Source organism: Njordella calcicola (genome assembly GCF_056494125.1).
Window position 1 is genome coordinate 2,768,232 of the sequence record NZ_CM151396.1, and the last position, 57,671, is coordinate 2,825,902.

The following is a 57,671-nucleotide window of genomic DNA, read 5'->3' on the forward strand; positions in this document are numbered from 1 at the left end:
CCACCATAGTCCATCGTTGGGCGGATCGATCACCCTGGATACAGCTCCGAAGATACCAACTGCCCCGAGAGTCGCTAAAGTGCCTGCGAGGCTATCTAAGTCTTCAGTTTCATCATCCGATATCGATCGAAAACCAGATCCATTGGTCAAGCAATCTGCGCGTCGCCGTTCTTCTCGCGAGGGACGACTCTTCCTTTTTTCGGGAGCGTCTGGATTATCTTGCAACTGCCCGACGCCATCTTCTCGTTGTTCAGGGGTCAATTGGCTGAGATCGCCAGCGACACAAGGTGGCGACGAACCGAGGATGGTCGCGACAATGCAAGCGGAAGAAAATGTCAATCTAAGACTGCAAGCAAACTGAGTCACATTCTAGCTCGGCGGCGACTATGGCAAGGTGGAATCAGTAGCAGTAGCAATTCCTCGTTGCAAAGTCCAGATCAATCGCCGCGGCCTTAGCGCTAAAGCGCGGATGTCGCACAGTCTGGAACCTGAGCTGCGATGCATCGGATGAAAGCGAAATCAATTGCGGACTCAACTGCAATCAACTGGCGATTCTTGATGCTTCAGGTTGACTTGAAGCTGGCGTTGGTTTTTTGTTCGATGCGTTGAATGATTTTGACGGGGCCTTGGTTGATTTCCATGGTGATATCTTGGTCAATCGAACTGCTTTCCATGCGACCGGCGTTGCTGTCAAAGTAGATTGTGCCTTGAGTGTCTTGGTTGGTCACTTTGACGATATCGCCTTCGGTAACAAATTGCATTTCTAGTTTGACGTCGATCTTTTGCAGCGGCTTTCCGTCTTTGTTCGCTTCGGTGCCTTGAAACGTGTACGTGCTCTTGAGTGTAACGCTGCCTAGTGGATTAGGAGTGGAAGATTCCTGGCTCCAACTGTCGCCTTTGCTGACTGGATAATCCGGAAAGACGGGCGAGGCTTTCTCGATCATTTCGGTCATCATTCCTTCGGAACCACCAGGTAGGAGGGGGCTGGCGCGGAGTGCACTGAGAACTTCTTCGGGGATGACGACATCGGAGATTTTGCCTAAGGAGGACATCTTCTGCGTGCACTTGGCATTCACCAGAGGTCGAAGCATGGAGCCAATTTGTTGTCCAATGCCAGGTGGGTCGGTATCGAGGTTTGTGTCGACGGTAAGTTTGCCGGTTTGTGGAGTTTGCATCGTCATGACCGCTCGCTTGAGCACATTCTCGATCGACGCGTTGCCTTGTTCATCCACACTGCGAACCTTCCACGACATTTCCATGTTGGTCGCTTGGTCAACGTTGATGTTGTTCCCGTTCATTTGCATCGATTGCTTCATCGTCTGCTGCATTTGTGTGCTGATCTCTTGGTCGGGTGTGAACTTCCATTTGAGCAGCGTCCCCGTTTTGGCGCTGGCATCTTGGGCATTCAACGGCAAGCAACAACCGATGGCCAGCAGTAGGGTGCAGGAAGCTAATAATCGCAACATGGCAAAGCTCGCAGTTCTAACATTGGAATTCAGAGGTGGAAGGCGTTCTCAGTGAACCCGTGTCTTGGTCGCGGCGTCTTGCAAGTTTAAGACTTTCCACCGATTGGCTCCAGCAGGTTCAAAGAACAATCAAGATAAATCTAGCATTGCTGCAATGGGGAAACCAGTACCGAAGTGGAGCTCGTTTGAGATTCGGAAATCGGACTAGTGATGGACTGGATATTACTGCAGAGTTGGGTGGGGGGGGCATCCGACGATGCGGGAGAAAGCGAAGTGTAGGGAAACGAAAAAAGCCTCGCTGACGAGCAAACGTGAATTTGCGCGTCATGAGGCTTTTTGTGCGTTTTTGATCCTTGCTCGCTCGCCTGCGATCCTAAACCACTGACGTGGCGGAACTTAGACGAGTTCTTTCTTCGCGCCGATCAGCGTTCGAAGGCGTTCGGCCAGAAGTCTGGCGTCGAAAGGCTTCTTGAACGTCTCATTGATAGCCGAACGATCGAAGCTCATTACGGAGCCGTCATCTGGTAGCAATGCGATCAACGTGATTTCGGTGAAATCCAGGTTCTTGCGGAGATTTTGACAAATCTGCAAGGCTTCGATCTTTCCGATAGAAAAGTCAACGATCATGCAATCCGGATGGAAGCTCTCGGCTTGGATGCCCGCTTCGAAGCCGCTGGCGGCTACCGAAACTTTAAAGCTCTTCTCAGGAGGCAACTCGCGCTTGAGGTTCTCAATGAGGACTTGATCTTGCGCGACGATCAAGACCTTGGCCATGGCCTCATCTTCCAAGTCCCCAAGCGGCATTCCATGCTCTTTGAGGAATTTGATTAGATACTCTCGGGGAATTCGACGGTCCTGTGAACCTGGGATGCGGTACCCTTTGAGTCGGCCGGAGTCGAACCATTTGCTAACGGTTCGTGGGGCCACCTTACAGATCTTGGCGACCTGTCCCGTGGTGAACACCTTCATAAATAAGTCTCCGTTACCTACTTTTTTCTGAACTCGTGGTTTAGGTGTGAGCACGCTTCGTATTGCTACGCAAACATGCTTACATTTTGGATCACCCGCAATTCGTTCTCGAGCTGATGACATGTGGTTTCTGATTGCAACTAGCGGATCCGTCCACAATCTTGCAAACTCCGACACATGCTTCCTGCTGGATATCAGCTCAGGAACAACTGGGTCCGGGTTACCCGAGACGTGCGATTTTCCGTAATGCAGGATTGAATCCATTCTTTCCTGCAATCTGAATTGTCGCTCTTACTCTGATCGTTACTTTTAACGATTTCGCCAAGCTCTCAAGTAGAATCCTTCGTTGATCAATCTAAACCGCACCCCAATACGAGATTGATAACGAAATCTGATCCTACTTTCTTGCAAAGCGATGCTGCCAGAATTTTTGACGAGAGGCGTCGTATTTGCACACGAGTTGCCATCGCCGTAGGGTGTAGCCAGAGAACCAGCGACTACCGTGCGGCGTGATGACCGGACAAGCACTAGGTGCCTGCCGGTGTTTCAAATTCCCCCCAAAAACCTGTCCAGCACTCCTGATCCTCGCCTCCAGTACCGGCGCTGGTGCAACCGGTACGGGATGAACGAACAGAATAAGCTGTCCAGGACTAAGTTTCGTTCCAATAGGGGTTATTACTTTAGAAAGATTGATCGCTTCTGTGAGAGTAAGTGCAATTCGTGGCGTGCTCGCTAAGTCAAGACAGTTTTTTCGGTAATTTCGCATTTTCTTCACAAAATCGCTAACTAAGTTTTGCACGTATCAGCCACCCAGGCCATCCAAATAGCCGAAACGGCGCGGTCTCGAATTTCCTGCCATACTCTGCTCGGTAGATCTAATAATTGACGGGGATTTCGGTAGAATGTCGGTTTCCAAGTCGCAAGGACTGACTTGCGACGCTGCCCGTTTCACACGCCGCTGCCGGCCCTTGGTCGCTGGAGTGCTCGCCGCCTACGACGGTCGCTCCCATCCAGTCACCCCATAGCCTGTGGCGATTAGAAGTCTTATGTCAACAAAAACTGCCAAGCCTACCACCTATAAGATTGCGGAAGCTGAAGCTTCGCTCCAAAAATATGATTACCGTTTGCCAATGAAGTTCGGGAACCGGACCGTCAATGACGTGACGCTGCAACGCGTTGCCGTTGTCTTGGAGGAAAAGGGCAAGCGGCGCAAGAGCTATGGAATTGGAGAGATGACGTTGGGTTCAAGTTGGGCTTGGCCATCCAAAACGCTACCTGCCGAGCAGACCTTGCGGATCGTCGCCGGTTTGGTCAACGAGTTGGTGAAAGCGATTCCGGACATCGAGTTCGGTACGCACCCACTCCATTTTGGGCTGAACTTAATCGCCGCTGCAAAAAACGTGGCGATTGCGTTGGCCGAAAAAATGAAGCTCGCTGAACCGATTCCTGATCTGGCAATTCTGTTGGCTTGTTCGCCCATTGATGCTGCCGTTCACGATGCGTTTGGCCGTTACCACCAACGTTCTTCGTTCGCATGTTTGGGCCCTGAGTTTTTGGAAGGCGACCTGGAGCAGTTTTATGGGCCTGCTTTTGCGGGTATCAAAATTACCGACACCATCCGTGAAACACCCGTAACGACGTTGCCACTGTATCACCTTGTCGGCGCCTCAGACCCACTTTCCGCCCGTGAACAGAACAGTCGTATCAATGACGGACGTCCTGAGACATTAGAAGAGTGGATCATTGCCGAGCAACTCACGCACTTAAAGATTAAGCTTTGTGGCACCGACCTGGACTGGGATGTGGGACGCGTGGTCGAAATCGACCGCATTGCAACCAAGGCCGCTCCATCGCGATCGTGGTGGTACTCGTTAGACTTTAACGAAGCTTGTCCCAACGAGGACTATGTGATCGATTTTCTAGAGCGAGTGGACCGTCTTAGTCGTTCGGTACACGAGCGAATCCAGTACGTAGAGCAGCCCACCACACGCGTAATGGCGTCCCGTCGGGATATCACTATGCACCGCGTCAGTCGTCTCAAACCAGTGGTGGTCGACGAATCGCTGGTTGGTATCGACTCGCTGAAACTGGCGCATCAGTTGGGTTACTCCGGAGTTGCATTGAAAGCTTGCAAGACGATTACCGAATGCATTCTTTTGGCACCAGCCGCAAAATCCATGAAGATGGCGTTATTTTTTCAAGACCTAACCTGTGTCGGTTCGTCCTTCCTGGCCTCCGCTTCTATGGCCGCTCATATCAATGGCATCGCGGCTGTGGAAGGCAATGGACGGCAGTACTGCCCAGCGGCCAACGCGGCTTGGGAGCCGATCTACATGCCGATGTTCAAGATTATCGGGGGCGTAGTACCCACCGAGCTGCTCAACGGCATCGGGCTTGGATACCGTTGGCCCGAAAGCGAGCTGCCAAAAGGCTTCAGCTCGCTAGCAAAATAGAACTGCGGCACAACGCAAGGTTTGCTCGCAGGAAATCCAACCCTAGTAACCTACATAGCCATTGCTGCGGTACCAACCATAGGGGTAGGTCACGTAAACGCGATGGAGGGAGGGTTGGTACGTATGGTAGTTGGGAAATCCTACCGATGGTCGCGCCGCATATTCCCCTGTCGCTTGCTGCTGCATCAGGCTCAACGTGCGTTGATCGGCCAACATTTGATTACGAATCTGTTTGCGTGTTAATGGAGCAGGAGCGTCCTCGACTGCTTCCTCTTGATAAACTGGGCTGCTTTTCGTAGTTGTCGTCGTCGTTTTGCGAGCTTCTTGACCGAAAGCGTGACCCGATAGAGCGAGGCTTGCAACGAGTACGGCGCAGCAACAGGCTGTGATATAGCTTCTCATGTGTTTCTAAAATTCCTCTCGTAAGATACAACAGTGGGTTGTGTAGGCGAGAAGAGTCATCCATGAGACTTCTTGACCGCGAGTTGCTGATTCCTCAGAATCGACATCCTGTGCTACCAAAGCAGTCGAAGTGATAAGCCTGCTTATGTGGCCATTCGCGGTGCCATGCAGTCGCCAGTTCGATGAGATCCGCCGCTGCACTAGATCAAGTTTTCGGACTTGAGCGCACGGCGACTGGAAGATTCTTGATTTGAAAACCGCACTTTGAAGACGCAGAGTTGGGGTTCATGCGAACAGGCTCGCTTGTTCGATTAATCCCGATTATCCTTGTAGGAAGTCGATTCCAGGGCGGTAACGTTTGACGATTGAAAGGTTATTAAGACGTATGCGAATGACACTACGGACTCTTCAGCTCCCAATGCTGATTGTTGCACTTTCGACGTTGAATACGCAAGTCACTTTTGCCCAAGAAGCGGCGGCCGCCGTTTCCCAAGAGCAAGGGGTGGCACCAAACGCGGAACTGCAGGATCGCTCGCATATCACTGCCAGTGAAGATGCTGACGTTGAAGTAGATTTCATCGCCCAAATGCAAAGTGAGGCAATTGAGAACAAGTCCGCGCCTTGGGGATACTGGGGATGGAATCCGCAGATTTATAGCGGCTGGACTAACCACTCAAATCGCTTGATTCCCGTATACACTTTCAACTGCTCGATGGAGAAGTATAGCGGCGTCGCCAGTGCCTATCGAAGTGAAACCAAACTGCAGGAGATTTACCATCGTCTGCCCGACAGCACCTTGAACATAGACGCGGACTATGCTGATCAAACCGATGTCTACCGTTTACAAAGAGACTTGGTGACTGAGGGCTACAACCGAGTGATCTTGATTGTGTTTGATGGCATGGACTGGCAAACGACGTGGATTGCGGCTACCTACGCTCAGCGCGAGGCCAAGTACTCAGCCGGTCGCGGCACTGGACTTCAATTCCAAGACTATCGGGGAACCACAACCGATTTTACTTATGTTGTGACCAGTCCTTATGATGTTGGCGGCGACGTTGATGTCAATGCGCAGTGTCGCACAAGCACCTCGCGTCTGGATCTCGGCGGTTATTCAACACGATTGGGAGGGCCTGTGCCTTGGAGCAGGCCAATCGATCCACGCTATCTGCTCGACAAAAGCCGAGCGGCCTTACACGCCGTCACCGATTCGTCTTCATCTGCCACTTCGTTGACCGCTGGTATTAAGACGTTCAATGGAGCTATTAACGTCGACGAGTTTTGTAATCCTGTCGAAACGATCGCTCATCAAGTCCAGCGTGATCATCAATGGGCTGTTGGTGCCGTGTCGAGTGTACCGATCAGTCACGCAACGCCAGCAGCCACCTACGCACATAATGTCAGCCGAGATGACTATCAAGACTTAACCCGCGATATGCTAGGCATCACCAGCGTTTTTAATCGCATTGAAACTAGACCTGGCTTGGACGTCGTCATCGGTACCGGTTGGGGTAACGAGATGATGATTGACGAGGAAGGCAGCCAAGGCGCAAACTTTGTACCTGGCAACAAGTATCTGACAGAAGCGGACCTCGTTACAGCCACCACTCGCGAGGTCAATCCTTATGTGGCTGTTGAGCGGACTGCGGGACGATTGGGGCACGAAATCTTACGAGAAGGAGTCGAGCAAGCTGTTCGCGAAGGGAAACGTTTATTGGGCTTCTTCGGTACTAAATATCAACACTTGCCGTTTCAAACGGCAAACGGAGATTACCAGCCTGTCGTCGATACGTCGAAACCAGAAGTTTACACTGAAGCAGATATTTCGGAGAATCCGCTGCTGGCAGACATGGCGGTCGCAGCACTCGATGTCTTGTCACAAAATCCTAATGGCTTTTGGGTGCTCATCGAGGCTGGAGATGTGGATTGGGCAAACCACAAGAACAACGTCGATAACTCGATTGGCGCGGTCCTTTCAGGCGATCAAATGGTCGGTGAAGTGTTCCGTTGGATCGAACGCAATGGCGGTTGGGATAAAACGGCGGTGATTGTGACGGCTGATCATGGCCATTACTTTAATATCGTCGATATCGAAGCGTTTACTCGTCCGACCCCAAAGTAACTTGAACATCGCGGGGCGTATTTTCACGGATCACTCGCAAGATCACTTTGTCGCCTGCGCCTTTGGATTCAATGACACTCAACAAATCGTCTGCGGATTTTACTTTGGCTCCATCGATGCCGACGATGAGATCCGCTTTGCTCTTGTCGAGCTGCTCGGTTTCGAATTCGAACAGCCCTCGACGCACTCGGCGCTTGGTTGTTTCAAAGCCTTTCAGACCTGCTCGCTCTGCTGGGCCGCCTGGGGTCACTTGGACAATCAAAAGCCCTTCGATCGTTTCATAAACCCGCGTGATTCCGACCGTCGGCCGAACGACGCGACCGTTCTGTATCAACTGCGCGACCACGCGCTGGATGGTGTTGACCGGAATCGCGAATCCAATCCCTGCATTATCGCCGGTGCTTGTCGCGATCGCTGTGTTCATGCCAATCAAGCGACCGCTGGAATTCAGCAGTGGGCCACCGGAGTTGCCTTGATTCAACGCAGCGTCAATTTGAATAATCGATTTGATCACGCGTCTGGTCTTGCTGGTGATTTGACGGTTTAAACTTGAGATAATGCCGTCGCTCATCGTACGTTCCAACCCGAACGGATTCCCGATCGCGACGATGTGTTGGCCAACTTTTAGGGTGGATGAATCGCCAAGCTCGATTGGGTGCAGAACCTCTTTCGGAGCGGTGACCTTGAGTACCGCGATATCATTGTCGGCGTCTTCGCCAATCAAGACAGCAGGGTAAGAATCGCCGTTAAACATGGTCACATTGATTTCGCGAGCACCCTCAACGACATGATAATTCGTCAAGATATGGCCCAGGTCATCAATCACACTACCACTACCGGTGCCTTCGATGGACGCTTCGCGGAAAATGCTGGTCGCTCGAACCGCCTTGGTAGAAATATTTACGACGCCGCGATTGGTGCGCTCGTAAACAGCAATGTTGATCGCCTCTTCCGGGTTAAAGATTTCTTCCAGTGGCTCACCGCGTGACACAGGCAACGGCAAGGCAATCGAAGCGACGTTGGGGCCTTGCGCGGTGGCGTTATCTAAGGTCAGCAACTCGCGGCTCAACACGCCGATGAGGATACCAAAGCCAATCAGTGCAAAAGCCGTTAACCGATGTTTCATAGATCTTCCTGATGTTTCGTGAAAACTGCTGTGGCTGGCCGAGCTAGGAATGCATACTGACCAATTGTATAGGCTATCACATTCCTCTCAATCGGAACAATAGTCGTCACGTGCGTAAACTGCAACGGGAAACGAAACTTACGGGGTCCAGTCGACTATTCCGTGCAGGAAAGCTGTGAGGACGATCGATATCTACCATCAGATTCCTCGCTTCGGTCGCTCCAAACCCCGCCTTGCCCGAAGCCGCAGCTTTCATTTGCAACTTTCCAATCCGAAAATATCGCCGGCCCTGAATCGAACAGTCAATCGCTTCCGCTCCAAACATCAGCGAGTTCGATTCAGGGTCTGAGAGAGGTACGTTTACGATGAAGAAGAAATTGTTTGCTATCGCACTTTGCTGCGCCTGCTTGGCCTCCAGTGCGAACGCCGGTTTCGACGGTTCACTTCCCCAGCTTTCCAGCTACAGTTCCAGCCTTTCGCTTAGCGGCTTTCCTAGCATTCACCGCGCTCTGGACCGTGGCCTCACCGTTTTCGATCGCGTTTGCGGCGACTATGCCCAGTTGCTCAGTCGACTCGAGTTAGCTCGCGCTACGGAAGCGGAATCCGCCGAGCAGTCCTTGGTCGAACCGGTCTACAGTTCCAACCCGTTAAAGGACTCGATCGCTTCTCGCCCGCCGACGCTTCAGCCCCCAGCGTACATTTTGCAAAACTCTTCCGCCGCCGATACTTCCCAGACCGATGGGCAGAAGAGCAAGTCACAAAGCACTCTTAGCTCGATCGTTCCACTGGCCAACAGCGTCCTAGAACGTCTGGAATGCGACTGTGTGACCTACACCGCCCGAGCATTTGAAGTCCTTTCTGATTTCAAGCAACGATCCATCCTGACGGCTGCAAAACTGACTTCCTCAGCAGTCAAACATCCTCAAGTCGCCTCTCCGATTGCGGCCCCCCAACCCTCCAACACCGCTGGCTCGCTGCAGCTTCTCCCCGCGCTCGACCCGATCCGCTCCCGAGCTTTGCTAGAAGAATACCAACCGTACGATCTCAGTTTTCATGATCGGCTATGGATTCAAAGGATGCATCATCAGCATTTTCCCTTGAATCCGACATCGGAAGATCTTGAAATACTCGATTCGTTCGTGGCCGCTAGCGAAGCGAACTGTTCACCAGGGGCAGGCAAGTGCCAAGAGCCAAGTCGTATGACTTCGCCGTTGCCTATTACGCTTATCCCCGCTCGAAAGCCCAGCCAAGCTCAAGCATACTTTGTGCGTAAGTATCCCATTGAGTTTTCTTTTGCTTCCGAGCCCGCCATTAGCCTGCCCCTGGTTGCCGCTGAAATTTCAGAGTTCTCCGATGCATCACCGATGCTAGCGGAATCTCCGGCCGAAGTAGATTTGCACGCGGTGTTCGGAAACCATGTCGTTCCATTTATCGACTTTCACGATATCGGGTTGGCTCGCTTGACTCGTCAGCAAAGCTATCTGAGCCAGTCGTTTATGAAAAAGCGACCTTATCAAGTTGCGGACCAAGCGAGTGGAACTCAAATAATAACCGCTAACTCTGTCGCAAATCCGTCAACGAAATTGATTTCCGAATCGATTGACGCGACCGATGAAATGTGGCGAGCCATCGCGGCTAGTGGCTTGAAGCAAATCAAGCATTCATTAGCTCAGGTTCAAAATCTGGTTGAACATCTGGAATCAGCGATCGTCACTGAAAATCCTGCCAAGGTTGCTCGCAAATCGACCATCAGTCGATAGTGCATTCAGCCAAGCTGTGGTAGCATGCCTGTATGCAAAAAGAATCAAAAGAGAAAAGCGTAATCATCGGCACCGACGGCACTCCAAGGTGCTATTGGTGCGCGACCGACAAAGAGTACATGCGGTATCATGACGAAGAATGGGGCCGCCCAGTAAACGATGATATTCGCATCTTTGAGAAACTGTGCTTGGAAGGTTTTCAATCTGGACTCAGTTGGCTCACTATCTTGCGCAAGCGTCCCGCTTTTCGAACCGCATTCGCTGGCTTCGATTTTCATAAGGTTGCAAAGTTCAATAATCAGAAGGTCAGCCAACTGCTGCAAGACACCGGGATCGTCCGCCATCGTGGAAAAATCAACTCAGTCATCAACAATGCCGCACGAGCGATCGAGATTACAAAAGAATACGGCAGCTTGGCCGCATTTGTGTGGTCTTATGCTCCCAAACAAAATGTGACACTTACCTCGAAAGCCGACATCAAGGCGACGACCAATGAATCTACCGCGATGAGCGTCGCGTTGCGTAAGAAGGGCTGGTCCTTTATCGGACCCACCACCTGTTATGCCTTCATGCAGTCGATTGGATTGGTGAACGATCACTTTGAACAGTGCGGTATCTTTAACGAAATAGAAGAGGAACGCCAATCGTTCCTTCATGAGTTAAGCAAAACTTAAGTGTACGATCGAAGTGCGAATTCATAGCGTCCATTTTACTAATCTTAATTCGCTGCAAGGCACTCACTCCATCAGTTTTACCGATGGAGCACTCGCGGGTGCTGGTCTGTTTGCAATCACCGGCCCGACCGGCGCCGGAAAGTCGACGATACTCGACGCCATTACGCTGGCCTTGTTTGGCCGCGCGTCGCGCTATCAATCAAAACCTTCTCCGCCGGACATGATCAGTCGCGGGACGGCCGAAGCAAAATCGGAAGTGGTCTTCCAAATTGCCAACGGAAAACGCTATCGCGCTTCTTGGCACCTCTATCGCGCGCGGAAACGCGTCGATGGAGCAATCCAGCAACCCAAACGATTTATCTACGACGAAAACGAAATCGAAATTGCAACAGGGCGACGTTGTGATCAAGTGATTGTGGAGTTGATAGGTCTGGACGCAGAGCGATTCTTTCGTTCTGCTATGTTGGCACAAGGACAGTTCGCTCGTTTCTTACAAGCTAACGACGGCGAACGAGCGGATCTTCTCGAAAGCTTGACGAATACCGAACTGTACTCGCAAATTGGTCAATGGACCTACCGCCGTTTCGATGAAGCCAAAACACGTTTGGCGGAAGAGCAGATTCGTTTAGACACCATCGCGGTCTTGGACGATCAAGCCAAGCAAGAACAAACCGATTTGATGGCCAGCAAGCGGCAATCGTTAACGGAACTGCGTTCAACCATCGCGGACTTGCAAAACACGATTCGCAATCGCGAACGTCTGATGGCCTTGGAGAACGATTGCAAGTCTTTCACCCAGCAATGCGATACGCTCAACAAGGATTTTGAACTACTGCAGCCAGATCTGGATCGCTTGCAGACCCATACATTAGCGCAAGTTTATCGCATTGAGTTAGATGCAGCTACCAATGCCGATTTGCAGTTCCACAAAGCGGATTCCTTGTGGAAACGCTCTCAAGACGCCGCCTCGCAAGCCGCCCGCCAGCGAATGCAAGCTGCTAGCCAAATTCAACGCTGGACCGCAACCCAGAGCGCTGCCATCGAGCTAAAGCTGGTTGAAATATCGGACCAGCGATTCGCTCTCGAATACCAGAAGAACTCACTTGACCTCTGGCTGATGGTAAACCAGTCGTGCAAAATTCTCGAGGGTCGAATGGCTGACATCCATGCAGCTTCTAAATCGCTTGCATTGATGGACCAGTCGATTGTTAACATACAAGAAACGCTGGTAGCCAAACGCAGCGATCTTCAGCGGCTATCCGATCGCACTAAAGAGCTCGATGTTGGTCTATCGGAATTGACGATCACGCTTGCTGAAAGTGACAATTCACTTGCGGTGGTCGAAGCGGAAGTGAAATCGATTCTCAAGGATGATACGCAGGACCAGGTGCTAGTTGCTCCTGAGACTATCCGAACAAAGATCAGCCAGTTGCAAGACGCACATCGACTGGCAAAGGAAATTGAAGCTCTGCAGCAAAGTATCGAAAGTGACGATCAAGAGTTGCAATCAACTTTGCATCAAATTGCACCATTGCAACAAGAGCTCGAGGGGCTCAATCAAACCGTTGCTGTTGCTGCTGATCTGATCGAGGCACTGCAAACCTCGTTTGTCCAAGCGGAAAAACTACAGTCCTTGGAAGAACACCGCCAGCAACTAGTCGACGACGAACCTTGCCCGCTGTGTGGCTCTACCTCGCATCCTTATCGCAGTGATGCAGGCCAGTTGCCTTCGCCCAACGAGCTGAAGGGGAAAGTTAAATCTGCCAAAGCAGAACTGGAAAAACATACGAAGCTACAAAAAAAGCTGCTGGAAAAGATAGCCACTTTGAGTGCGAATCAGGCATCGATCCAGAAGGTCCAACAATTCAATCAAAGCAACTGCCAACAGAAGCTGAACCAATTAACGCAGATTGCGGTTGCTTATCACCTGAAGGATGTATCCACCTTGGGCATTGCGGCATCGATCGCGTCAAAGCAATCCGAGATGGAGGAAGTGGAACGTCGCTGTACGGAACTGAGACGGCTGAATAAAGAGCTTCAAGATGCCATTCATGAGCGAGCTTTGCTGCGTTCTAAAACAGAATTACTGTCAAAACAGATCTCGGAAGCCCAAGCCAATATTCTCAATACCGAACAATCGATACTTGAGTTGGAATCGCGACTTGAGCAGTCGACCGCCGATCAAACACTGCATCGAAAGCAGTTTTATGCAATCTTTGCGGAATGGTATGAACCCAAGCACGATTTGGAATCCATCGAAGCGTCGATTGAGCAAGTGAAGTTGATCATTGATACGTTTAAGGCAAGAAGCGAGGAATCGAGTCGAATCGTTGCTTCAATACAGACGACAAATGCTGAGTTTCAGAATCTGTTGTTGGCTCAGCAGCAGTTGAAAGATCTCGCTAGCCAATGCGCCAAGGTCTTGGTCGACGCGGCTAGTCTTGAGGTGGATGAGCGACCGATGTCGACTTCTATCGAGTCCGTGGAGGCTGCCCAGAAATGGTTGGCCTCGCTGGAAAACGCGTGGAATGAAAAGTCTGCGGTTGCAGCGGCGCACCAAGAGGCTCTGGATAGCTCGAAGCTAGAACTTGGTCAGGCAGTCGTGGCTTTGAACAGCAAATTGGCCGACTCTGCCTTTGCTTCAGCTTCGGATCTGAAGGCGGCTTTCTTAAATGATGAATTGCGCCAACGGATTGAAAATACCCGCGACGGAATCCAGAGGCAGATGCTAGAGTTGCAAGCAAAGTTAGACCAGCGACTTGCTGAAAGGAATATGTTGCTTGAAGCACTTAAAGATTCTGTGGAGTCGATCGAACTGCTGCAGGAACGACTTCAGAGCCTTCAGCAGCAGCAAGAGCAAATCGCTAAAGAGATCGGCGCTATCGAACAGTTGCTAGCCGCGGATTATGAGAACCGATTGAAGGCCGCCCAAGGACGTGAGCAGTTTGAAGCTTTTGCCAAAAGCATTGAAACGCAACGCGTACTGTGTGACCTGATTGGTTCAGCAGATGGCAAAAAGTTTCGCACTTTCACACAGGGATTGATGCTGAACTATTTGATCAACAAAGCGAACAAGCACTTGAGACGATTTAGCGATCGGTACCAAATCGATCGCGGCGACGCTGGTGAACTTGACTTGGAAGTTTGCGACCTACATCAAGCAGGTTGTCGTCGGCCCCTAGCGTCGCTATCGGGTGGCGAGAGCTTTTTGGTGTCGCTGTCCCTGGCTTTAGGACTATCTGACCTTTCGGGTGCCAACGTCCAAATCGATTCGTTGTTTATCGACGAAGGCTTTGGTACTTTGGATGCTGATTCGCTCGACATGGCAATTTCTGCATTGGAGACTTTGCGGGGTGAGAACAAGATGATTGGAGTCATCTCCCACGTCGATGCCTTGAAGGAGCGTATTTCGACTCAGATCCGCGTCAACAAGTTGCGCAATGGTTGTAGTGAGATTGTGATTGAAGCATAGGCGACAACGATGATACGATTGTGTGCTACCTGAACGATCTCCGGGGCAATTCAGGAACGACTGTTTGTGGGCAGCGAGTTCTGAGCGACCGTTGCGCTTGCCCCAACGTGTCGCAATAGGATTGGTGTGCTAAATTCGCTGGGCACGCTGTCTAGAACTCCAAAGCGGTGTCCGACGGGGAAGCCCCAATCGGACATGCTCGCACGTCATGCTTTAGCGCACCAATCTCATGGCGAAGACTGGGCGCATCGCCCCGCTTCGCGTCGATGCTTGCACCGCAGCGCGATCCAAATCCCACCGGTTCGACCGGTGGATCGTTCGGCTTCTTGCTTTGCAGTAACGACCTTTAGCAAGAAACGGAAGGATCTCCCGGGCAAGCCGGGAGCAGTTGAAATTCTCTGTCGTCGTTCGCTCCGTCGAACGAAACGGTCTTTACTGTATCACTCGCAGAGCTATCGACGACTGTCCTTGCAAACTCGGTAGTTTTCTCGGGTAGCACGACACAATTCAAAAGCCGCCCTTCCCCCTTGTGCTCGCCGCCTGTCGCGGCGAGTACAAGCGGAGGGATGTTTCGTCATTTGAATCGGCAGCATCCCACACTTGAACACGCCCAGATGGCGATACCGCAAGCACCGCGTCTCCAGCGTCGTTGACCGCGATGTGCGAAACGCGATTATCAGTCACCGGCAGCGAGAGCAATTCTTGGCCAGCCTCAATATCCCACACTCTGATATCGCCAGAACCGCCTGAGACTAACCGCTTCCCGTCGGGGAAGAATGCCAGGCACCGCAACTCACCTTGGTTGCCTGTCAACTGAGCCACAAGTTCACGTGAGTCTGTTCGCCAAACTTTGATAGTGCCCGACTCGTTTCCACTAGCCAGCAACTGGCCGTCGTGACTAAAGATCGCGCTCATACCCCACGCCCAAAACGTTTGTGATTCAGAGAAGTTTGGATCACGCTGGCCTGTCCGCAAATTGAACATACGCACTTGGCCGTACTGCGTCCCACAGGCTAAAAAATCTTCGTCGTGTGAGAAGGCCATACCAACGCAGAATGCGTCGAACAAATGTACCGGTGCATCGGACGTTTGCTGTAAATCGCGCACTTCGATTGGACTTCCTTCACCACGTGTGGCGAGGAATCGCCCCGAATTAGACAAGGCCCAACAATGCTCGTAAATTGGATAACTCAAGTGAAACGTTCGGGATGTTGATTCCGTTGTGTTGAAAATTTCTAGTGTTGCATTTTCGCCGATTTTGGACGGCAGTTTAGTAACAAGAATGGAGCCATCTTTGGATATTGCCACGACATTTAGAATATCAGAACTCGGTGCGGTTGCCCCTGAATTTGGGTCCCAAAGGATAGTTTCGCTGTTGGAACTCAGTAACACTTTGCGGCCATGCGGAGCGAATGCCGCATAATGATATGCTTTCCCTTCGTCAGAGATGGTGGACTGATAGAAATCGACGGCAGGATTCCAAAGCCTCACTTCACCTCCTGCATCTCCTGAAGCCCATAGCCCCGATGATGATGGAAATGCAACCGCGGCTAAAGTGCGGCGGGACGGATAGACTTGAATCATCTCTAATGTGTCAGCCGAAACAAGTCGGACTTCGCGATCATTGCGAGAAGCGAGATAAAGCTCGTCGCCTGAATCGCTGAAGCAAACCGCAAGTAATGGTCCGGCGCTAATCGGATGCTGCTTGATGATCTCGCCGGATTGAGCTGACGCGATGACCAAATTCCCCCAATCCATTCCCGCTACTTGCAGACCATCCGATGATTCATCGCTCAACGAAACGTCGCGGTAGACGTTGCTCGCCACAGGCGTATTATCGATCAATTGCCATTGTGTCGAATGCTTTCCCTCCTGCCCCCAATCGACCGACGTGTAGAAGCGTTGGCTATCATCGGAAAAAAATGTTCGCAGAATAGGCCCGCGTTCGGCCTGGACTCTTGCTAACTCTTGCCAACTCCCCGCATCCCAAATTCGCAATTGGCCATTCTCGCTGCCGATCAACAGATACTTTCCGTCATTTGACATCGCGACCGACTTGATGTGCAGCTTTAACTCTTCGCTTTTTGTCACTTGAAGACTACGCAAATCGTAGACGTACAACACGCCATCGCTGCGGCATAGAATAAAGGACTTGCCATTGGGGTGAAATAAGCAGCCAGCAATCGCTTGCTCAAACACTTTTGAAAATATAGTTTCGCCAGTTAGGAAATTGCGTAGTGACGCAAAACCACTTGTCGTGTTGCCGCCGGTAACGAAAATTAGATTCTTTTGATGGTGAACGTCGATGTCCAGGACTTCTCCTTCGCCCGCATTAAACTGTACTTGCAGACTCTGGTGTAGGTTCCGTTTGAGGTAGTTCCATTCGAATCCACGAAAGTCAGAATCGCCTGCTTTCGGAATCACGGATTCGAGTAAGTCTTCCGCCCGAGCATAGTCAAATCGATTCATTGCTTGTTGTGCGAGGCTGATTTGCTCGCTGTAGTAGCGTCGTTGAGCGAGCGCTTCACTGATTTGTAATTGGCGATTGGCAATCTCGCGCTGAGCCAGCGCTTCCGACTTCTCTTGAAATGCGGTGTTTCGATCCGCCAGCGCTCTTAAGCGGGCGGCCGATTCGGACTTTACCTGCACGAACATTAAACTCAGAACCAGCAGTGAGGCAGTAATGACAAAGAATATCGAACTGACCAAACTAGCAATCATGGGGTTCCGCCTTCCCCACCCAATCGCATGCTCCACCAAATTCTGACGCCTTGCAAGAATCGGGCGGTTCAAAAGAAAATTATGCAAGTCGTCTGCAACTAACTGCGCGTTGCCATACCGCTGCACTGGTTCCTTGCGCATGCACTGCGTCACAATTGTTTCCAAGTCGATTGGGATGTTCGCTTCCAAACGACGAACGCTAATGGGTTCTGCATTGCGAACTTGATCTAACACATCGTTCACGTTGGAGCTTTGAAAGGGAGGACGCCCCGTAAGGCATTCATAGAGAACAGTCCCCAATGCGTAAACATCCATCGCCACGGTTGCCAGCTTCGCCTGACCTGTCGCTTGCTCAGGCGGCATGTAGGATGGTGTTCCTAACACAAATCCAGTGGCCGTGTCCCCGCCGTCTTTGTCTAAAGATTTCGCTAGCCCGAAGTCCGTGATCTTGGGAATCCATGAATCTGCATCGCGCAACAAAACGTTGCTTGGTTTAAGATCGCGATGAATGATCCGTCTGGCATGCGCGGCCGAAATTCCAAGTGCAATTTGCCGAACAATCTCAGCGGCTTGTTTGGGTGGCATCGGCTTGCCAGCCAACCGCGTCGACAGATTTCCGCCCGTACAAAGTTCCATTGCAAAAAATGGATTGCCATCCTCTTCACCGATATCGTAGATCTTCACGATACTTTCGTGATCGATCTTCGCAACTGCTTCCGCCTCGCTTCGAATCCGAGCCAACTCCTCTTCGCTTGCCGTCTCACCCGCTCGCAACCGCTTGATCGCGACGTTTCGCTTCAGTTTCGGATCCCAGGCCTCGTAAGCGACTCCCATCGCGCCGCGTCCTAACTCACGAACGATTTCATAACGGCCAATTTGTTTCGGCAGACTTCGCTGCCAGCCAAGCTTCGGTGATGGCTGGTCATCGCGTCCAGCGGCGGTTCTTTCCAAGGCTGCGGTCGTGGCGTCACCATGGACGTTCGAGGCCAACAAGCGATCAACCTCCCATTGGATCAACAACTCGTTCTGCAGCTCGGGAAAGCGGTCTACGTATTCTTTCACCTGAACGATTTGGCCAAGGGATTCACGCAGCGCGATTTCCTGACATATCAAAGACAGCCGAACGTCAACACTCTTGATATCAGAAATGGTGTGAGCCGATAGCGTCAGAAGCTCTTCAACGCCAATCTGCTTGCCTTCGATCCATTGTTGGCGTTGATACTCGATAAGTTCATCCATGTTCATGACGCTTACTCCGAGTCATCGACCAGACCTAGTTTTGAGGAGACGCGGCTTACCGCCCGTGAGAGTCGCTTGCGCAGAATGACTTGATCTTCACCTAACTCATCCGCAATCTTAGACCACGCAACACCGCGTCTTCTCAAGTGCAGCAAGACCCGCTCTTGCTCCGTCAACTGTTGATCGATCGCTTCTTTTAGTTCCGTCAAGATGATCGGCAGGCTGGGATCGCTGTCGTGAGCGTCTGCTATCTCAAGCTTTGGGTAATGATCCAGAGATAGCGTGATGGAGCGATCGCGTTTGGCCGAGCTTTCGTAACGACTGAGCATGAGGAATTTCTTGTTCACAATCCCACTCAGCAGTTTTCGTAAGTCCTCTTCGGAGTGCAACTCATACTCTCCGCACGACAATCGCAGGAGAAAACTGCCCAAGACCGACTGGCAAACATCGACCGAATCGGCGGCCGCGTTGAGCGACGCTTGCGCGATACGAAACCGTAGCGTTCGGCGAATGTAAGGCTCATACTCTTTGACAAAACACTCAATCGCATCGACATCCCCTGCCCGCAGCCGTTGCAGTTGCGAATGAAACTCAGTGATTGGTTCTGACGACAAGATCCACCTCATCCCTTACACAAGATTCGACCAGGATTTCCAGATAAACCTATAGGTTTTTTATAACAGATTACTTACAGCAAAACATTGACAATGGAACAATTTCGCCGAGATCCGGACAACTATGTTAACCAGAATTGCATCAGCTTCAGCGTTTGAATCAAGGATCGAAATCGTCTCTTAGCTCTATGTAGTCTGGCCGTTGGGGAAATTTGGCGATTCTTGTTTTTTCGTCGTCACAACTGCTCGCGAGATGCAATGTGATCCGCTGTTTGTCGCTGTATGAGTGCGGCGAACAATGGCGACAGGTGACTAGGCATTTTCTAACCATGCCCCCTTCAATGCTGGGATTCGATAGTAGTGGGATTCGCTAGAATTCCCTGCATTTGGTATCCGATGGAATTCTGGCGAATCCCACTGCGCCAACTTGAGCATTGTTTCCTAAAGGGGCTGCCCCTACGGAGGCCGGCCCTATTGCTCTGTAAACATTTGGTTTTAGAGTCCGTCGGTACAGTCCGTCGTACGCAAAACCTTCAACCCGAAGTTTAAGTCTTGACGAAGCACGAGATTGTGGTTGAGCAAGTCCGCTTTTCTAACACTCCTTGCGTCACAAAAACGGTGCGGCGGCAATGAGTCTGTTAGGCGATGGTACTAGCTGATCCGACCTGATCACATCACGAACGGAAGAAGTCGCTCGTGCCGATTTTTCTTTTTATCCTCATGCAAGGCATCGGTCGTGGCAAGCAAACTGATTTCGCGATGTAGCAGGTTTGGCAAACGTGACAGGCGTGCAAAGCTGACCTTAGAGAAGCTGGAGTCTCGGGAGTTGCTTGCGGCTTATGTGGTTTCCGAAACCAACCTGCCAACATCGAATATCGATGAGCATGGTTTCTACATGACGCCTCAAGGGGTCGAAAAGCTTGGCGTTGGTTTGGTGGTTCCCAGAAGTAATTTTTCAGGCTTCATCGAACTAGTTGCAAGCCAAGGCAACTTGGGAGTGATCCGTGAATCGACTTTTCCGAATGGTAGACTGAATCACAATCTGTATTTGTTAAACATTCCCGCCCCGGAGCCACTGCAGCTTATCAACTACGGTGGCTTAACCAATGCAATTCAGTTCTCGCCGCCGCCAGGTGGCCTCGCTGGCGGATTTCCAGACGTACACTACGCAGTCTCGCAATATCGACTTTCGGGAGCCCTTACCGAATCCGTTGCGACGAGGGTGAAGTATGAAAATCAAAGCTGGATACCACAAGAGCTCCGTGAGGCTAATCCGGATTTCAATTACCCCGCAAGCTTCACACCACTAGGCTTTCATAACAATCAATTAATTTATCAAGGCCAAGTGAACTTTGACGAGGATAGCCAAACTTGGCAAAGAGGTTTATTTGTCATTGGTACGACTGATGAGATTATTCCGCTGGGCTTCTGGAATGTCAGCAATGTAGTCAATGAGTTCAAGTCTACGAGCGTTGGCTTTCTGTCATCAGCCAACGACCTAAGTCAAGGGCACGAGCTATTTGTTGGAACTAATCGTGTCGATATTAGACTAGGTGCCGCTTCGTCCACTCCCGGAAATTTCGTCGATGCTGGTGGAGGCATTGTCTACTTCACAGCGGACGACGGAATCCACGGTCGCGAACTTTGGAAGACCGATGGCACTCAAGCCGGCACGATCATGGTTACCGATTTGCGTCCGGGGCCTCAGAGTTCCAGCATCTCAAGCATGGCGTATGTCGATGGCAAACTTTTCTTCACTGCCGACGATGGCATTCATGGCAGAGAGCTATGGGTCACCGATCGCGATACGCAGACCGCGAGATTGGTAGCCGATATCAATCCGGGGCCTGGGCATGGCTTGCCGGACGAGTTCGGAGGCCTGATGTACTTCCACACCACAGCAGATCAGCTTGTTTTTTCGGCTGACAGCGGAGCCACGGGGCTGGAACTTTGGCGTTCAGATGGTACAGCATTCGGAACATTTCAAATTGCTGAGATGCGACCAGGTGCTTTAGGTTCCAATCCGAATCGCTATTTGCGTTTGTTTGGCGATACGTACTTCCAAGCTGACGCTGGGGACGGCCAGGGGATTCGCTACTGGCGTTTGAACATCGTTGATAATCAGCCCCCCACCGTCGCTCAACCGATCGCTCCCCAAACAGCGTTGATGGGCCAACCTTTCAGTCTGATCATTCCAAGCTCGACGTTCATTGACAACGATCCAGGCGATCAGTTGCGGTATTTCGCTCGCCGCAGTGATGGATCACCGCTACCAAGTTGGCTTTCCTTCAATGCGACGACTAGAAGGCTCGCTGGCACACCGCCTCAGAGTAGTGAAGGCATCCATGATATTGAAATCATCGTGCGCGATCAGGGTAATAACCAAGCTACCACTCAATTCCAGCTCACCGTTACAAATCTTCCACCGATCGCAAACGATGACAGTTATTCGACTCCGATCAATACGCTGTTGACCATTTACGCACCCGGCGTGCTCGTCAATGATTCGGACCCCAACGGCGATCCTTTATCGGTTGACCTGCTCGCCGGCCCCGTCAATGGTTCGCTGGTACTCAACGCCAACGGTAGTTTCACGTTCATGCCGGTAACCGATTTCGAAGGCAACGTGAACTTCAGCTATCGCGCATTTGATGGTGCGAATTATAGCCAGCCAGCGACGGTGTCGATCAATGTGTCTCAGCCCAATAGTCCTCCTGTGACGCAGGATGATTTTTTCTATGCCTATGCGAATCAAACTCGGGTGATTCCCGCGTCGCAAGGTGTCCTGGCAAACGATTTTGATCCAGACGGAGATGCGATGACGGTCGCTCTGCTGGACCCGCCCTTATATGGCCAGATGACGCTGGACGCCGATGGAGGTTTTACTTATACGCCTAACCCAGGCTTCGTTGGCGCAGACTATTTCTACTACCAAGCCACCGACGCTCGAGGCGCATCGAGCGTCAATTTTGCTTACGTGTTTGTTGTTACGCCTTCCACTCCACCCATCGCAACGCCTCAAGACTCTTATACGATCGGCGTTGGGCGACCGTGGTATTTGCCCAGCATTTACCAGCTCGCTAGTGATGCAGAAAGCTCGCTGCATGAACTGCGTTGGGACATCGGAAACGACGGAACGATCGACTTTATCACCACTTGGGAGGATAACGTCATTACGTGGTCGCAGTTTGAGCAAGCTGGACTGACGGGCAATGCACCCTACAGCGTTCCTGTCAGTCTGATCGCGGTCGCATTCCACGTCGATATCGATGGCAATTCCGAATTTGAAGTCAGCGAGCCAGCAGAATTTCAGCTCCATGTGCTGCCCGCGCCTGACGTGGTCTTCGTTCATCCTGATAATCATTTTGAGTCCTACAGTGGAGTTGCTACACCCTACGGCGGATACGGAACGTCGATCGGCTATGATGCTTTTGCCGATATCCAAAGGGCCATCGATGCCGTCGCTGAAGGTGGCTCGGTCCGTATCGCTCAACACTACGGTTATTACATCAGCCCAGATCCAGTGAATCCTGAAGCGGTTCCGAGGATCGCGAATCACGGCAAGGAAGTTACTATCGAGATCTTGGATGAACCGGGAACGCTCTATCAAGTCAGTATCCATGGTGGCGAAGTGGTGCTCGATGAAGCGGCTACATTGCGCATTCGCATCCGTGAAACATTCAATCCCGGCGATGACTTGATTGCGGGATTCGACTATGACGTCTTTTACATTAGCAGCGGCTTAACTCTGGATAGCACCCAGTTGGAGTTGTTAGGCGATAGAACGTTACTGCCCAGCGACGTCATCAAGCCAATCGAGGTCTCGCCCGGATACTCGTTCGACGGTTGGCTGGGCTTCGGGCTGAACGGACAATTTGATGGACTCCCAGCCGGCAGTGAAGTCAGCTTTGGTGATCGTAGCTTACTGGTGAATTACGACCGACCGGAGCCTTTCTATGGCCCTGATTTTTGGTCGCCGGGGAATCCTCATTCGCTAGTGCTAACGGTTCCCAACCAAGTCCCCAGCATTGCTGCTCCAACGACACCGCAGATCATTGATCAAGGTAGCACGGCATTGATCTTTGGAAGCTGGAGCGATGCTGAGGACAACCAATGGATTGAGATCGTGGCCTTCATCAATGGAGAAGCGGCTGGTGATGTCACCGTTTTCGGACAAGATGCCAACGGCGTCGGCGGTTGGCAATGGACGTTCGCGAACGTTCAAGAGGACGCATTGGTCCAACTCGTAGCCACCGATTCGAGCGGCTTACAAGCGACGGCTACCTTTGAGCTGATCGTAGAGAACGTCGCTCCTACCGTGCGTTTCATTCGAAGCTCGAAGTCGGCTCAACCGGGCGACCAGCGGACCTATGAATTCGAAGTCATCGACCCTGGCCAGCACGACACGTTTGAGGTCAGCTTTATCAGCGCCGGTTTCGCGGGGACCGTATCCAACCTTGACTTTGATAATGTAACGCGACGAGGCACTTTTGATATAACATTTGCGGATGATTTTCAAGCCGGCCGACTTCACTTGCAAGTCGAAGATGCGCATGGAACCCAAAGCAATGTCGCTCAGCGTGATGTCAGTCAAACCTATTGGGAAGTCGACACCAATTTTGGCAACAATAGTTTACTAGAAGTTGCGTCACCAGCTTCCAACGCTGCTTTTGTGACGCATCGCGACGGAACCGTGTTCATACTTTCTACTTTGAACTCCAACACCGATTCTCTGTTGGTTGTTACAGCCTTTAGCTCGGATGGTGTAGCCAAAATCGACTTTGGAAATAGTGGCCGTGTTGAGCTGACCGCAACCCAAATGGGCCTTACCAATTTCCTGAGCTCGGAAATGCTCGAGATTAGACTTCAAGGCCAAGATCAATTACTAATTTCTATTTCGAGACTGGAGTTTGCTACCAGCAAGACACGAGCGGTTCGCATCAGCGTGACGGGGCAGGTTGATGCTTCGTTCGGGCACGATGGTATATTTGCCGTCGATCTCCAAGACGGCCATCGAATTTCAACAATGGAAATCGATCAGAACCAACGCATTCTTTTGGGGGGCTTCAATCGCGTTGGAGTCGATCCAAATGGCTTTTTTCTGAGCGATTGGTCAGTTCGCCGATTCTTAAGAGACGGTATGCCTGATGTTAGCTTTGGCATTAGTGGTGAATCAATCATTCGGACCAAGAGCCAACGTACGAATTCGGTCGAGTCCCTGGCGATTGATAACGAAAATCGAATCCTGGTCGCAGGAAGAACCGCCAACTCTGCCACAATGGTCCGTCTAAATGAAAACGGAGACCAGGATCAGACCTATGGTATTCAGGGTGAGGCGATTTTCAACTTCCCACAGCCGTTTGACCGGTCCTTACCGACATCACTGCAAATTGACAGCAATGGTGCAGCATACGTCTCAGGATTCGCTCTAACGACTTCAGGAACTCAGCGGTACTTTGTGGCTAAATTCGATTCGAGCGGTTTGAGCGATAATAGCTTTGCAGAGTCTGGATTATTCTTGGACGACGCAGGCCAACTCGGGCAATTCAGGCATGGAGCTATCGATGCCGATGGAAGATTCTTTGGGTTGGGTAGAAAGCTTGACCCCGCTCTGGTAGGTAATTTCGCGATGATCATGCTCGCGGGATTCGAGTCTAACGGAAATCGCATCGGAAATTTCGGCAATGGTGGAGAGTTTCTGGAATCGTCGCTACCAACTTCATTGGTTTTCGATAGTGACATTCGTGTTCAAACTGATGGAAGTATATTGATTCTTGCGATCGCAAGGGAGGATGTGACGTTTATCAACAATGCAGTAATGTTCCGCATTGTTGAAGTGCCAATAGAAAGCGGTTTAAGATTTCGTGGCGATGAATCGGAGTCGAGCGATAATGATATAACACTTGTCGATCTCGACTCCAATCGTGTGATTCATAACGGCGTCGAGTATGATCTGGCGGAGGTCACGGAATTCTGGATCGATGGAGGCGCAGGAGCTAATCGGCTGCTGGTTCGAGATTCGAACTTTGAAAGTATCTACGAAGTTCACCCCACCGATCCGACGCGAGCCACCATTCGCACGACTGCTGGCGTCATCATTCACCTGGTGAATATGATCGCAGTCGATTTCGATGGTGTGCCGATGGTGACTGTGAATTTGCCAGCCAACAACGAGATCACCATCGAGAACGGATGGAATTCCGTTGCCACTCTCGAAGGCGATGAAGCTGGCACTCTATCCGCTGCAACGATCTCGGGTACGACAGGCGGAAATACCTTCACGCCGATCAACGTCTATCGCGGAGGGAACTTGATTGTCGATCTATCTGCGTCATTAGGCGATGACACGGTCATTGTGAATTACAGCGTCGATCTAAACGCGGTGCAGTACTTGTTCGTTGACACTGGTACCGAAACGAATGATGTGATCATCATTGAAACCTTAGTGCAGCCTGCCGCACCTCCAGCAACGCCATTTGCAGGCATCCAACCATTCTTCGGTGGTCTGGGCGGCGGTGGATTCGAAATCCTACCCGGTGGTGGTTTCGCCGGTGGCATCGGTATGCTTGCTGGCCTTGCAGCTCTTGCTAGCAACAACGTGCAGGTTCCAGCACAAGGTGTCGTCGCCAATGAAAATGGGATTACGGTTCAACCCGGCGCAAGTTTCAATGTGAATGGCGTCATCGATGGTGACATCCAAAATGATGGTACGATCAGCGGCACTGGCACTGTCAATGGAGATTACACTGGCGCAGGTGAGATTCGTCCTGGCAACAGTCCTGGAAAACTAACGATCAACGGCGACTTTGTTTCGAACGGTCGATTGATCATCGAAGTCGACGGAAATCAGCCTGGCATTTCGCATGACCAATTGGTAGTGACTGGGACCGCGAACGTCACCGCCATGCAGCTAGAAGTCCTATCTAGTTATGTGCTGCTGCCAACCGATGTCCTACAAGTCTTGGTCGCTGGCAGTCTCGACGGGCCGCTACTAGCCCAGCAATTGCCAGCCGATATGCATAGCGTCTACACGACGAACAGTCTTTCGCTGACGAACACGCCACTGGCCACGATCGATCAAGTGATCATCGGCAACGGTGCTGCTCAACGCTCGATTGTCAAACAGATCGAAGTTTCCTTCCATGGGCTGGTCGAGTTTTCGAATCTGATGGCCGCAAATCTTGAAGAGCGGCCTTTTGAAGTTCGACGCCGAGGTAGTTCAGCGGGCGGATTGGTCGACTATGTCGCTCAGACCCAGCAGATCAATGGTCGAACCATGGTCACATTGGTCTTTCAAGGCAGCCATGTCGACTTGGGCGGATCGCTCCGAGACGGCAACTATGATTTGATCGTCAAGTCCGAATTGATCAGCGTCAATGGCCTGAGCTTGGATGGCGATAACGATGGCATCGCGGGCGGTGACTTCTATTTTGGCCGCACTGCCGAGAACGATATCGTGGCCACCGATAACTTCTTCCGCATGTTCGGCGATACCGATGGCGATCGCGATGTCGACGCTTTTGATACGGCTCGCTTCAACGCCGCATTCCAACTTTGGAGACAAGGCAGTTGGACGCCGATCAGCTACATGTTTGACATCGATGGCGATAACGATCTGGACATGTTCGATACCACTCACTTTAACGCTCGTAGACGACTTAACAACCTAGGACTGAACTAAATGCGTATCATCAAGCTTCCCGTCATCGCGATCTTCTGTTGTATATTGAGTTCAAACGTGCAAGCAGGTTTGATACTCGGTTTCTCCGCTGACAATCAGACTTCTACATTGAATGCAGTCGTCGGTGAAGAATTCGTGGTGCCGATTTACATCATTCAGACAGATGCTGAAACGCGGTTGTCGCAATTTGGGCTGTCATCGTTTGATCTTAAAGCCAACTACCAACCGGCCAGCTTGCAGGCGGGCATCAATACCATCGCGGCCAACTTTGATTTCCTACCCGACATTGATACGACGGTGGCAGGGACGATTCGGCTGAGCGGAACAGCAGGCACAGCTTCTCGCGGCCAGAACGCAACGCTGCTTGGAACGCTGAGGTTTACGCCGCTGGTCATTGGGCAAACGACGATTCAGCTTGTCGATTCGAATCCAACCATCGCTGGTCAAGATTTTATCTTGGATGACGGCACGTTGGATAACTTCTTTGATTTTACGAGTATCGACGATCAGCTTTTTGGCAACGATTTTTCGCGCAGTTATAACTTGCAAGTCAACGTGTCGGCGATTCCTGAGCCTTCGTCGATGTTCCTGCTGGCAAGCGGCGTTGGATTAGCGGTTGGACGAAGAAGCCTGGGGCGTTGGCGCAAGGGCTTCTCTGTGAATTGAGAATCGTATTGACTCGCGGTTGTGACTTGGCGTTTCAATTTGCGTTTGAAATAGTGCAGCATGTTTGCGCGTCAAACGGTACTATTCTAGGTTGTTGGTTCACCCAGCGTTGTACTGGTACTGTTTGCTAATTTATTCTTCGGCCGTTGAGCCGATTGGCGCTTTGGTATTGTCGGAGATCTCGAACCCGGTCGGCTTTTCTGTACCGTTTGCGAATTACGCGGCTAAGGCCTTGCTAAACAATTACTGTCCGTAATTATTTATTTTGCCGGGTGTATTTCGTAATTCCATTCTCCATGGAATTTATTCCGATGAATTATAACTTCTGCGAGCTCCTCGTCGGTAACCTTTCGAGCTTTCTCGTAGGTCTTTCCATCTATCCATGCATGCACCTCTAGGCCGGTGGTCGTACGTGTGTTGCCAATGAGGCTTACAACAACCTCTAGAGTTTCAAGAGGAACTCCCTGCCAATTGCGGGTTATGTGGCAAAACAGTTTGTGTTCAATTTTGTTCCACTTGCTTGTGCCGGGAGGATAGTGGCAAACTTCGATGATCAGCCCAGTAGCATTGGCCAATTTTTGTAACTCGGTTCGCCAAAGTCGTGTGCGCGGGCTATTACTCCCGCCACTATCGGCTGTGATTAGTACCCGCATGGCTTTCGGGTAGCTTTTGGAACCCAGCCGTTTCCACCATCTACTGATTGCCGATACGGCAAACTCGGCTGTATCGCTGCTAATACCAATCGTCACGCCTGCTTCATTTCGCCCAATATCATACACGCCATACGGGACTGCCTTGCCCAATTCCTTATCGGGAAAGTCGTGCGTCTCGACTTTGATCGGATCTTTTCGGCGTCGGTACGTTTTCCCTGCGTTTTTCAGGTTTCCCAAGACTTCTTTCTTTTTCGTGTCAACCGAAATGGTTGGCTGATGCTTCTTCTGAAGTAGGACTATTCGCTTTGAGATGAATTCAAACTGCGCATTTCGATCTGGGTGTTGATTGCCTTCGATGGTCTTACGATTCGCCTGAAGGCTGTAGCCAGCCGCCTTGAGCAGTTGGCCTACCTTCACACTGCTGACCTGAAATCCTTGCCGCTGCAATTCAACGGCAAGGGACTTGGTGCTTTTGCATGTCCACCGAAGAGGGGACATCGGATCGCCGCGAGTGCCGGATGAAACGAGTCGATCCAAAGCCTTTTTAAGTTTCGGCTGTTCAACCTCCCGAGATTTACGACCGGCCCCCGGTTGTCTTTGTCTGTTGGAGGATGCTGCGTTGGGATCATCGAGTTCGAGAATGCCGCGACGAATAGTGCGTTCCGAAACCCCCGTTGCCGCAGCAACAGCAGAGATTCCTCCCCAACCCAAGGATCGCGCTTCTGCGGCTGCCCATCGACGACGGGCGCGTTCATCCAAATCCGCTTCAATTGCGGTATACTTCTGTGCGATCCATGTTATGACTTGTGCATCCGGCATACCCGAAATCATCGCAAATTTTAATCATCGGAATCAACCCTAATCCGGACACTTATTGTTTAGCGAAGCCTAAGTGGCGACTACTGCTCCGTGAGAGACTCCCAGATCCTTGGCAATCGCATGAGGACTCGTGCTACCTTGACGTATACTCCTGATTGCTAGGGAACTTTTCCATTGCTAGTTGATGAGTTGCCATACAGTGCACTTCGACGTGCTTCTAAGCAAAAGAAACGCGTAAGATGACTGCATCAGCCACTTTACTTCAGCCTGTACCGTTTAAAGCGCAAATCATCAGTACCGTTTGGGCGCCAAGTGACACATGTTTCCCATTATAGAGCTGGCCGCCGGATTTTGGGTTCCTAGAGACCGATAATCGCAAAGGGCTGGCACAAATCATTTATTTCGGCCCTCCGGGCCTGAGCGAAAAGCTGCAGATGCAAACCGCGGCCGAACCGGCCACGGCAGCAATTGTGACAAGCCTGCGGCTTGAAGTTGTAGCGACCATAGCGCACCAAACCTATTGCGACACGTTGGGGCAAGTCCAAGGGTCGCTCAGAGCGCGTCTTGGAAATGCGTTAGCGACCAGCTAGTTAGACGGTCGTTCGATGTTCCGGCATTGAATTGCTTGTTGGCAACTGACACCGTTTGGCTCACATGGGCTATCCAGGTTTTCTTGGAGCCCCCCATGAGCTCGACTCATGGGTGAATGAGTTTTGATGTTAGCCCGGCTGCGCGCAGAAGGCGTACTCGAAGGGCCGCTAGCAAGCTCGAAAACTAACGTTCTGCTGGATCAGCCAAACAACTTCTGCCACCAAGATTTTTTGACAGGTTTTGGAGGCGGTCGCAAGATCTCCATCCGCTGAGTGGAATCGCTAGATGATTTTCGATAAACGGGTACCGATGTTGATGGACGCTCTGGTTCATCGGAAAACTCAATCTGCAACATCAACGCGCCGATTTGAATAATCTGCCCCGGCATCAACACCGCGGTTTGAATCCTTCGGTCATCAACGTAGGTGCCATTCTTGGAGTCAAGGTCCTTAATCGCAAGAGACTCGTCCAAGTTCAAGTAGAATTGGCAGTGCGTGCGACTGACCGAATCATGATCAACGCAAACTTTCCCGCTCGGGTCGCGACCGACTGTAGCTGGCGGCACAAAAGTCCATTTTGTCCGTTTGAGTCCTTCGACATGATTCTGCAAGACAAGTTGATAAAGCATGAGCTTGGCCCTCGGGCAGATGAGTAATAGACCAATGGCAGTTCCTGGACCCAGTCACCATTGTAATCAATAACATGCTCGCGTGTGGACGCTTACAGCCAATCGATCAACTAAGATTCGCACAGCGGGATAATGGTGCTGGTCGAATTGAGCAAATCTTCGATCGTGACACCGGCAAATGCGGCCTCCGTCGCCGCATAAGCTTTGTCCAGTTCCGCATGCAGGGGACACAGCTTTTGATGAGACTTTAAACCCAGTGGGCAACTTCGGATTCGTTCAATGGGACCGACGGCGTTGACCACATCCAGAATCGTCAAATCGCCTATACCTCGTGCTAGTTCATACCCGCCGCCTGGCCCCGGCTTGGAGTGCACCAGTCCATGAGCAGCCAGATCCTGCAGGACACGCGTCAAGTAACGCCGAGGCACTTTCGTCTCTTTCGCCAGAATGTCAGCCGATACCGCTACGTCCTGACGACTGCCCATGCAGGCAATGGCTCTCAATGCATATTCAGCGGTCTTGGATAACATGATTTCTGGCTATTTTCAACGAAAAACTAATTCTATACATTGACATGCAGATCCATGTCCTGCACGCTATAGGTAGCTTAGCGTAACATATCCTTCGGACCATTGAAAACCTCAGATAGCCGTTACTTGAGATGACTGTTTTCAAAATTATCGCCCTTGGTTGTTTTCTGCTTGGCGCTCTTGCTTGCCGGCTCCATGCACAAGGGGACTTCGAACGACCGCCGATCGACTACTTGAATACTCAAGTCGATGACCCGGTAGCAAAATTGTCGCATCGGCTAGAAGCCGGAGACATCACTTTGCAGTTTGATGACCAGTTTGGATATTTGCCCGCAATCCTTGATGCGTTAGAGATTCCGTCCAGTTCACAGGTGCTTGTATTCTCTAAGACCAGCTTGCAACTGCATCGTATCTCGCCGCGGCGTCCGCGAGCTTTATACTTTAATGACGAAGTTTACGTCGGTTACTGTCAAAAAGGAGACGTGTTAGAACTCGCTTCCAATGATCCTAAGCAAGGGGCAATCTTTTACACCCTTGAGCAATCTGACGTAGAGGCTCCGAAGTTTACACGAGATCGCGGTGGTTGTCTGACTTGCCATGCATCCAGTCGCACGCAGAATGTGCCAGGCTATCTGGTTCGCAGTGTATTTGCGGACGCCGCGGGCCAACCCAAGCTAGGCAGTGGCACGTTCACCACGGATCATACCAGCGATTTTCGCGATCGATGGGGTGGTTGGTATGTCACTGGCCAACATGGGAGTATGCGGCATATGGGGAACTCGGTTGCTCGACGAAACGAACAGCAGTTCGACCGCGAGACCGGAGCGAACGCAAGCGATTTGAAGAACTACTTTGATCCCTCCAAGTACTTAACGCCGCACAGTGACATTGTGGCGCTCATGGTCCTGGAGCATCAAACGCAAATGCATAACGCACTGATTGCCGCGAACTATGAAACTCGACAAGCGATCCATCAGTCGTATCAGATGAACGAGATCCTCTCACGTCAGGAAGGTTACTTGAGCGACAGTGCCCAGCGACGGATCGACGCATCTGTAGATCGCATACTACGGTACGTGTTCTTATGCGACGAGTTTCCGCTGACAGATCAGGTATCCGGCTCAACAGATTTTGCGCTCCAGTTTACTGCGATTGGGCCGCGTGACAAACAAGGTAGATCGCTGCGCGATTTTGATCTTCAAACGCGGTTGTTTCGTTATCCATGTAGCTACTTGGTGTATTCACCATCATTCGACGCTTTGGCTGCACCGCTGCTTTCGAGAGTCCTTGTTCGTATGCAACAGATACTTGATGGAACGGACGATGATCCCCAATTCGCTCATTTGTCAGCAGCGCAACGCGCCGACATTTTAGCCATCTTGCAAGCGACCAAACCTGAGCAGTTCGCTGCGGAATAAACCATTCACTGTTCTATTTTGGCTTGTAGAACCTGCTTTAGACGGTCGTGGATGGCTGGCGTGCAAAGACGAAACTGATGATCAAGATCGCTAAGATGCTGCCTATTGCCAGCAATTCCCAAAGCCGAAGCTTGTACTCAGAACGGAACTGAAGCTCAAGCTGGAGAGGAGCGTTTTCTGCCACTTGAACACTTCGGCTGAAACTGTAGACAATACCTTCTTCTGGCACGCTGACGACTAAGGCTTGTGGTGCTGGTTCTGTTGTGCGTTGGTGTTGTACCAATCGACCTGCAAGTTGTTGCAAGGCTGCATTATCTTCGTTTGTATTGCCAGCCAAGAGTTGGCTTAGCTCCTGAGGTCGGAAGTTCAGTTGGTCTTGCTGCAGGATCGGATTCCGCGCGGCAGCTTGTCGCATCTGAACATTGTCCCCCAGCTCCGCCTTGCCCAAATCAATGTCCAGGTACAAACGTTGACGCCTTGTGTTAAGCCCCACGATTGCCTGCTGAGTCTGCAAGTTTTCTAGCTGCACTCTGGCGTCTTCATTAGAAGCGGAATCAAGTGCATTACTGTTTGCTACACTGCTCAACGCGCGTTGGGCCTTCGATTGTTCACCATCCTGCAGAAGTTGAGTGGCTTGGGCGAGCATTTGCTGAGCCTTCAGCGTTTGCGTTTTGCGCTTATTATCGACATTTGATAGGTAGAACGACCGGTCGTAGATACCACTTCGGTTCTTGTGAATAAGCTCCAAGTTTCCATCGGCACCGATCAATTCAAATCCAAGGGGCGCCATGACGTCCCATTTCATGTTTTCAAGCGGAACATTTAATAGTGGGCTGATCAGCCTTAATTTTTCCATACTAGTACCAGCCGAAAGATAAATGAAACGCACATGGGCATTTCGATCGTCGATGCCTGGCAAGATATAGAATTGCCAAGAATTAGTCGAAGCGTTCTGCCGAATCGAGTGTACGCTTTCGCCGTTTACAAAGATGTTAAACAGCTCGCCTCCCTCGGGCAATGTTACGGTTAGACTACTGCGCTGTATCACCTCTATGGTAACGTCCACAGCCGTTAATTGGTCACCGGTAGGAGAGAGGATGGTTGTCAGCTTGCCCTCGGTAACACGCAGTTTCAGCGAGTCGGCTAACGAATGGCGGATTGCCCGAACGGCTAGGGGCGTTGTTGGACTGACCGCTCGCAACGACAGCGCTGGAGCAGTGCGATTTCCAGTGTCACGCAACGCAGGTGGAATCACATTCCAATCGGCTGGCTGCCAGCCCTGTGTCATTTTGCCGATTTCGATTTCCAGCCTTCCGCCGGTGCGGACGGCAACGTAGTATGCGATTTGTCGCGACTCTGGAAATCCGACTACCGACAATGTCTCGCTTTCATTGACTCGTTCGCCACGACGTTCATATTCGATTTGAAATTGCACGCGACCGATCACCCGTTGCTTAAACTGCAACTCCCAGCGATTAGATTCAGGGCTTGTACGCACGAAATCTGCAACGGATTTCCCATTAACTCGAATCGTTTTGACCTCTTCTGCACTGGTAATCGGCAACACTACGGGCAGTGTTCGGATAGAAGCGTTTTGTACTTCAAAGTTGGCGATGATAGTCGAGCGAGTCTGGCCTTCACGCAGCGTAACTTCGTGCAACACTTCGCCTGTAATCCAAGCTTCAAGTTTCTCAATGCCTAACACCAAATCCCATTCGCGTTGCAGCAATCGAAATGCAAGCGCGCCTTCAGCTTGACCACCCAATGATCGAGGGTCAATTTCCGATATGCTTTGTCGCACGACAGCCCGCAGTCTCAAGCCCCTCATCGGTCGCACTACTAGTTCGCCGGTCTGTCGATCAGCTTCATTGACTTCGAATCTTGGAACAGGCCAATCTGCAATGTCATTTGGCGCGGCGCCGATAAGAGTGAGAGAGAACGCTTGAGTTCCTATCGTTTTACCATTTAAGTGCATGATTATTTGCGGACCGTCCTCTTGATTGCTTTCAACCCAGTGATGCAACGCACTGCCGGAGAGCGATTCGACTTCCAGGCCTGCAGGGAGAGGGAAACTGAGTTGGAACAATCCAGTTCGAGCTATCTCTACGTTAAAATTTACATTGAGCAAGATGCGTTCGTCGCCGATGGAGATTGCTTGTTTGCTGAATACACGCACTTCTGGGGTTACCTGGGCGACTCGCACGCCAATGTCACCACGAACTGCGCCGTATCGATAAACACGATGCAATACCGCCTGATCATTTTTGGAAAGATTAGCGTCAAAGTCGCTGAGGCTAACCATCGAGAGTGTAGATGAATACACCTTCTCTGGTTGAGCATCCGAAGCGAATGCAACGCCTATCAACCCGACTTCGCCACTCGCAGAATCGACCCGAAGTGGACTGAGTGTCAATTCCGTCGGGAGAGTATTTAGACTGCGTTGAGTCTCAATGATGATGTTGGTGTTCGTGCTGCTTGCGACTTCCATTTGCAATTTCAGTTGACGACTGTCGGCGTCAAATTGCCACATTGTAATTGGCCCCTCCACGGTGCTGACGGTCAACATGTCCGGAATGTTAACTACCAACTCATTGATTCGCCCCTGCGCAGTTCGAATGTCCAGACGATGACGCCCATCGACGACGCCAGGGCCAGGTATATAAAGATGTGAACCTTCGACGAAAAACTGAGTTTCCTCTATCGACAAGTCACGTGATTGGGGACGTAATACGATGGGAGCATTGCTGGAACTCATTAGCAGTTTGGCTCTCGTTACCGCTTCGCCGTCATCCATTGATTCGATGCGTACGGCGGCTAGGCAGGTGACGTCCCAGGCCGCTTGGTCTAATTGCAGATCAACTTCATGCAGAGTCGACTGCCCCGTCGCAATAGGTATCCCTTCACTCGGGTTAATCGCTTCCAAGCGGTACTCGAACTGTGCAGCGTAGCTTTTGCGCTGTCTATCCTTTGTCTTCCTGCCAGAGGCCGCATCATGAGCTTCGTCGGTAGCTTGCGGTTCCTCTTCACTGACGGGAATAGTAATAACATAGGTCAGTCCTCGTTCTGGGACGATTGCTTTGCTCAAACGCAGGGAGTCTCCTTCAAATTGAGTTAGGACGGCGGGAGCTTGTAACAGCATGAAGCGATCACCTGGGACACCAGTGACTTGAATCGTTCCTTTTGCTGTCAATCTCGCTTCCTTTGCGACGACGTGCCACTGCTGGCGAAGAGTGTCTGCTGGTTTAAGATCATCATTAGCGACTGTTGATTCGTTTGCATGAGCGACAGAATTGGTCATAAGTGAAATCGCACCCAAACAAAATGCCCACATGAGCGAGTTTGAGACGGCCGCACTATGTTCGCTGTTTGTTGCGTCGGCTGTTGGCCGTTTGGCGAAATTTGTACTTCGTTTACTGCGAACTTCCTGCCACCAAGTTTTGACGGTAGGTGCAAGCAATCGAATCAGTGTAATTGCAGCTATCAGAACAAAAAAGGCAATCGCTCCACTGGGGTGCATCAATATGCCGACTAGCAGCAACGCGAGACCAACAGTACAAAAGAACCGACTAGCGAGCGAAGCCCAGGTTAGCCTAGCAACGACCAGCGAAAATAGGCTGCCTGCAATTAGTCCAAACCCAACCCATGAGATTGGCGCCCTCCATGCGGGCACGTTCTTAACCTGTAAATATATCATTTCGCGGGCGGCTAATACTGGCACGTTTAACTGCATTGGTGTTGTACGATGCAGATGTCCCAATGCATCCCAGGCTGCGAATCCCGCGATGATGATGACTGCGGCAAAGCTAAGTATGCCCAGAAGTTTCACGCTGCGTCGATTTGCGAAAAACAAACCGCATACGGCCAAGACGGCACATGCGAGCACGGGGAGTAGACCGCGGTTTGCTAGCCACATGAACCCTGTTGGCCATAACACGGGCTGAGCTGGCTCTACGGTACCGGCCTTCGGCAACAAAACGTAATTCTCATCGCCTTGAACGTTCCAAAGTGTTTTCAAGACGGGGGAATCAACGGTCGGCAATGACATCTGGACATTGCGTTTATCAATCGCAGGTTTTCCAAGCCGAAGGGCGACTTCGATCGGCGCGTTGGAATCTGCAGCGCCTGGAAGCGGTATCAGGGTGTCGCTACCAGATTGACGGGCCGTTACTGGTTCTCCGTTTACTGTGACGGCCCACAGCCTAACTGGCTCTCCCGGCAACTGTAGTCGCAGCGCACGTTGCCCGCAAGATTTTACATAATACAAAATATCTGTTACCAACTCGCCATCAGAAGAAACTCGACTGTTCGCCTCTGAGAATTCAACTACTTGGCTGGCAGTTGTACCTGGTTCATACCATGTGACCTTTAGTTTTAAGTCGAAGGGCCGTTCAGTGTACTGCCATGTTCCTAGTGAAGGTGCAGTGCTAAGCAATCGAAATTCGCCGGGCAATTCAAGCGCGTCCAGTACTAGTAACTGCGGCGATACCAACAATGGCTCGATTTCGATTTGCACTGGGCTAACAATTTGAATAAAGCCACGATCCCCTTGAACGTTGAGCGGTGTAACGACTCCGGCTGAAAACGATGCATCTGATTCTGTCGGCTTTTCTTCAAAGGTAATCAGCAAGGTGTATGGTCCAAGCACAGCTTGATGGAGTGTAATCAGCAGCTTATCTCCCTCGCGTCTCCAAGTGCGAATGCCTTGGCCATCCACTGTCACGTTCCCCAAAGACACTGGTACCGAAAGTTGAAAGTCGGAATTGGGAGCACCTGTCACCAAGTAGTTGACCAGCGCGCTGCCGTAAATTGTCCCTTGGTTAAGTGAATAGAGATGGAAAATATCGGACTGAATGCTCCGTTCTAAAATTTCGATCTGCATCGTCGCTGACCAACCCAGTTCGCGCAATCGAAACGCTTGCTGCAGATTGGGCAACGGTTTTGGAAAGTAAGAAAGTGGTTTTTCCACCAATTGTTCAGTGTTCTGCGCGACGATTCTAAACCCGGGTGTCCCTACAATACCGATGTCTCCTCGCACACCTTTAGCCTGTGGGAACGTAATCTGAGGCAACAGCCATGGACCAGCGACCGTCGCTTCACTCTTCTCAAGTTGAACGCTGACAAGTTGTCTTCCTTGTACATCGCTGTTGAAAACCAATTTAAGACTGCGTTGTCCGTCAATTAACTCAGTGTCAACGACGTAGTCTGCTATATTCGCGCCGATTACTGACACAACGGAATAGTCACCGGGCACGACAATATCCCATTCTCGAATGGCCGCTTCACGAACGTCTAGTTCAATATCCGCATTGATAACTCGCTCCGATTCTGAGAGTTGATAAACTAGCAAGGTATTGACGTTGACTTCCGGCTGGACTCGGTCAGCAAGAAGCGTGAAAGAATAGTCTGCGCTCGGGAATCGGTACACAAACGATTGTCGCGATTGGAGTGTTTTACCTGGATACTGATCGGGAGAAAGTTGAGTCAGCCCTTGTAGATTCGCGGCGTCGATTCGCACAGATCCAATATTAGAAACACGCAGATAACCAGAGTGACGAATAGTGTCGACCGGTCGCAACCTCAGACCCTCTACCCGAACGGGAAAAGTTGCTAAAGGAGTTTGGCTTAGGATGCGAATACTGCTTGCATTGGAAACTGGCTGACTGAGTGAGATCTCAAGCGATTTCTCAGATCCCTCGCTATGGATCTTCCAGCCGACAACCTTGTCTCCAGCAACGTCAACGATTTCGCCAGGACCAACTAGCAGAATGCTCAACGCCTTCAACTGTCCCTGCAAAACTTGATACGTCAGATGGTGGTCCTGCCGGAGGAGCCCAGTTCCTACTTGAGCTTCAACTCTAGCGGTTGTCGTGAAGAACAGTTTGCCTTCGCTGGAATTCTGCGCGGCCTTCCATTGCAGATGAACACGGCCCGTTGCCGGTAAGAATCCTCGCCAAACACCATCTTCTGGATGAGGTACAATCGCCTGCGGCTCGCGTCGAAATTCGATTTCAGTTGCAAATCCATGCAGCGTCAGTGGCACAACAGCACTGGCGGCAACCGTCAGATCGATGCCATGCCAACCAGTGTCCAGATGTGTTACACCTGCAACGAACTTCAGTTCAATTGGAAAGTCACCAACGGTCGCGAACACCAAATCATAAGCAAGCCCAAGATCAGTATTGACAAGCTCAAGTCGATAGTCCTTGTTGTTTGGCAATTCACTGAAGGCTGCGTTGCCAGTTAACACTCGCAACCTCGCGCCTGCCTCTGAGACCTGCACGCTCTCGTTCAAAGAAAACAGGACAGACTGGTTGTTCTTAGCGAGTTCGCCAACCAATGTCGCGTTACGCAATACGATTGGCTCGGGGGCCGTACCGTGACGGTCGACGCGCATAATGATTCGGCCGCCGCTTGATGTCTGATATTGATTATGCTCTACACCCAGCGGTACGAAACCATCGGTTTGGATCACTCGACCAGCCAACTCTGGGGCAAAGCTGATATCGATGTGAGAATCGAAACCGATTGATTTGCCCTTTGCAAAATGCAATAGTTCGACTTCGGCGGGCAATCCAGCAAATTCTGTTCTTACGCGAACAACTGCATTGGCAACCAGTTCATCCAATTGCGGTCGCGCATCAATGTAGTTCAACTGCAAGTCGAGAAACTTATCTTTTCCTTTACTGCGCACTGACCATGCATCAATCGCGTCGCCGGATACACCAACAACTTCTCCTGGACCATTCAAACCTACCGATACGGTGGCTGGCGTGCCTTGGACAACCCTGATGGCAAGCTCGATCGACTGCTCGATAACGTTTGAGTTCACCTGCACATTTGCTTTAGAGTTGACCGAGTATAGGAAAGCAGGCTCTGGCGGTGGAGTAGCACTGAAAACGATGGTCGGAGATGAAGCGCTGGCCGTTACGGCGTCCAGTTCTTGTGCGAACGCTAAAGGGGTGTTGACGAATACCAAGAGACAATAGATGCTCAAGCGAGCGACAAAGGTTAAGAGATTCATGATGTTGTACGCTGTGACTTGAATTGATTGATGGTTAGACATTTTTGTGCGTGTAAAATTGCGTTATCGCTGGTTTTTCTTTACATGGGTTCCGAGAATGGGTTTGGCTATCGCTCGGATAGCTGTCTAGCAGTATTGATCATGTATCGCAATTGTTGAACGCGAAGAGACGATTCAAAGTTAGATGGCAGCGTGGACAGCATCTCGCTGAGCGATTGGAGTTCAACATACTCACCTACTGCGTCACCCCGAAGTTTCGCGGCAAAGAGCACTGCGGCTGTGGAGATTCGGAGCCGTGCATTGGATTGTTCGATACGAAATGGAGTGGCGTCGTGGGGAATCGGCCAACGACGTTCGACCATCATTCCGGTTGATAAGTCTTGGAAACGAACCGACACAGAACCGATATCACCATACCCGTCCGGCTTGGGTTCGAAGTGGTACATCGCAACTCCCGATTCGGCAGCAGCCATTTCAGCAGCGTCCACTTGGTCATTGCGGAAATCTTCTTGCTTCAACAGATGTTTTTCGAAACCAAGAAGTTTGTAACGCTCGACTCGTTCTGGATTGAATTCAATTTGGACTTTGACGTTCTTTGCTGATGGGCGTAGCGCACCGGCGATCTGTACAGCAAAGCTTGAGCTGGCATCGTCGGCCGAGTCCAACACGTAATACCGTCCATCGCCTTGCCGAGCCAAGGCTTCGAGCACTTCATCGTTCAAGCCTTGTGCGCAAATACCCGCTGCATCAAAAGCGATACCTGCTTTACGCATATCAAGTACCAGTTGAGATAATCTATTGGGATCAGCGTCCCCCAAATTTACGGCACCATCAGTCAGCAGCACAATCCGATCTTGGAGGCGATTTGCACTGTCAGCAGGCGCCTTCTCGATAGCTTTTTCGATAGCTAGTCGAAGCGCGGCTTCGATGTTTGTACCACCTTCACTTGGTAATTGCTCGACCAGGTTCACCAGATTGGACACATTGGTACCGCTCACATTCTCAGCTATTAAGCGTGGCGTGTTCGCAAATCCGATTAATGTTACTTGATCCTGGGGAGTTAGCTGCCGTGCAAGTGCTTCGAACGCTTGGCGAATCGTTTGCTTGCGGTCTGGACGAGCCATCGATCCTGAGTTATCTAGAAGCAGCGTCAAGCGCAGAGGAACATTATTGGGACGACCGGACGCTGCTGTGCGCATGGAGACTCGCATTATGTTTCGTTGCAGCATGAAAGGATGGATCGCTTGCTCCACCTGACAGGCTACGTGTTCATCATACGATGGCAAAGGATCGAAGTAGTCGAACGCATTGACGAACTCCTCCAAACGAATACTTGCAGCGTCGGGCAGTTGACCGTTGGAGATTGCTGCTAGTGCGAGCTTGAAGGAGACGTCGCTGACATGCAACGAAAAAGTCGAAAAAGGCTCGCGCGAGGTAGAAACTTCCTCCAGCCGCTGCTCGGATGGCTGCTTGCGTCCCATGGAAGCCTGAAGTTGTGCTCGAGATTGAAACGTCGCAGGCATGTCTACCGATTGCCCCGCAGCCGACTCCTGAGCATTCTTCAGCTCGACGTTCCCTTGACGAGGTGCCGGACTTTCTCGCTTCAAATCCTTTTTTAATTTCTCCAACTCCTTGAGTAGGAGCTTTGTGCTGGTATCCAAATCAGCATTGGCAAATTGAGCAAGCGTGTCATCTTCAATCCGCATATAGCGGTCATCTAATTCGCCAGCCAAACCAGGAGTTGGCGGGACGCCCGACTTAGATGCGTCGGTTGAAGACAGCCCATTTGCGTACCAGTTCAAATCATCACCTAGAGAAAATCTCGCGACGTCTTGTTCGCTCGCGATGTCGTTAATGCTTGAAGAACGGTCAAGGTGATCATTGAGACCTAGACGCCTTTCTTGACTTTCTTCTCCATGTAGTTCTGGCAGACTGGATTTCGCCGTTCGAGGTCCTTCCACGCGTGCAGGTTCGCTTCGTCCAGTGCGAAGGTTTTTTGTATTAGACGCAGCCGATAGTCCTGGTTCTACTGCTAGGTCGGCAAGTACAGCGGATGTAGAACCCTCCATCCGAGTCCCAGCTCCATTGCTCGGCAAGCCCCCGTCACCGTATCCGCCACCGTATCTTCCGCGATCTCCAAAGCCTCCGTTCCCGACGCCACCAAAACCAACGCCGCCGTCTTGAGAAAAATAGAAAGCGTCGATCTGAGACGATTGTCCATTGCGGTCAGAACGCCGCAGGTGACTAGTGTCTGGGACGAGCGGCCTTCCTGCCGAATCTTGACCTAAGGGCTGCGAGGGCGCATAGTGCGGTACATCCTCATGAAGGTTGTATCGCGGGGTAGAAAGCTGTTGTGGCAACGGCTCGGCGATTGACGCAGGGGAGGGACCACCAGCTATCGACAAATTCTTGCCGGGCGTCATAGCGGGGGAAGCTGGAAGAATATGTAGAGAATCAGGACTGCCCTTGCGTTCGTATGCATCGAGAACTCCGGCGGTGATATCAAGTCCTGCGATTAAAGATCCTCGCTGCATTTGATAAACGCCGATGCATACGAGCAGACATGCGGCAAATGCAAGTGCTAGGATGCCCGTCTTCCAACTCTTTTGCTGCAACAACGGCAAGGCAATCGAGCTGGTCCGCGCAGATTGAGGCTGTCCTAAATTAGAACCGTCGCCGCCAAGAATTTTCAAGAGCGATTGACGTCGACCGTCCGACAACTTCCACTCCACCCAGTTGGCTGTCTCGGCTTGATTCTCAGAACTCCTGTTAACTATGATCTGACTGGTATCCATGACCAAGAGTGACGCATGCAACAGCTTCAGTTGCTCATACGAGGCTGCCAGCCTCGGTTGCTCGGCAAGGATTGCTTCCAGTCTCGCTCGTTCGAAGTCCGACGCTTCGCCTAAGACTAAAGCTGTCAAGCGGACTTCCAAATCGGGGGCATTGCCATCAAATATTGTTTCGTCGTTCATTTTGCTTCATCAATTCCCGGTGGTCGTAACTGGCCAGCCAAGCGCTGCAAGATATGATGCAGTCGATAGCCCACATTGCCGATTGACAGGCCCGTCCGCTCGCTAATCTCGCGATACTTAAGTTCTTCAAAGTACTTCAAGCGAATTAACTGTTGATCATCCGCTGATAGCTTTCCTAAAACCTCGCGCAACTGAAAAGTGGTCTCCAATCGCGACATGACTGCGTCTGGCGCCTCTTCGCTATCGCCCAAAGTAGGTTCCAATTGCCTTTCATCGCGATGCAACGTCTCACGCTTCCATTTCCGCAAATAGCTAAGTCCTCGATTACGAACACACCGATACAGCCATGCTCGTGGAATCTCCACATGGTCCGATCGAGCATGAAGCTCAAGGAACACGTCTTGCACAATCTCTTCTGCCACTGCGCGCCGACCTGTCAATGAATAGGCGAACCGCAACAGGTTTCCTTCTTCATTTTCGAAGAGTATATGCAATGCAGTTCCCGACGGCTTATCGTGTGTTTCGAAAGCCTCTTCCCGATGATCGTTAGAATTCGACGGCGTCGGATTCAACATGAACTCATTCTGCCGAGTGTTATTTTTGTAATTTGACCCTCTCCATCCCTAAATAGATCCGTATGATCGCGTTCCTAACAGATAAGACTCGGAGCATGGAAGTTTCTTAGCCTTCGACACAACAAATCCTTAAAATTTTTGAACATTGGTAGTTAGCTGAGTTATAGATACTAGATCGATCTTACGTCCGACCGAGCCCACGAACGCGTCACTTTCAGCTCCATTTGCGGCGGCCAAGGTGCTAGGCACTAATCAGCGATTATAGCAAACCTTCTCTGAATTCGGTCCGTACTGTGATGTCATAGAACATGCAGCGTGCCTTGCATCTTTCTCACCACAAGAACTTTGGCAGCCGGGTTTGTCGGGCCCTCGCATGTAATAACATTCAGAGCACGTACTGAATCTGGTTAATTGTGGGCGGATGCGACCTGTGTAGTATCTCATGTGCCGTACCGCTACAAAAGTCATACTTATTGGGCGCAATCTTTGCTCAATGGATGGTGAATCGTCAACTGCCACATCGGCAAAGAGCATATCCCTTCGTAGGAGTAGCGTTATGAAGAAGAGCATTTTGAGTTTTGTCGGTGCCGGGCTTTTGAGCCTTGCATTAACCGTACTGCCATTCGACCAAAGGGCTGCAGCGCAAGATATCGAGCGAACGACTACGCCGGTTGTAGAAACAGCACGCAATGAGTTTAACTGGGGACTCTTAGGCTTGATTGGCTTGTTGGGGCTGGGTGGACTGATGAAGCGTGATGCGGATCATCCTGCTCATCGCGACGCCAGTGCCTACCCTCGCGATACCACATCCACCGCAGGCACTCGGACCCCGAACGTTTGAAGCTGATTATGGGGACACAGACAATGTTTGCTCAGCCAAGGACCGCTGCTAGCTCTGAGAGCTACTGCGGCCCGGAATATGAACCCTCGAAAGGCGATCCGGCGATTCCGGTTCCTGAGCGGCCAACGCCGGACGTTCCAGATGTCGGAGATCCACCCAATGTGGCTCCGCCAATGACGGACCCGCCTCCAAGTCGGCCAGAACCAACACCTGACCAGTCTCCACAACCACGTGCAAGCACTATGCGTCGTATCCTAGGTTCGGTGCAAGCCACTTCTCGGCGGTCGATATCGGCCAGCCTTTGCGCTTCGCATAATCTTCCACTTGATCGCGCGTAATTTGATCAACTGCGAAGTATCTCGCCTCGGGATGCGAAAAATACAATCCACTTACCGAAGCGGCAGGCCACATCGCATAACTTTCCGTCAATGATATGCCAGCACGTGATTCAACTTCCAACAGTTGCCACAAGGTCTTCTTTTCGGTGTGGTCAGGACAAGATGGATAGCCAGCAGCAGGACGTATTCCCTGATACTTCTCATCAATAAGTTCATCTTTGGAGAGCTGTTCGCTTAGCCCCCATTCCTTCCGAACTCGCTCGTGCAACATTTCAGCAAACGCTTCCGCCAAACGATCCGCGCAAGCTTGCACCAAGATCGCTTTGCCATCTTCCATTTCGCTACGCAATTGCTTGGCTAGCTCGTCGACGCCGTGACCAGCAGTCACCGCAAAGGCGCCGATATAATCGGGCTTGCCAGTCGGGTCCACATAGTCCGCTAGACTGCGGAAAGCCTTTTGATCGACGCGCTCCCACTGTTGTCGCAACATCTCAAAACGTGCAAGCTCTTCTGCTCGCGTATCATCTTTGTACAAGATGATCGTGTCCCCTTCACCCTTGGCAGGAAAGAAACCATAGACGGCCTTTAGACTGACGGTCGCATCGTTTTCGAATTGATCAAGCACTTTTTGTGCGTCGTCGTACAGTTCTTTTGCAATCTCACCGACCACTTCGTCCTTGAAAATCTTTGGATACTTGCCCTTTAGTTCCCATGTCATGAAGAAAGGGGACCAATCAATATAAGGTCGCAGTTCTGCCACCGTGGTGCTTAGGTTTCGTACGCCGACAAACTGCGGCTTGGGCGCTTGGTAGTTCTCCCAGTCCAGTTGCAGCTTACGTTGCTGTGCTTCTGAGTAATCCACTAGTTTGCGTTCACGGCGTTTGGCAAAACTCACTCGCTCCTCTTCCTGCTTCTCGCGGATCTCAGCTCGGAACGCATCGCGACTGTCGGGATTCACCAATTTTTCGACCACAGGCACACTCCGCGAAGCGTCTAGGACGTGGACCACTTCGTGATCGTAGTTCTGAGCGATCTTCACCGCGGTATGCTTCGCACTAGTGGTCGCTCCGCCTATCAGCAACGGAATATTGAACCCTTCACGCTGCATCTCTTTCGCGACATGTACCATTTCATCCAGCGAAGGCGTAATCAAGCCCGACAAGCCGATCACTTGCGCACGTTGTTTCTTGGCCTCTTCAAGGATTCGCTCGCAGGGGACCAGGACTCCCAAGTCGATCACTTCGAAGTCATTGCACGCAAGCACGGTTCCGACAATGTTTTTGCCGATATCATGCACGTCACCTTTCACTGTGGCCAGCAGCACTTTACCGCGACTGGTGTGCGCGCCAGTGTTGCCAGCCGCAGCCTTTTCCGCTTCCATGAACGGCGTCAAATAAGCGACGCTCTTTTTCATCACCGCTGCCGACTTTACCACTTGGGGCAAGAACATCTTGCCTTGCCCAAACAAGTCTCCGATCAAGTTCATCGCGTCCATGAGCGGGCCTTCAATCACCTTCAGCGGACGACCAAGTTTCTGGCGTGCTTCTTCGGTGTCGACTTCAATATAGTCAGAGATGCCTTTGAGCAGCGCGTGTCGCAGTCGCTCTTCGACAGTTCCTTCGCGCCACGCGTCGACTTTGACCGGAGCCTTATCTTTCGCTTTGACCGTTTCAGAAAAGTCGATCAAGCGTTCGGTTGCATCGGGCCGTCGATTCAGCAGTACATCTTCGACGCGTTCACGCAATTCTGGCTCGATCTCGTCGTAGACTTCCAACATTTCGGGGTTCACAATCCCCATATCAAGCCCGGCATTGATCGCATGATAGAGGAACACCGCGTTCATCGATTCACGAACCGTGTTATTACCACGGAACGAGAACGATACGTTGCTGACGCCACCGCTAGTTCGCGCGCCAGGGCATTCCTTCTTGATGGTACGAACCGCTTCAATAAAATCGACAGCGTAATTCGCATGCTCAGGCAGACCGGTCCCGACGGTTAAGATATTCGGGTCGAAGATAATGTCTTCGGCAGGAAAACCGTTCTCGGTCAGTAACTTGTAAGCGCGTTTGCAAATGCGAACTTTGTTTTCATAATCGGCCGCTTGACCTTGTTCGTCAAAAGCCATCACGACCATCGCAGCGCCATGCTGATGAATGAACTTCGCTTTGCGCAAGAATTCTTCTTCGCCCTCTTTCAAACTGATAGAGTTCAGGATCGGCTTGCCCGGCGAGTGACGCAGACCGACTTCCAGGATTTCCCATTTCGAGCTGTCGACCATGATCGGAACTTTAGCGATATCCGCTTCATGGGCGATGAGATTCAAGAACGTGCTCATCGCCGCCGCTCCGTCCAGCATGCCTTCGTCCATGTTGACGTCGATCACATTCGCGCCGCCTTCGACTTGCGTGCGAGCTACTCGAATCGCGTCCTCGAATTTGCCTTCTTTGATCAGCCTCGCAAACTTCTTAGAACCGGTTACGTTCGTTCTTTCCCCGACCATCACAAACGGATTATCTTTTCGGAAGATCAGTGGTTCGTTGCCGGCGTATTGCGTGGGGCGTCGATGTTCTTTCTTTCCACGTGGCGTTAGACCTTGGACAGCTTCTCCAATCGCCTTGATGTGCGCAGGCGTACTACCGCAGCAACCACCGACAATATTGACCCAACCTTCTTTCGCAAAGTCACGGATGAAACTAGCCATCTTGGCCGGCGTCTCATCAAACTCGCCCAGTGCATTGGGCAAGCCCGCGTTAGGATAACAACTGATCGCAGCATCGGAAACCGAAGCAAGTCGTTCGATGTAGGGACGCATACGGTCCCCGCCCAAAGCGCAATTCAAACCCACGCTTAACATCGGGAAGTGCGCAACGGAAATCCAGAACGCTTCCAACTGCTGGCCCGTTAATGTGACGCCGCCGTCAAAGATGGTCGCCGACAACATCACTGGCACGCGGTGATTCCGCTTGGCAAAGACATTCTCGATTGCGACCAAACAGGACTTGAAGTTCAACGTGTCGAAGGAGGTTTCCGGCAACAGCAGGTCGACACCGCCATCCAACAGTCCTTCGACGTTGACTTCATAACTTTCAACCATCTGCTGAAACGTATAAGGCCGCGTGGCAGGATCGCCTTTGGCATTCATCGCCAACTGAACCGCCGTAGGCCCGATACTGCCTGCTACGAAACGAGGTTTGGACGAGTCTCGCTTCATGACTTCATCGACCGCGCTGCGAGCGACCTCCGCGCCGGTTTTCGAGATCTCATACGCAAAATCCGACATCTTCGTTTCGGCCATGCCGATCAGGCTGGCGTTGAACGTGTTGGTTTCGATGATGTCGGAACCCGCATTGAGGTACTCCAGATGAATCCCCCGAATCACATCGGGCTGGGTCAGCACCAGTAAGTCGGTCGCTTTGGATAAATCCGCCGGATGATCTTTGAAGCGTTCGCCACGGATCGCATCTTCAGGCAATTTTTTCTGGAAGATCAAGGCCCCCATCGAGCCATCCAGTAGGAGGATTCGTTCCTCCATCAATTCCAGGAGTAAGTTTTCCGTATCCGTTTGAGGTCGAGTTAACATTGAGCGTTTTAATACAGGGACAAATCGGGAAGATACCAATTCTACTTCAAGCTTGGCTTCTTCAAAATCGCTAACTGCTTGTGATAAAGGCTTGTAACGATTTTTCTAGCAAGAATTGTCCTAAATGCAAACGTTTAAGCCACCTTCAGCGACAGAATCAAGGATTCTGACTCTGCCCAAGGATGGGGCTTGGTTGATTTTGACATCACTGAGAGCCGCTGGTGCCCTTCAGCTTTACCGCATTGGACGGCTCTGCCTGCGGCTTTGAATACCACGCCTGGATACCATGTCAGGGAATATCTAGTCCTTATTGAGATCCGCTTTTGCAGCGTTGGCGCGGGGGCTGCCGCGTAGACGCCGTTTCTCTGTTCGATCAATCTGCACGATGCAACCATCTTGGACAATGATGGTCACCGAGCCAAACTGCAGCCCACGGATACTGGACTTCAGTTGTGACAACTCCAATTCGCCAAGCGGATTTCGATCATCACTAGATGAATCCTGAACGCTGAATGTACTCACTTCCGGGCCAACCTTTCTTCTGTACTAGATCTCGTACTCGGGCACAAAGACCCGCAGTGATTTGGGATAAACGTAGACTTCCTCGTTGGGCAATAGCAGCAGTTCTTGAAAGCGATCTTGATTCAACTCAATTTGGATTTCGTTGCCACCATCCGCGAGCAAATGCACCTTCGCTACGGGCCCAGCCGGATTGGTGCGAATGACACGCGCCTTCAAGCTGCTCGAACCGTTGCCTGTGCGTTGGATTTCCAACTCGTGGGGACGCATGTAAACGGTCGCGTTTCTTTCATGACCTGCGGTATAACGCGGATAATCGATCGACAGATCTCCTAGGATTGCTTTCCCATCTTTGACCCGTCCGTGGAATACGTTGACTTGTCCCAAGAACTTCATCACAAACTCGTTGGCCGGCGAGTGAAAGACTTCGCTTGGGCTACCAATTTGCTCCACTTTTGACTGGTTCATGACCACGACTCGATCGGCCAGCTCCAGTGCCTCTTCCTGGTCGTGTGTTACCAGGACGCTCGTCAGATTGATCTCATCATGCAGCTTGCGTAACCAACTGCGAAGGTCTTGCCTCACGCGGGCATCCAGCGCCCCAAACGGTTCGTCCAGCAACAGCACTTTCGGTTCCACGGCCAGTGCGCGAGCGAGCGCTACGCGCTGACGCTGGCCGCCGGAAAGCTGGCTTGGCAGGCGATGGCCGAAGCCTTCTAGCTGAATTAGCTTCAAGAGTGCGTGTACGCGATCCGCAATTTCAGGCTTTGACGGACGAGCAACTCTGGGTTTCATGCGCAGGCCGAAGGCGATATTATCAAAGACATTCATGTGTCGAAATAACGCGTAGTGTTGAAAGACAAATCCAACTTGTCGTTTGCCAACGGCACTGCCCCGTACGCTCTGACCATGAAAGAGAATATCCGCCTCTGGATGATCGTCCGGAGCTTCCAGCCCGGCGATGATCCGCATCAGTGTTGTTTTGCCCGACCCGGAAGGCCCCAACAATGCCACCATCTCGCCGTCATGGATGGTAAGATTCACATCTCGCAGGGCAGTAAATGTGCCAAACGTTTTGGATATACTGCGAACTTCGATACTCATAATAACCTCTGCCGTTGACGGCTTGATCGATGGGGTGTTGCACTTGAAACAAAGATTGGGTTAGTCATTGGACGACGGCGTTGACTTCAGTCGGGATTCAATCGCCGTCTTCGCTGCCAGCGTTGCGATCGCAAGTAATGCAAGTATCGAGGCCACGGCGAACGCGGCTACAAAGTTGTATTCGTTGTAAAGGATCTCCACATGCAATGGGATCGTGTTGGTCTTGCCTCGTACATGTCCTGACACGACCGATACTGCACCGAATTCACCCATTGCTCGAGCGTTACACAAGACCACTCCGTAAAGCAGCGCCCATTTCACGTTGGGCAACGTCACATACCAAAACGTTTGCCAGCCGTTGGCTCCCAGCGTGATCGAGGCCTGCTCTTCTTCGGTCCCCTGCTCTTGCATCAGCGGGATTAAGCTTCGTGCTACGAATGGAAAGGTGACAAAGATTGTTGCCAGGACAATTCCGGGCACGGCAAAAATGATTTGAACATTGATCGATTCCAAGTACGCCCCGAACCAGCCTTGCATGCCGAACACCAACACGTAAACCAAGCCTGAGATGACGGGCGAAATAGCGAACGGCAAGTCGATTAAAGTAATCAGCACGCTCTTGCCCACAAAATCGAACTTTGCAATCGCCCAAGATGCCGCCAGGCCAAAAACTAAGTTGGCTGGCACCGCGATCGCGGCTGTAAGGACCGTCAGCTTGATCGCCGCCAGCGCGCCTGGTTCGACCAAGCTCGCAAAATAGGCTGCGAATCCTTTGCGCAACGCCTCACCGAAAACGGCTGCCAGCGGCAAGAAGAGGAATAGAATCAAGAATGCAAATGTAATTGCGATCAGCATCCACTGTACCCATAACGGTTCACGTGAAGCTGCCGCCACACTGCGGAATGCAGTCTTGCTTGACAAGGCGTTGGCGGGGCGGTCTTTCATCGCTGAGGCTTCCATCTTTTAGATTCCTTTCCTTTTGCCACTCCACCACTGGAGTAGATTGATCAGCAGCAGTATGAGAAATGAAGCCACCAGCATGACCGTCGCTATGGCCGCAGCACCTGCCACGTCATATTGCTCGAGCTTGGAAATGATCAATAGCGAAGTGATCTCGGTCTTCATCGGCATGTTGCCGGAGATGAATACGACTGAACCGTATTCGCCCACGGCTCTAGCAAAGGCCATCGCAAAGCCGGTAAGCAACGACGGTAGGATGGTCGGTATGATGACATGCCATAGCGTTTGAAGGCGTGACGCTCCAAGGCTGGCTGACGCCTCTTCTTGCTCCTTGTCCAAATCTGCCAGCGCTGGTTGTAATGTGCGTACTACAAAAGGCAGACCGATAAAGGTCAGTGCGATCACAATTCCAGTAGGCGAGAACGCCGTTTTGAATCCCAGCGGATGCAACCACTGACCAATCCAACCTGTTTTGGCGTAGATTGCGGTAAGTGCAATACCTGACACCGCAGTCGGCATGGCGAACGGTAAATCAACCATCGCATCAATCAACTTTTTACCCGGGAACGTATAACGCACCAACGTCCACGCTACGATGAATCCAAAGACCGCGTTGATCAGTGCCGCGACGAGGGCCGTGGTAAAAGTCAGTTTGTACGAAGCGACGACCCGCGGCGTAGTCACAGCCCTCCAAAAGTCGTCCCAACCTAAGCTGACTGACTTTAAGAACAGTGCAGCCAGCGGTATCAGCACAATTAAGCTTAGGTAGGTCACTGTATAACCTAAAGTTAACCCAAAGCCTGGCAGAACACTGTGCTTGCGTATTGCTTTGACCATCATGATCGCGTTTTGAACTTTCTATCGACTTGCGTTCGAAGCTTCTGAATCATTGACCTGCCACATAGATCTGATCAAAGCTGCCGCCATCATCAAAGTGAGTTCGTTGTGCTTGCACCCAACCGCCGAAGACTTCATCCACGGTGAATAGTTCCACGTTGGGTAACTTGGCAAGATCATCAGCATCCGCGTGCTCGGGGAGGGCTGGGCGATAATAATGTTTAGCAACCAATTTTTGACCTGCCGGCGAGTAAAGGTATTCGAGATAAGCTTTAGCAACGTCGCGTACCCCCTTTTGTTCCACATTCTTGTCGACCAGAGCGACGGTTGGCTCTGCAAGAATACTCACAGATGGCACGATGATTTCAAACTCATCTTTGCCCAGTTCATTGACTGCCAGGAACGCTTCATTCTCCCAAGTCAGCAAGACGTCGCCGATGCCTCGTTGAACGAAAGTGGTAGTAGCACCACGTGCACCGGAATCTAGGACTGGCACATTTGCAAATAGCTTTTGAATGAACGCTTTCGCCGACTCTTGATTCCCGTTGGGCTGTTTGAGCGCGTATCCCCAAGCTGCCAGATAGTTGAGCCTTGCTCCTCCAGAAGTCTTAGGGTTGGCCGTAATGACTTCCAGGCCGGGTTGGATTAAATCATTCCAGTCCTTGATCTTCTTCGGGTTCCCTTTGCGAACGAGAAAGACGATCGTGGACGTGTAAGGAGCACTATTGCTGGGCAGTCTCGTTTGCCAGTCGTCAGGGAATAGTTTCGTCTTTTCTGCGATCGTATCGATGTCGTATGCGATGGCTAACGTAAGTACATCTGCCTTGAGGCCCTCGATGACTGCCCGAGCTTGCTTACCAGCTCCGCCATGCGATTGTTCGATGTTGACCCATTGCCCTGTCTTGTCCCGCCAATGCTTTGCGAACTGCACATTGTACTCGGTGTACAATTCGCGGGTCGCATCGTAGGAAACATTCAGCAGCGTTACGACCTCAGTCGGCTTGCCCGACGAACTCGCGTCGTTGGAGTTCGTATTTGGATCTCCGCATCCGACTGCCAGCAATAGCAAGGTAACGGCTGTCAAACTAACGATTCTACGCTTCATAATTCTATCTTATTAGCTGGTGTTTCTAACGCGGAATGATCTGCATCGATGAAGGACGCATCGAGAACTCACCCGATCTTGTAAGGCGAACGCTGTGCCAAACGGCTGGTTACTTCCCAGTCCCGCAAGGCGTTGCGAACCGCGACAAAACGCTTTTGGGTAACCGCGCCATTACAGTTCAGCATTTAGAGGGGGCATCAGCCCCTTTGCTGCAACAGAAATTAACCGAGCCCTCGCCGGTAGATTCAGTCGCAAAACACCCCCGCTAGTAAATAAGAACGTCGGCTAGTATATGTGATAGATAGCGAGCATATCTACCTGCGAAGAATTCTGCTTGACTTGGGAAGATGGCTTAAGTTCCGTCGGCTGCCTTTGTTTCATTGCTGTTTTAACAATTTTCTTACCATTTCTGCGTAACGTGAAGGACGGCACGCGACTCGCGTTAAAAGTGCTGTGCGGAAAATAATCGAGCACTAGTAACAAATATTGCCTTCATATACGAAGACGTCAGGTTATTTAAATGGCGAATGGGTTAACCTATCCAGATATGCTGGGAACCATTGGTGATACACCGCTGGTCATGCTGAAGCGAATCGTTCCAAGTCATCATGCCCGCGTGCTTGTAAAGTGCGAGTTCATGAATCCCTTGTCGAGCGTCAAGGATCGCATTGGTCGAGCGATGATCGAGGCCGCGGAGCTGAATGGTGAATTGAATGCTGAGAGCCATATCATCGAACCGACCAGTGGGAACACGGGGATTGCCTTAGCGTTTGTCGCGGCATCCAAGGGATACAAGCTAACCCTGGCAATTCCGGAATCGATGAGCCAGGAACGTAGAGCACTGCTGTTGGGCTTGGGAGCCGATTTCTGCCTCACTCCGGCGTCGCAGGGAATGAAGGGAGCGATTCTGAAGGCAGAAGAGCTATTTGAATCAATTCCAAACGCGTGGATGCCAAAGCAGTTCGAGAATCCAGCTAATCCTCGCATTCATGAACAAACTACAGGACCAGAGATATGGCTTGACACGCAAGGGCATATCGACGCAGTCGTGGTCGGGGTTGGTACCGGTGGTACGATTACTGGGATCGGACGCTATTTAAGAAAGAAGAATCCGAATCTGAGAATCGTGGCTGTGGAGCCGAAGGAGTCAGCCGTGATTTCGGGTGGCAAAGCCGGATCGCATCAGATCCAAGGGATAGGTGCTGGATTCATTCCAAAGAATCTTGACGTTGGGTTACTGGATGCAATTGATCAGGTCAGCAGTGAAGAAGCTTTGCTTATGGCGCGACGGTTGGCCAGAGAGGAGGGGCTGCTTGGTGGTATTAGTTCAGGTGCCAATGTTGCCGCAGCGGCTAGGCTTGCAGCTAAACCGGAGTTCCGAGGTAAGACCATCGTCACTTTTGCATGCAGTTCCGGCGAACGCTATCTTTCGACGCCGTTATATCAACTGATTGGCATGCAGAAGTTGAGTATCGAGTCGAGTATTGTGGAGATATAGACAAAAATGCTCGATTTTACGAGAGTGTATTCGTCATTCGAGCCCGCTACCATCGTTGAAGCGGACTGATAAATGTAAATTCAGTCCGCTTTGTGAAAAATGTCTACGTCACTCTAGCGTGTCTGTGGCTCGCAATTCGGATATTATTCCGGAGGCGGCTGAAAGAGTGGCGTCGACAAGTAACGCTCCCCCAAGCTACACATTACCGTAACGATCCGCTTATTTCGAAACTCCGGCCTAGCGGCAATCTTTGCTGCGGCGCAGATGTTGGCTCCACTGCTAATGCCCGCCATAATTCCTTCTTCGCGTGCCAAGCGACGTCCCCACGCAAACGCTTCATCGTCATCAATCAAGATAACTTCATCGACGATACTAGTGTCAAGATTTTTCGGGATAAAGCCTGCGCCGATGCCTTGGATCTTATGGCGACCTGGCTTGCCACCGCTAATGACTGGTGATGTTGTTGGTTCAACGGCAATAGCCTTGAAGTCCGGATTTAGTGCTTTGATGTACTGCGCGACACCCGTGATGGTCCCTCCTGTTCCCACACCAGCAACGATAGCGTCGATTTTACCTTGTGTTGCTTCCCAGATTTCAGGTCCAGTTGTTTCCTTATGAATTTGGGGGTTTGCAGGGTTCTCGAATTGCTGTGGAATCCAGGCGTATTCATCGTGACTTGCCAATTCACGCGCTTTTTCAATAGCACCACGCATACCATCTGCTGCTGGCGTCAGGACCAAGTCGGCTCCCAGTGCTTTTAGCATAGCGCGTCGTTCAATCGACATTGATTCCGGCATGGTTAAAGTTAAACGGTATCCCTTTGCTGCAGCGATGAACGCTAAAGCAATACCCGTATTTCCACTGGTTGGTTCAATGATCCGCGTTTGCGGTTTCAAGATGCCGTCACGTTCGGCCGCTTCTATCATTGCTCGACCAATACGGTCCTTCACGCTGCCCATTGGATTAAAAAATTCGCACTTCGCATAGACTTCCGCGTGATTGCTTGGTACCAAGCGATTGATGCGAACTAACGGCGTATAGCCTATCGTCTTAATGATCGATTCAAACATAAACCTTTTCAAGCTTTCTTGATACAGACATAATCCATTGTAAAACTAAACGAAAACTATTTAGCCAAGCCACGAATCACTTTAAGGAATGCTTCTACCTCTGCTTGGCTGTTGTATAACGCAAACGATGGTCGTACGGTTGATTCTAGACCGAAATGACGAAGAGACGGCTGAGCGCAGTGGTGGCCGGTTCGCACCGCAATTCCATGTCGATCCAGCTCTTTACCAACTGCGTTGGTCTCGTACCCCTCTAAGGTGAACGAAACTAAGCCAAGTTTATGGGGAGCACTGCCGTAGGTAGTGACGCCTTTGATTTGCTGAAGGCCTTTGGTCATTTGCTCCAGCAAAACGTGTTCGTGCGATTCAAGCTCGCTTAAGTTAAACTGTCGTAAGTATTGAATGGCAGCGCCCAATCCTACTGCGTCACCGATACTGGGCGTTCCGGCTTCAAATTTTGCTGGAGCATCCGCATAGGTCGTGTCGTCAAATCGTACGCTCGCGATCATATTCCCGCCACCTTGCCACGGTGGTAAAACCTGCTGCAATTCCGGGCTGACATACACTGCACCAATACCGGTCGGCGAGAAAACTTTGTGTCCTGAAAAGACAAAGAAGTCACAGCCCAATGACGTTACATCCACCGGCAAATGCGCGATCGATTGCGCGCCATCAATGACTACCCAGGCTCCATGTTTTTTCGCAAGCTGTGTTAGTTCAGCAATGGGTAAAACTGTTCCTAGAGTATTGGAAGCATGCGTGAACGATACAATTTTGGTCCGCGGGCCGAGCATCCGACGATATTCGTCCATGAGAATCTCACCGCGATCATTGATGGGAATCACACGGATTTTCGCGCCTGTTTCCTTCGCAATCATCTGCCAAGGAACTATATTCGCGTGATGCTCAAGTTCCGTAAGAATAATTTCGTCACGATCTCTGAGAAAAGTCTTCGTGGTATTAGCGATGAAATTAACACCTTCTGTGGTGCCTCGAACAAAAACAATGTCGGAAGCACTAGAAGCATTGATTAACAATCGAACTTGCTCGCGTGCGTTCTCGTATGCGTCAGTCGCTCTTGCCGCCAGCGTGTGAGCGGCACGATGGATATTTGAGTAGTCGTGCTCGTAAAAACGTGACATTGCATCAATAACAAACTGCGGTTTTTGCGTGGTCGCTGCATTATCAAACCAAACAAGCGGATGACCATTAACCGTCTGAATCAATGCTGGAAACTCAGCTCGAATAGTTCGTAAGTCAAATGGACGACTCGCTGGTCCAGGGACCTTTATTGGAGAGTGGTAGCTCGACGACCTAGTTGACCTTTTCCCCGAAGCTTCTGCCAGCGGCAGTGTTGAGCGATCGGATAGCGAGAGCTTCGAAGACAATTCTTTCAAACGCCGAATGAATTGCTCAGAACTCTGCGGCGGTTGATGCAGATCGCTTTTGACTATGTCAGGCGCTAGGTCACTTGGCGCATCACTCGAACGAAGATCGGGCTTTTGATGAACCAACTGGAAGATCTTTGCTGCCAGTAGTGATGCAGCGGATTGAGAATCAATCGTCTCTGACAGCTTATCCTGCTCCAAAAGATGAACTAGCGAATGGCTGACTCCAGTTTCATCAGCGGCAGTTTCTGGCAGGTCAAGCAAGCAAGGCTCGCTATCCACCGCAGGGACAACTGACGTCACACCGCCAGAACTCAATTGCAACAAATGATGCGCAATTGAGTTTGAGTCGAAACTCTCCAATGATTCAGTGAAATTTGCACTCATGACTAAATCCCCAGGCCATTATCAAACGACTTGGGAACGCGTTGCATATAGTCGTGATAGTAGCCGACTTCGACATTTTCTAAAACCGCCAACGCGTCATCGGTTAAGACTGCAGCAGAGAAATACAACGTGAGCAGATAGGAGCTCACTCCTAGGCTGTCTAACCCCATCAATCGAGCAGAAAGGCTGGGTGCAATCTCGCCTTCGATACCTGATTGGTGAAGCCCAACTACGCCCTGTGCTTCTTCTCCGATCCGAACCAACAGTATGCTAGTCGTTCCAGATGCTTGCCGCAGGTGATATCGATTCGTAACTTCCAACTTGTCACAAGGTACAATGGGGATTCCACGCCAGGAGATCATCTGATGGCCGAGAATATTCACAGTCACGGGGGGTACGCCTCGCCAAGTGCATTCCCGCAGGAAGGCCGCAATCGCTTTTGGATGAGCCAGGAAAAACGATGGCTTTTTCCACACCAGCGCTAGCAGCTCATCTAGGTCATCTGGCGTAGGCGCACCATATCGTGGACTCAATCGCATTGTGGGATCTACGGAATTCAGCAAACCGAATCGCTTGCTATTGATCAATTCCCATTCTTGGCGTTCCTTGATGCCTTCAATCGTTAATCGCATCTGTTCTGCGAGTTGATTGTAAGGGCCGTTAAACAGATCGGATACGCGGGTATGAACGCGGACAACCGTTTGCACTGCCGACAAAGCATACTCGCGCGGTGTTGGCGAATAGTCTACAAAAGTTTCGGGGATTTCGACGTTTTCCGCAAATCCAGACACCAGATCGATGTTTCGTTCGCCATAACGATTCACGCTGGATCGCAACTCTTGATGTTCGGCGAAGACCTTGGTGAACTCCTCTTCCAGCTCAGGCTTCTCAGAAAGCAAGGCGTTGAGATCTTTCCGTGTGAGCGTTAAAAGAACGCAAGGGGTGATCGTACGAATCGTCGCGTCTGAGGGTACATCCAATGCCAGGTCAAACTCGCCGAAGTATTCCCCTTCGGTTAGCAAAGCGAGTCGCAGGTTACTTCCATGCACTCCTTTACTCAGAACCTCAACCTGTCCAGTTGCGATAATGAAGAACTTGTTTCTGTCCTCGCCTTCGATCACTACCTTGTTACCGATAAGCACGGTTTCGGTTCGAAACGCGCTAACCATGCGGTTCAAGATATTGTCCGAGAGCTTTGCGAATAATGGCACGCGACGAAGGGCATCTGCAGTCAGAGTTGCCTGCCCGTCTACCACATCGACTGATATCCGCTCAGCCTTACTTAGATCAACCTTAGTTCGATTGACACGGTAGATGCCACCATCGACCTGCACCCACGGCAGCAACTTCAGTAGATGTCGCGGTGTAATCGACATCATCATAGGTGGTGTTTTGGTGGTAGTCGCAAGATTTCTTGCTACACCTGTTGTTACGCTCCGCTGTAGTAAGCTGTCACTCATATTTTCCCT

32 protein-coding genes (1 of these 32 only partly in view) are annotated in these 57,671 nt (G+C 51.1%); 10 read left to right on the forward strand and 22 right to left on the reverse strand.

Annotation, left to right across the window (positions count from 1 at the left end):
* From SH302x_RS10380 to SH302x_RS10390, 3 genes are all read right to left on the reverse strand, one after another.
* Nucleotides 1-339: the start of a hypothetical protein gene (locus SH302x_RS10380; RefSeq protein WP_479368644.1), read on the reverse strand. Its footprint begins 825 nt before the window's first position; 339 of the gene's 1,164 nt are visible here — the first part of the coding sequence; it begins with the start codon at nucleotides 337-339; its stop codon lies off the left edge, out of view.
* Nucleotides 340-563: 224 nt separating this feature from the next.
* Entirely contained in the window at nucleotides 564-1,466 is a 903-nt protein-coding gene (locus SH302x_RS10385; protein ID WP_479368645.1) for a DUF6263 family protein, read from the reverse strand.
* Nucleotides 1,467-1,862: 396 nt separating this feature from the next.
* Nucleotides 1,863-2,435, reverse strand: coding sequence for a helix-turn-helix domain-containing protein (locus SH302x_RS10390; RefSeq protein ID WP_479362771.1), 573 nt, complete (start codon nucleotides 2,433-2,435; stop codon nucleotides 1,863-1,865).
* A gap of 1,046 nt (nucleotides 2,436-3,481) precedes the next feature.
* Between SH302x_RS10390 and SH302x_RS10395 the strand changes: the two genes are divergently transcribed.
* Nucleotides 3,482-4,888: an enolase C-terminal domain-like protein gene (locus SH302x_RS10395; RefSeq protein ID WP_479368646.1), complete on the forward strand. Its 1,407-nt coding sequence runs from the start codon at nucleotides 3,482-3,484 to the stop codon at nucleotides 4,886-4,888.
* A gap of 42 nt (nucleotides 4,889-4,930) precedes the next feature.
* Here SH302x_RS10395 and SH302x_RS10400 read toward each other — a convergent pair whose 3' ends face one another.
* Nucleotides 4,931-5,290 (reverse strand): hypothetical protein, encoded by a 360-nt coding sequence (locus tag SH302x_RS10400; RefSeq protein WP_479368647.1) that lies wholly within the window; start codon nucleotides 5,288-5,290, stop codon nucleotides 4,931-4,933.
* Between the two features lie 391 nt (nucleotides 5,291-5,681).
* Between SH302x_RS10400 and SH302x_RS10405 the strand changes: the two genes are divergently transcribed.
* Nucleotides 5,682-7,412 (forward strand): alkaline phosphatase, encoded by a 1,731-nt coding sequence (locus SH302x_RS10405; protein WP_479368648.1) that lies wholly within the window; start codon nucleotides 5,682-5,684, stop codon nucleotides 7,410-7,412.
* Here SH302x_RS10405 and SH302x_RS10410 read toward each other — a convergent pair.
* The gene (locus SH302x_RS10410; RefSeq protein ID WP_479368649.1) at nucleotides 7,390-8,538 is read right to left on the reverse strand and encodes a S1C family serine protease; all 1,149 of its coding nucleotides are present in this window, start codon (nucleotides 8,536-8,538) and stop codon (nucleotides 7,390-7,392) included. The genes SH302x_RS10405 and SH302x_RS10410 overlap by 23 nt on opposite strands.
* Nucleotides 8,539-8,903: 365 nt before the next feature.
* Between SH302x_RS10410 and SH302x_RS10415 the strand changes: the two genes are divergently transcribed.
* Genes SH302x_RS10415 through SH302x_RS10425 form a run of 3 tightly spaced genes read left to right on the forward strand, consistent with a single transcriptional unit; the run spans nucleotide 8,904 to nucleotide 14,444 of the window.
* Nucleotides 8,904-10,298, forward strand: a complete 1,395-nt coding sequence (locus tag SH302x_RS10415) for a hypothetical protein (RefSeq protein ID WP_479368650.1) — start codon at nucleotides 8,904-8,906, stop codon at nucleotides 10,296-10,298.
* A 32-nt stretch (nucleotides 10,299-10,330) separates the two neighbouring features.
* Complete coding sequence (locus SH302x_RS10420) at nucleotides 10,331-10,972, forward strand: DNA-3-methyladenine glycosylase I (RefSeq protein WP_479368651.1); 642 nt, start codon at nucleotides 10,331-10,333, stop codon at nucleotides 10,970-10,972.
* A 13-nt stretch (nucleotides 10,973-10,985) separates the two neighbouring features.
* Nucleotides 10,986-14,444, forward strand: coding sequence for an AAA family ATPase (locus SH302x_RS10425; protein ID WP_479368652.1), 3,459 nt, complete (start codon nucleotides 10,986-10,988; stop codon nucleotides 14,442-14,444).
* 507 nt (nucleotides 14,445-14,951) lie between these two features.
* Here the strand turns inward: SH302x_RS10425 and SH302x_RS10430 are convergent.
* Nucleotides 14,952-18,410, reverse strand: a complete 3,459-nt coding sequence (locus SH302x_RS10430) for a protein kinase domain-containing protein (RefSeq protein WP_479368653.1) — start codon at nucleotides 18,408-18,410, stop codon at nucleotides 14,952-14,954.
* Between the two features lie 5 nt (nucleotides 18,411-18,415).
* A complete protein-coding gene (locus tag SH302x_RS10435; RefSeq protein ID WP_479368654.1) occupies nucleotides 18,416-19,018 on the reverse strand; it encodes a sigma-70 RNA polymerase sigma factor region 4 domain-containing protein in 603 nt (200 codons plus the stop codon).
* A gap of 736 nt (nucleotides 19,019-19,754) precedes the next feature.
* Between SH302x_RS10435 and SH302x_RS10440 the strand changes: the two genes are divergently transcribed.
* A complete protein-coding gene (locus SH302x_RS10440; protein ID WP_479368655.1) occupies nucleotides 19,755-26,699 on the forward strand; it encodes an ELWxxDGT repeat protein in 6,945 nt (2,314 codons plus the stop codon).
* A complete protein-coding gene (locus SH302x_RS10445) occupies nucleotides 26,700-27,365 on the forward strand; it encodes a PEP-CTERM sorting domain-containing protein (protein ID WP_479368656.1) in 666 nt (221 codons plus the stop codon). It abuts the gene before it with no gap.
* A gap of 260 nt (nucleotides 27,366-27,625) precedes the next feature.
* On the opposite strand, the gene SH302x_RS10450 is transcribed toward SH302x_RS10445, so the two are convergent.
* The 3 genes from SH302x_RS10450 to SH302x_RS10460 form a co-directional block, all read right to left on the reverse strand.
* A complete protein-coding gene (locus tag SH302x_RS10450) occupies nucleotides 27,626-28,837 on the reverse strand; it encodes an ISAzo13 family transposase (RefSeq protein ID WP_479369234.1) in 1,212 nt (403 codons plus the stop codon).
* A 790-nt stretch (nucleotides 28,838-29,627) separates the two neighbouring features.
* Nucleotides 29,628-30,056: an FHA domain-containing protein gene (locus SH302x_RS10455; RefSeq protein WP_479368657.1), complete on the reverse strand. Its 429-nt coding sequence runs from the start codon at nucleotides 30,054-30,056 to the stop codon at nucleotides 29,628-29,630.
* Nucleotides 30,057-30,166: 110 nt separating this feature from the next.
* Nucleotides 30,167-30,586: an RrF2 family transcriptional regulator gene (locus SH302x_RS10460; RefSeq protein WP_479368658.1), complete on the reverse strand. Its 420-nt coding sequence runs from the start codon at nucleotides 30,584-30,586 to the stop codon at nucleotides 30,167-30,169.
* A 131-nt stretch (nucleotides 30,587-30,717) separates the two neighbouring features.
* Between SH302x_RS10460 and SH302x_RS10465 the strand changes: the two genes are divergently transcribed.
* Nucleotides 30,718-32,004 carry a hypothetical protein gene (locus SH302x_RS10465; protein ID WP_479368659.1) on the forward strand — a complete coding sequence of 429 codons (1,287 nt, stop codon included), beginning with the start codon at nucleotides 30,718-30,720 and terminating at the stop codon, nucleotides 32,002-32,004.
* Between the two features lie 37 nt (nucleotides 32,005-32,041).
* Here the strand turns inward: SH302x_RS10465 and SH302x_RS10470 are convergent, their stop codons facing one another.
* From SH302x_RS10470 to SH302x_RS10480, 3 genes are all read right to left on the reverse strand, one after another.
* Complete coding sequence (locus SH302x_RS10470; protein WP_479368660.1) at nucleotides 32,042-39,067, reverse strand: hypothetical protein; 7,026 nt, start codon at nucleotides 39,065-39,067, stop codon at nucleotides 32,042-32,044.
* A 65-nt stretch (nucleotides 39,068-39,132) separates the two neighbouring features.
* Complete coding sequence (locus SH302x_RS10475; RefSeq protein WP_479368661.1) at nucleotides 39,133-42,000, reverse strand: vWA domain-containing protein; 2,868 nt, start codon at nucleotides 41,998-42,000, stop codon at nucleotides 39,133-39,135.
* On the reverse strand, nucleotides 41,997-42,575 hold the full coding sequence (locus SH302x_RS10480) for an RNA polymerase sigma factor (protein WP_479368662.1): 579 nt from the start codon (nucleotides 42,573-42,575) through the stop codon (nucleotides 41,997-41,999). Before SH302x_RS10480 ends, SH302x_RS10475 begins: the two co-directional genes overlap by 4 nt.
* 556 nt (nucleotides 42,576-43,131) lie before the next feature.
* Here SH302x_RS10480 and SH302x_RS10485 point away from each other — a divergent pair.
* Complete coding sequence (locus SH302x_RS10485; RefSeq protein WP_479368663.1) at nucleotides 43,132-43,416, forward strand: WGxxGxxG family protein; 285 nt, start codon at nucleotides 43,132-43,134, stop codon at nucleotides 43,414-43,416.
* 240 nt (nucleotides 43,417-43,656) lie between these two features.
* On the opposite strand, the gene metH is transcribed toward SH302x_RS10485, so the two are convergent.
* The 6 genes from metH to SH302x_RS10515 form a co-directional block, all read right to left on the reverse strand.
* Nucleotides 43,657-47,337, reverse strand: a complete 3,681-nt coding sequence (gene metH / locus SH302x_RS10490; RefSeq protein ID WP_479368664.1) for a methionine synthase — start codon at nucleotides 47,335-47,337, stop codon at nucleotides 43,657-43,659.
* Between the two features lie 300 nt (nucleotides 47,338-47,637).
* Entirely contained in the window at nucleotides 47,638-47,859 is a 222-nt protein-coding gene (locus SH302x_RS10495) for a YezD family protein (RefSeq protein WP_479368665.1), read from the reverse strand.
* Between the two features lie 24 nt (nucleotides 47,860-47,883).
* Nucleotides 47,884-48,960, reverse strand: a complete 1,077-nt coding sequence (locus tag SH302x_RS10500; RefSeq protein WP_479368666.1) for a sulfate/molybdate ABC transporter ATP-binding protein — start codon at nucleotides 48,958-48,960, stop codon at nucleotides 47,884-47,886.
* A gap of 60 nt (nucleotides 48,961-49,020) precedes the next feature.
* The gene (gene cysW, locus SH302x_RS10505; RefSeq protein WP_479368667.1) at nucleotides 49,021-49,920 is read right to left on the reverse strand and encodes a sulfate ABC transporter permease subunit CysW; all 900 of its coding nucleotides are present in this window, start codon (nucleotides 49,918-49,920) and stop codon (nucleotides 49,021-49,023) included.
* A 3-nt stretch (nucleotides 49,921-49,923) separates the two neighbouring features.
* The gene (cysT, locus tag SH302x_RS10510) at nucleotides 49,924-50,760 is read right to left on the reverse strand and encodes a sulfate ABC transporter permease subunit CysT (protein WP_479368668.1); all 837 of its coding nucleotides are present in this window, start codon (nucleotides 50,758-50,760) and stop codon (nucleotides 49,924-49,926) included.
* 46 nt (nucleotides 50,761-50,806) lie between these two features.
* Entirely contained in the window at nucleotides 50,807-51,862 is a 1,056-nt protein-coding gene (locus tag SH302x_RS10515) for a sulfate ABC transporter substrate-binding protein (protein ID WP_479368669.1), read from the reverse strand.
* A gap of 520 nt (nucleotides 51,863-52,382) precedes the next feature.
* Between SH302x_RS10515 and cysK (SH302x_RS10520) the strand changes: the two genes are divergently transcribed.
* Entirely contained in the window at nucleotides 52,383-53,360 is a 978-nt protein-coding gene (gene cysK, locus SH302x_RS10520; RefSeq protein ID WP_479368670.1) for a cysteine synthase A, read from the forward strand.
* Nucleotides 53,361-53,503: 143 nt separating this feature from the next.
* Here the strand turns inward: cysK (SH302x_RS10520) and cysK (SH302x_RS10525) are convergent, their stop codons facing one another.
* Genes cysK (SH302x_RS10525) through SH302x_RS10535 form a run of 3 tightly spaced genes read right to left on the reverse strand, consistent with a single transcriptional unit; the run spans nucleotide 53,504 to nucleotide 57,662 of the window.
* On the reverse strand, nucleotides 53,504-54,430 hold the full coding sequence (gene cysK / locus SH302x_RS10525) for a cysteine synthase A (RefSeq protein ID WP_479368671.1): 927 nt from the start codon (nucleotides 54,428-54,430) through the stop codon (nucleotides 53,504-53,506).
* Nucleotides 54,431-54,486: 56 nt separating this feature from the next.
* Nucleotides 54,487-56,202, reverse strand: coding sequence for a SufS family cysteine desulfurase (locus tag SH302x_RS10530; protein ID WP_479368672.1), 1,716 nt, complete (start codon nucleotides 56,200-56,202; stop codon nucleotides 54,487-54,489).
* Nucleotides 56,203-56,204: 2 nt separating this feature from the next.
* Entirely contained in the window at nucleotides 56,205-57,662 is a 1,458-nt protein-coding gene (locus SH302x_RS10535; RefSeq protein ID WP_479368673.1) for a family 2B encapsulin nanocompartment shell protein, read from the reverse strand.
* Nucleotides 57,663-57,671: the final 9 nt, after the last annotated feature.

Coding starts and splice junctions, on each gene's coding strand:
- SH302x_RS10500 (WP_479368666.1), bottom strand. CDS start 48,960: ATGAGTATCGAAGTTCGCAGTATATCCAAAACGTTTGGCACATTTACT.
- SH302x_RS10410 (WP_479368649.1), bottom strand. CDS start 8,538: ATGAAACATCGGTTAACGGCTTTTGCACTGATTGGCTTTGGTATCCTC.
- cysW (WP_479368667.1), bottom strand. CDS start 49,920: ATGGAAGCCTCAGCGATGAAAGACCGCCCCGCCAACGCCTTGTCAAGC.
- SH302x_RS10465 (WP_479368659.1), top strand. CDS start 30,718: ATGACTGTTTTCAAAATTATCGCCCTTGGTTGTTTTCTGCTTGGCGCT.
- cysT (WP_479368668.1), bottom strand. CDS start 50,760: ATGATGGTCAAAGCAATACGCAAGCACAGTGTTCTGCCAGGCTTTGGG.
- SH302x_RS10415 (WP_479368650.1), top strand. CDS start 8,904: ATGAAGAAGAAATTGTTTGCTATCGCACTTTGCTGCGCCTGCTTGGCC.
- SH302x_RS10405 (WP_479368648.1), top strand. CDS start 5,682: ATGACACTACGGACTCTTCAGCTCCCAATGCTGATTGTTGCACTTTCG.
- SH302x_RS10420 (WP_479368651.1), top strand. CDS start 10,331: ATGCAAAAAGAATCAAAAGAGAAAAGCGTAATCATCGGCACCGACGGC.
- SH302x_RS10470 (WP_479368660.1), bottom strand. CDS start 39,067: ATGTCTAACCATCAATCAATTCAAGTCACAGCGTACAACATCATGAAT.
- SH302x_RS10515 (WP_479368669.1), bottom strand. CDS start 51,862: ATGAAGCGTAGAATCGTTAGTTTGACAGCCGTTACCTTGCTATTGCTG.
- SH302x_RS10395 (WP_479368646.1), top strand. CDS start 3,482: ATGTCAACAAAAACTGCCAAGCCTACCACCTATAAGATTGCGGAAGCT.
- cysK (WP_479368670.1), top strand. CDS start 52,383: ATGGCGAATGGGTTAACCTATCCAGATATGCTGGGAACCATTGGTGAT.
- SH302x_RS10480 (WP_479368662.1), bottom strand. CDS start 42,575: ATGTTGAATCCGACGCCGTCGAATTCTAACGATCATCGGGAAGAGGCT.
- SH302x_RS10535 (WP_479368673.1), bottom strand. CDS start 57,662: ATGAGTGACAGCTTACTACAGCGGAGCGTAACAACAGGTGTAGCAAGA.
- cysK (WP_479368671.1), bottom strand. CDS start 54,430: ATGTTTGAATCGATCATTAAGACGATAGGCTATACGCCGTTAGTTCGC.
- metH (WP_479368664.1), bottom strand. CDS start 47,337: ATGTTAACTCGACCTCAAACGGATACGGAAAACTTACTCCTGGAATTG.
- SH302x_RS10460 (WP_479368658.1), bottom strand. CDS start 30,586: ATGTTATCCAAGACCGCTGAATATGCATTGAGAGCCATTGCCTGCATG.
- SH302x_RS10400 (WP_479368647.1), bottom strand. CDS start 5,290: ATGAGAAGCTATATCACAGCCTGTTGCTGCGCCGTACTCGTTGCAAGC.
- SH302x_RS10390 (WP_479362771.1), bottom strand. CDS start 2,435: ATGAAGGTGTTCACCACGGGACAGGTCGCCAAGATCTGTAAGGTGGCC.
- SH302x_RS10445 (WP_479368656.1), top strand. CDS start 26,700: ATGCGTATCATCAAGCTTCCCGTCATCGCGATCTTCTGTTGTATATTG.
- SH302x_RS10485 (WP_479368663.1), top strand. CDS start 43,132: ATGAAGAAGAGCATTTTGAGTTTTGTCGGTGCCGGGCTTTTGAGCCTT.
- SH302x_RS10475 (WP_479368661.1), bottom strand. CDS start 42,000: ATGAACGACGAAACAATATTTGATGGCAATGCCCCCGATTTGGAAGTC.
- SH302x_RS10385 (WP_479368645.1), bottom strand. CDS start 1,466: ATGTTGCGATTATTAGCTTCCTGCACCCTACTGCTGGCCATCGGTTGT.
- SH302x_RS10455 (WP_479368657.1), bottom strand. CDS start 30,056: ATGCTTTATCAACTTGTCTTGCAGAATCATGTCGAAGGACTCAAACGG.
- SH302x_RS10530 (WP_479368672.1), bottom strand. CDS start 56,202: ATGAGTGCAAATTTCACTGAATCATTGGAGAGTTTCGACTCAAACTCA.
- SH302x_RS10430 (WP_479368653.1), bottom strand. CDS start 18,410: ATGAACATGGATGAACTTATCGAGTATCAACGCCAACAATGGATCGAA.
- SH302x_RS10450 (WP_479369234.1), bottom strand. CDS start 28,837: ATGCCGGATGCACAAGTCATAACATGGATCGCACAGAAGTATACCGCA.